This window comes from Pedobacter psychrodurus, assembly GCF_032678585.1.
Lineage (GTDB): Bacteria > Bacteroidota > Bacteroidia > Sphingobacteriales > Sphingobacteriaceae > Pedobacter > Pedobacter psychrodurus_A.
This window is the reverse complement of the sequence record NZ_JAVTSN010000006.1, coordinates 115,344-173,014: the sequence shown is the minus strand read 5'-3', so window position 1 is coordinate 173,014 and position 57,671 is coordinate 115,344. Positions and strand designations below refer to the sequence as shown.

Below are 57,671 nucleotides of genomic sequence, written 5' to 3'. Positions count from 1 at the left end.
TCTTCTATCAGTTTGTGGGCATCTTTACGCTCCTTCACATATACACCAATGGGTTTGCCTGATTCGTCGAGTTTGAATTTAACTTCTGTGCTTTCGAAACTAATGGCCCCGTTTTTAAATTTACGGTCGCGCAGGATGTAAGCCAGTTCATTCAGTTTTAATATTTCCTGAGCATAATCGCCTGCTTTGTTCTCGATTACTTCCTGTGCTTCTTCGTAGCTGAACCTTCTATCGGAGTGGATCACTGTTCTGCCATACCATTCTGATTGGATATTGGCCTGCTCATCCAGTTCGAAGACTGCTGCAAAACACAGTTTATCTTCATGTGGACGTAACGAACAAACACCATTACTTAAACGCTCAGGCAACATTGGTATCACACGGTCTACCAGATAAACTGAAGTAGCACGACTGTAAGCTTCTTTATCTAAGTCGGTTCCCTGGATTACATAATGCGAAACATCGGCAATATGTACCCCAATTTCGTGGTTTCCGTTAGGGAGTTTTTGATAGGAGATGGCATCATCAAAATCTTTCGCATCTGCCGGATCTATGGTAAAAGTTAAAACCTTTCTAAAATCTTTCCTGTTTGCAATTTCTGCTGCAGGGATCTCTTCAGGGATGGCATTGGCTTCGCGTTCTACCTGCGGAGGGAATTCTAAAGGAAAACCATATTGTGCCAAAATAGCATTCATTTCGGTATTGTTTTCACCCTGGTTACCCAGTACATGTTTAACAATGCCGATCGGGTTTTTAGCACTTTCTGGCCAATCAGATAGCGTTACCAGTACGCGCTGACCATTTTTAGCATCATGAGTATCAGCAAGAGGCACAAAAATATCGTGCATCATTTTTTTATCATCTGCAATTACAAATGCAAAACGATCAGAAATCTTGATTACACCTGTAAAATCTGATTTTGCCCTTTTAATAATTTCAACAACTTCTCCATCGTTTTTGCGACCGCTTTTCTTTGCGAAAACATAAGCTTTTACGGTATCGCCATGTAAAGCGTTTTTAAGTTTTCGAGGCGCTACAAAAATATCTTTCTCAAATTCATCTTCCGGAATAATATACGCTGAACCATCGGCGGTCATATCAACGGTGCCGATAATAAAGTTTTGGAGCTCCTTAAGTTTAAATTTACCTTTTTCAGGTTCTAAGAAAATTCCCGCATTTTTCCCTTCTTTTAAGATCTCCAGAATGGTTTCTCTAGATTCCTGATCGTTCAAATTTAATTTGGCCGAAACCTGCTTGTAATTAAGCAGCTGATTGCTGTTTTTTTCAAAAACATCACTAACCAATTGATTCAGAACCAATTTTATATTTGCCGATTTTTTCTTTGCCATATGCTAAACTGAATTTACCGAAGATACAGAAAAGATGCTCAGGATGGAAAATATAGGGGAAATATGTAAAATAGATGATGGTTTTTAGTTCAGTGGTTCATTAGTAATAAGGTAGTTCGTTAGTTCAATGGTCATTGGTTCATTAAGAAAGCAAATTGCCGATATCAAATTGGCTATCTGACTATTGACCATGAACTATTAACAAAATAATTAATACTCCAGATTAAACCTTTACTCTGATTTCCTTTCTACGGACTACGGACTAACTCCCCGGAATGGCCGCGATCAAATTTCTGGTATATTCGGCTTTTGGGACATAAAAGATCTGTTCAGGAAAACCTTCTTCCTCAATTTTTCCTTTATTCATGACCAATATGCGGTCTGAAATGTGTTTTACCACGGCTAAATCGTGAGAAATGAAGATATAAGTGAGTCCGAATTCGAGTTGGAGATCTTTAATAAGGTTTAAAACCTGTGCCTGAACGGAAACATCCAGAGCAGATACCGATTCATCACAGATGATAAATTTAGGTTCCAGGGCCAAAGCTCTGGCGATTACTACGCGCTGTCTTTGTCCGCCACTAAATTCATGAGGGTAACGGTTATAATGTTCTGCTTTTAATCCTACTTTATTTAGCAATTCCAATACTTTTTGTTTGCGTTCGGCGTCGTTACGGTGTAATTTATGGACCTGTAGGGGCTCAATAATCGATTGACCAATACTTAGCTTAGGATTTAATGAAGCATAAGGATCCTGAAAAATGATTTGTATATCTTTTCTTAATTTGCGTAATGCTGCTTTGTTGATATGTGTAATATCTTCACCATTAAAAATAATCTCACCAGATGTTGGCTGGATCAATCTTAAAATGGTACGGCCCAAAGTCGTTTTGCCACAGCCCGATTCGCCAACCAAACCCAGGGTCTCTCCAGGGAATACTTCAAAATTCAATTGATCTACAGCTTTTACATAATCAGTTGTTTTGCCGAATAAACCATTATGGATGGGATACCAGGTACACAGATTCTTAATTTGAAGCAAAGGTTTTTGTACATAAAGTTTTTCCCTTCTAGAGGTAATTTCGGCAGCTGTTAACTGATTTGAGGCTTCTAGATGCGCTGAGGCATCATCGATTTTGCCAGTAAGGAAATCGGCCACTACGGGTAATTTCTTTAACTGTAAGTGAGGTGAGGGCCTACAGGCCAACAAACCTTTGGTATAAGGGTGTTGCGGATTTTCAAAAATCGATTTCGCAGGACCTTGTTCTACGATTTCTCCTTTGTACATTACAGAAACTTCGTCGGCAATTTCATTTACCACACCCAAATCGTGCGAAATAAAGATCATCGCCATGTTTCGCTCAGTTTTTAGTTTTAAAAGTAACTGAAGAATTGTTTTCTGAACGGTTACGTCTAATGCAGTTGTGGGTTCATCGGCAATTAATAACTTCGGATTGCAGCTAAGCGCCATTGCAATCATTACCCGTTGTTTTTGTCCGCCCGATATCTGGTGCGGATAGCTATCGAATATTTTTTCTGGTCGCGGTAACTGCACTTCGTTAAAAAGGGCGATGGTATGTTTTTTAGCTTCTGCCTTATCTACTTTTTGGTGGAGTATAATGGCCTCGGCCACTTGCTCGCCACAAGTAAAAACAGGGTTTAAAGAAGTCATGGGTTCCTGGAAAATCATGGAGATCTGGTTTCCCCTGATCTGGCGGATTTCATTCGAACTGAGGTTAAGCAGGCTAATCTCTTCGAAATCAATGTCACCCGTAATTTTTGCAGCCTTTTCATCGTGCAAGCGCATAATGGAGAAGGATGTAACCGACTTTCCGGAGCCGGATTCGCCAACAATACCTAAAACAGTTCCTTTTTTTACATTAAAACTAATCTGTTTAACAGCTTTAAACCAGGTTTTTTCGTCCTGGTTATAGAAATCGACATTTAGGTTTTCTACGTTTAACATCAAATTTTTGAAATAATAAGCTCAATTGAACCTGCCTCCAAACTATCGTAATCGTCTAAATGATAGTGGCAACCAATTGGAGTTTCGTCTTGTGCTAAGGAAAGAAACTGTTTTGCAAGAGAAATGAGCCCAGCTTTATTCGCCTGAATTTGGATTTGATTTTCAATAAGGTCTGTTTTAAGAATGAACCCATCTACCCAGCCAGATTGCAAGCCTACCTCTTTATCATATTTTGGGATTTCCAGTTTTACTTCGACCATCATTTAAGATACAATGGTAATGTTTTCTGCTGAAATTACATCCATACCTTTAAATTTTAATAGTACCTGGGCAGTAGTAATTACATCTTTCTGGCAATAAGTCACAATCCGGCCGAGGTTTTTTTCTTCATAATAAACCTGTCTTACTTGCGCCCCATTTATATCATCTTTTGGTGTAGGGATATCTAAAATAGCTGCCAGCAGATTTAAAGAAGTGAAGTGTTTGTAGTCGCCGAATTTCCACAGTTCCATGGTATCGATGTGGTTTATTTCCCAGGGTTTTTTGCCCGAAAGTTGTAGTTGGATTGGGATTTCTATGCCATTGACCAATAATCTGCGGCAGATATATGGGAAATCGAATTCTTTACCGTTGTGTGCACAGAACGTCAAAGTAGGCGCTTGTTTACTTAATAAGTCGGCGAATTGCTGGAGCATCTCTTTTTCATCATGACCATAAATGGATTTGATGCGCAGGGAATATGATTGATCCTGTACATTAAAAATCCCCAGACTGATACAAATAATCTTGCCGAATTCGGCCATGATACCGGCTTTTTCGTAGAATTCTTCAGGACTTTGGTCTGAATTTCGCTGATAATGCGTTTTCTGTTCCCAAAGTTCCTGGAAATGGGGCGGCACATCATGATAAGATGGATATTGAGGTACGGTTTCGATATCGATAACCATAACCTGATGGAGATCTAACGCCTTTAACATATGTAGATAGTTTTCAGTTAACAATTTACAGTTTTCTGTTCAAAATACTGTAGATAAATGATTTAACATCACAATTATATTCTATAGCTTTGGTTATGGCAAAAAGTAAATTCGAGCAATCTTTGGCAGATGGTGCTCATAGGCAACTTCAAAAATTAACTGGTGATTGGAAAGGAACAACTAAAACCTGGTTCGAAAAAGATGTGTTGGCAGATGAATCTCCATCAGAAGCTAAAATCACAGCTGTTTTGGACAATCGGTTTATTTCTCTTGATTATCAGGGAAGTTTAGACGGTAAAGCTTTTGAAGGTAAAATGATTGTTGGTTTCGATATCCCTTACCAAAGATTTTCCACCAGTTGGATCGATAGTTTTCATATGGGTACACAAATTATGCTTTCGAGTGGTGAAGCCACGGCAACTGGTTTTTCGGTTTTTGGAGAATATGGTAGTCCGGAATATGGCGAACAGCTCTGGGGCTGGAGAACAACTCTTGAAATAATAAGTGAAGATGAAATGATATTAACTGCCTATAATGTTTCGCCGGAAGGGGAAGAGGCAAAAGCTACCGAAACGGTTTATAAGAGAAATATCGTTGGTCGGGATTTGTAATCCCGACCTTTCTTAAGTGCATTACAAAGCCTTTATTCAGACGAGATTGCAAATCTCGACCAACAGTAATCTAGGTTTCAAAAACCTGCGAGGTTTTTATCAGTTAAAATAAGCTTGGCAGTGTCTGATTCGCCATTACCGGAATTTTTAAATCAGTTCCTACCGCTTTGTTCAGTTTCTCGGTGAAATAAGCTGAAAATAATGGAGAGGAAAGCTCTACATTTTGATGTACAAAGAAATATAGATTTTGCAAACCCTGTTCTTTCCAGTCTATAATGCGCTTAATCCAATCATCTAAACGTTTTTTATCAATTTCATCATCATTTGCGCCTACAAAACGTACAAAGGCCGTAGGGGAGGTTAAACGCATGTGTAACATATCTCTTCTGCCCGCGGTATCTACAATAATATTGGCTACACCATTATCCTGAAACAATTGTGCAAATTCGTTTGCAATGGCAGGATTTGAAAACCATTCATTATTTCTCACTTCAACGCCCAATGGAATTACTTTTGGAAATTCATTGATCACGATTTTTAACCTTTCGAAATCTTTGGGTTTAAAGTTATCGTGTAGCTGAAGAAAGGCCATGCCCAATTTATCTTCAAAATTGCTGATGGCATCGCAGTATTGTTCTACAGGTTCTTTAACGTTGATCAACCTTTTAAAGTGACTGATGGTATTGGTCAGTTTTGGGAAAAACTTAAAGTCTGCAGGTGTTTTTTGTGTCCAGGTAGTTACCTGTTCGCGGGTAGGCATACCATAGAAGGTAGCATTTAACTCAATGGAATTAAACTGAGTAGAATAATAAGTCAACTCATCCTTTGTTCCTTTTGGATAAAAGCCCTTTAAATCGGCTTTGTTCCATTTGGCACAACCCACAAAAGCCTGAAAAGATTGTTTAGGTTTATTTGCTGCCAAAACTGCTGCTGTTTCAGGCGCATCAGCAGGAAGGGTATAATCTATAATTGAAGGGTCGTCTACTTTACCGAATTGCATGTTAGTCTTTTTTATTTCAAATCAAATATATTGAAATGTCCGACTAATAATTCGTCTTTTTTAATTTCTTTAAAAGATATAATGTAAAGATAATATGGGATAGTAGAGTTAGTGATATCAAATAGAGAAATTCGTTAATTAGGCCGTTGTAAGCTGTGATATTTACACTCAATCTATTTTCAAAGTATTTTTTCAGCAGATAGCCTATGTAATAAAAAAGATTAATAGAAAAAATGTAGGCAAAAAATAACCAGATTTTTATAAGCCTACGAAATCTAATAAGGTAAAATAGAGGCAGAATTATATTTAAACAAAGAACTATTAATTGTTTTAAATTTGGAGGGAAAATTATAGTGTGCCAACCAGGAATAATTGAAGTAAAAAAGTCACTTGAATACATTAATAATATAAATGCCAAGCAGGACATTAAGCTAATTAGAATTATTTTTATGAAAATTTTCATCGAGCCAAATTTCCCAATTATTCATACATTAAGTCCTCATTTACTTTTTGTGCGCTATATAAGAGAACAGCCCTGATATCTTCCTTTTCGAGGATGGGATGCTCCTCTAGGATTTGTTCTTCACTCATTCCGCTTGCCAATAGTTCTAGTATATCAGAAACTGGAAATCTTAATCCACGTATTGTAGGTCTTCCGCCCATCAAACCATCTGTAGAAGTAATGCGATCAAATAATTTAATCTGTTCTTGTGCCATACTCAAATATAAAAAAAAATACCCCAGTTTAAAAAACTGAGGCATCTGTATGTTTTAAATATAAACTGAGAACTGCAAATTCCCAACTGAAAATTGAATTAGTACCCCAGTATCTTCAACACTTGTTTACTGTTCTGTTCTTCGCCGAAAACCTCGAAGTTGAAACTTTCATCACGGTTTCTGCGGATCAATACATGTTTCGGACTTGGCAATAAACAATGGTGAATACCGCCATAACCGCTCAATACCTCCTGGTAAGCTCCTGTATGGAAGAAACCTAAGTATTGTACTTTACGCGTTTTTGGCATAAATACACTGTTCATGTGCGCCTCCTGGTTGTAATAATCCTGTCCATCGCAGGTAATACCACCTAGGTTAACACGCTCGTATTCTGCATCCCAGTTGTTTACCGGCAATAAGATGTATTTTTGGTTTAATGCCCAAACATCTGGTAAATTGGTAATGAAAGAGCCATCCAACATCAACCAACGTTCACGGTCGTTCTGTTGTTTACGGCCCAATACTTTATATAAAATACCAGAAGCTTCAGCCACGGTATATTTACCAAATTCGGTAATAATATCTGGTTCCATTACATCGTGGATAGCGCAGATTTCTTTAATCCTTTTCACAATTTCGTTTACCATATATTCGTAATCAAAATCGAATACCAACGAATCTTTAAATGGCATACCGCCACCAATATCCAGCGTATCTAAATCAGGATTGATCTTTTTAAACTTGCAGTACAGCGTTACGTATTTCTCTAACTCGTTCCAGTAATATGGCGAATCGGTAATACCCGAGTTAATGAAAAAGTGCAATAATTTAACCCTGAAATTAGGGTTGTGCACGATTTTATTGTTGTAGAAATCGATAATATCTTCCATACGCACACCCAAACGCGAAGTATAAAACTGCGAATCTGGTTGCTCTTCAGCCGCGATACGGATGCCTAAGTTACAAGGAGTGTCAATATCCACCTCATCATCAAAAAGGTTAAACTCCTCTTTGTTATCTAAAACCGGGATAATATTGGTGTAACCATCATGCAACATATCAATAATATATTGCTTGTATTGGTAGGTTTTAAAGCCGTTGCAGATAATGGTGGTATCTTTCGTCAATACCCCTTTTTTCTCCAAAGCATCAACCATCGGCATATCAAAAGCCGAAGAAGTTTCTAAGTGGATGTTGTTTTTTAAAGCTTCTTCTACAATATGCTTAAAATGCGAGCTTTTTGTACAGTAGCAATATTTATAATCGCCACGATAGTTGTTCTTTAAAATAGCGGTCTGGAAAAGAATCTTCGCTTGTTGAATCTTCTTACTTACCATTGGTAAATAGGTGAAACGTAGGGGAGTACCGTAAGTTTCGATCATTTCCATCAGGTTTAAATCCTGAAAATATAATTCATCATCTATAACATCGAAGCCCTCTTGCGGGAAACCAACACTTAGATCAAGAAATTCTGAGTAACTCTGCATTTACTTTTAAATAATTTTTGCAAAAATGTAATTTTAAATCGAGAATTAATCTTTAATAAAAATATTTTTACTGTAGGGAAACGCTTAGCCTAACTACAAAATTTAAGTGCAAATTGTTTTTTGGAATAAATAAGGTCGGGTGTTTTGTTAACTGTCTGTAAAACAATAGGTAATGAGTATTGAATTTAGGGGTTTGGAAAGCAGGTTTCTGTTGTGATAGGTTTGGGTTTGTCCTGCTCTCCACTTTACTCGTTGCACTCGTGTTCGTTCCGATCAGGTTTATCTGGCAAGGTCAGTACAGCTATTTGGGGTTTGATAGCGAGCGGCCTAATGAACCGTTTACCTCATCAAATAAAGTATTATCCTTTGCGGAGGTATTTTGTTAAAATTACAATGGTTTGTCCTTCTACTTTACCTTCAATCAGTTCTGTATTATCGTGTACCAGTCTAATGTTTTTAACCACAGTACCCAGTTTTGCGCTTATGGTGGAGCCTTTAACATCCAGTGTTTTAACCAAAACTACAGTATCGCCTTCAAATAAACGCGTACCATTGCTGTCCTGATGAAATTCTACCGTTCCATCTTGTTCATGGTCGCCGGTTTTTTTAGCCCATTCCAAAGTTTCATCTTCCAGGTATAAAATATCCAGACTATCTGCCGCCCAGCCTTCATTTCTTAACCTGCTCAACATTCTCCAGGCCATAACTTGTACCGGAGCAAATTCCGACCACATGGTTTCTGTTAATATTTTCCAATGGCTTGGTTCAAGCTGTTCGGTTTTTTCGATCTGGTTTAAGCAGGTTTTACAAACTAAAATGCTGTTATCGCTATTGGCATTACTTGTTGGTGGTACTTCGTATACCGATAAGTTGGTTTCGGCTGTACATAATTCACATTTATTGCCCGAACGGGTTTGTAATTCTTGTGCTAGAGACATATTGATACTGGATTTTTGGCGAAAGTAATAAAACTAATCGGGATCACGCAGATCGGCATTTGGACCAAGGTAATAACATTGGTGGCGAAGTGAGCCAGGGTGGGAAATAAGCATTTACCAATGACTCGGAAAGCAGGTTCCTGTTTTTATCGGTTTGGATTGGTCCTGCTCTCCACTTTACTCGTTGCACTCGTGTTCGTTCCGATCAGGTTTATGTAACTAGGGTAGTGGTGCTATTGAGGGTTTAATAGCGATTGTATCCAGGCGAAGGGATTTCCGTGTTGTCTGTGTTTCCGTGGCAAAAAAAATAAAAATGATTCGTGGAGACACGAACCATGGCATGGGTAAATATAATTCTAAGGTTGGTGGCTCGCCAACCAATAAAGCGATTAACCTTTTATAATTCTTTCGTTTTGCGCCACATCCTTTTCAAACTTTTCAGCCCATTCCTTTAAGTTCAAAGCCGTTTCCTCTTTATCGTCATCATATATAATCCAGGCATCTGCATCTGTAGACAATTTAATCAATGTCGAGATATCATCTTCGGTGATGTAGGATTGTCCATATTTCCTTTCACCATTTATTACCGCATGCCATAGGGCATATTCTAAATTCAGCGTCCAACCTGCAGAATAACAATATTCTGAAATCTCACTCATGAATGTTGCTAGCCGCAGTTCTTTTCCTGTTAAATCTGATTCCATTGAAAAATAAAATTAAGATATTCTTACGTTCTTCGATCATTTCAGTCAAAAAGACTCGACAATCTTAATGAAAATAAAAATGGTTCGTGGAGACACGAACCATGGCATGGATAAATATAATTCCATGGTTGGTGGCTCACCAACCTTTATGTGTTTAAACGGCTGGTGAACCAGCAACAAAAAATTAAGACTTAACAGGCAAATGCACCTCAGCCAGCATACACCTTGCACTGCCACCACCATTTTTTTCGATGGTATACAATGGTGCATAAATAATTCTGCAATATTGTTCAAGCGCAGCAATCTGCTCAGCACTTAATGATAAATAAGCCTGCTCCGACATCACCAATAAACTTTCACCTTCTGCATTGGTAACCTGTAACATATTGCCTGCAAATTTATTCATTTGCTCGAGGCTGATTTCGATGATTTCTTTGCCAGCGCCTTTTAAACTGATGGTTACATTTAGCTTTTCTTCAGGATTTTTAATCGAATCCAGACAGATTACCGCAACACGGTCGCCGATGCACATCATCACATTGGTATGGTAAATGGGGAAATTCGATCCATCCACGGCCTGGAAAGCCACTGGTTCATAGCCCGTAAGCATGCAAAAGTTGTTGAGCACTTCTTCATCAGTACGCACACTCAGACAGGCATAGGCAATTTTATTGATACGATCTAATACCATACTTCCGGTGCCTTCTAAAAACGCATGTTGCTGCTCGTAAAAGCTTAAATCGCTGATGTGGTTTACTTCGAAGTTTTCTTTTAAGCCATCCAGTATATCTTTCCGGCGCTCTAATCTGCGGTTTTCTGAAAACATGGGGTAGAGGTAAACAGAGCCATCTTCGTGAAAGGAAACCCAGTTATTCGGAAAAATAGAATCCGGTGTTTCCGGTTGTAAAGTATCATCAACTACCGTAACATCAACATCGTTTTTTCGCAAAAGATCAACAAAAGCATCAAACTCTTTTAAAGCTTCTGTTTGTACATTGGTTTCGGTTGATGCGATTTGAAATTTGTTATTCCCGGCCGTTTGCGCGTTGAATTTAAAATCAACAGGGCGGATCATGAGGATATGGTTGGTTGTTTGGTTCATTAGTTCAATTGTTCATCTGTCATTGGTTAATCGGTTAATTGTTCCCGGCAGTTGCCCATCAACCATTTTCCATCAGACATTTTACCTTCTATAAATTATCTCTTAAAATTGGCAAACTCATGCAATGGAAACCACCGCGGGCACGTGATAATTCTGCCGAAGGCATTAAAATCAGGGTATCGGTTATGGTTTCGGCATTTACTTTGCCACTTTCTAAATCCTGGATCAAATCTTTTACATCTACCACATCAAAGCCTGCGGCTTTAAAAGCTTCAACCGTTTTGTCGTTTCTATCGTAACCCAAAACAACACCTTCTTTAATGGCTAAAAGATTACATGAATCGGTCCATTGCTCACGCGAATCGTAAGGGAACTGATTGTTTCCGCTATAGATAATCTGAGTGGGTTCGCTGCTTTTTAAATCGTTCTGACTGATATCATTCAATAAAGCTTCTACATGTTCGAAGTGTTTAGGCTCCTGCGGATTGGCTTTTGTAAACTGAATGGCTGTGGTTGCCTCCAATTTTTCAGGTTCCTTTAAAAAGTTGATCGGTTCGTAAGGATTGTATTTTGGCGAATGTGCAATCGAATTTAAAATTACCCAGGTATTGCGTTTAACTTGTGTAAAAACAGTATCCAGGTGCATATAATCACGTTTACTTGGTATTTTTACCACCGTAACTTTTTCTACTACATCCTGATCGAACAGTAATTTTATGGCTTCATTGGCACCATGTTCAGAGGTTCTTTCGCTACAGCCAATCAATACGTGGTTAGGACTCACCATCATTACATCACCACCTTCTAAAGTGGTGCTGAATGCAGGTTCATCACCCGGACGTAAAAAGTGCATGGTTACATCAGGGATTTCGAGGATGTTGTTGCGGTATCCCTCAAACAAAGGATGGTTGAAGAAAATATAACGCATTAAAAGCGTTTCGCGCACCCGTGCTTTTTTTGCGGGTTTGTTTAACAGAATGTGATTGTTAATCGTTGTACCCACATCCCTGGTAAAAATTAAATTCGGGATCGGTGCAAAAATCATGGTATCGTTAGCCAATGTTCCGGAGATAAAAATCTCCGCCAATTGTTTTGGATCGGTATTGGTTAATTCCAACTGTACTTTGTAGGTGCAGCCTTCAATGGCACAAACAGCTGCTACCAGTTTTTTACGGATGGATTCGTTCTCCAGCATTTCGCTCAACAGGTTCTGAATCTCAATTACAGATTTAGAATTGTGGAAATCGGGGTGGTTGGGTTTATAAAAATTACGCTCGGATGCTTCCGAATCGATTTCGGCCAGTTTTCCTTTAATCTTTTCCGGATCAAGGAAATACATCAGCAGTTTAATATAATAATCGTATTCACCTTTGCGGATGGTATCTAAATGTACAATATCTTCGAAAAGCCAGTCTTGCGCCTTAGAGGGTACTACTTTGCCTAATCCACTATCAGGACTATGTATTAATAATTTACGCAACCTGCCGATTTCGGTGTTTACGCTCACTTTAAAATTTGGGTTCTGTTCGCTCATAAATAAGTTAGTTATTACAAATCTATCAGAAAAATTTAGATATGAGAATCGAGATGATAGATTTGAGATAGACTGTTATTTAGAAGCGTTTATTTTTTGCACAGAACCAAATATAATAAACCTTAATAGCGGCATCTCCCGTTTGAAAAAAATCGGGACTATAGCGGAAAGAAGGACTATCGGAACCGACTGACACTATAGCAGCTTTCCTAACCTTTTACAAACGGTGAAAATCGAAATTTAAGGTAAAATTTCTTCGGACTTCGGACTCCCGACTTCGGACTTTTTTCTCTATTTTTGGCACATGAATTTTATTATTGCCGCAACACAGAAAGCCATTTTTGAACTTTATCATGAAGAAGTAGCCGAAGGTGTAATCAACATACAGGAAACCCGTAAAGAATTTGAAGGACAGGCAACAATCGTTGTTTTTCCGATTACCAAAATTTCGAAGAAATCGCCGGAGCAAACTGCGAACGAAATTGGTGAATATTTGGTTGCCAATGTAACCGATGTAACCAAATTTAATGTAGTAAAAGGCTTTTTAAACTTAAGCATTGCCGAAAGTTATTTCCTTAAACAGTTTAACGAAGAAATTTTAGCACCCGATTTTGGGGTGTATGCGCCGAACGGTAAAAAGGTAATGGTAGAATATTCTTCGCCAAATACCAATAAACCGCTTCACCTTGGGCACGTACGTAATAATTTATTGGGTTATTCGGTTTCTGAATTGCTTAAAGCTTACGGCTATGACGTAGTGAAGGTAAACCTGGTTAACGACCGTGGTATCCACATTTGTAAATCGATGCTGGCCTGGCAAAGGTGGGGCAATGGCGAAACACCCGAAAGCACTGGTTTAAAAGGCGATCACCTGGTAGGAAAATACTATGTGATTTTTGATAAAGAATACAAAAAAGAGATTGAAGCTTTAAAAGCCGAAGGACAAACAGAAGAAGAGGCGAAGAAAAACGCACCGCTGATTAAGGAAGCACAACAAATGCTTCTGAAATGGGAGCAAGGAGATGAAGAAGTGGTTTCACTTTGGAAAACCATGAACGAATGGGTTTACGCCGGTTTTAATGTCACCTATAAAAACCTTGGAGTTGACTTTGATAAATTCTATTACGAAAGCAATACTTATTTATTGGGAAAAGGTACCGTTGATGAAGGTTTAGCAAAAGGCGTTTTCTTTAAAAAGGAAGATGGTTCTGTTTGGATCGATTTAACTGCCGATGGTTTAGATCAAAAACTGGTTTTGCGTGCAGACGGAACATCGGTGTACATTACCCAGGATTTGGGTACTGCCGAAATGAAACACGACGATTTCAATATGGATGAATCGATTTATGTGGTAGGGAATGAGCAGGACTACCATTTCAAGGTGTTGTTTTTGATTTTAGAAAAACTGGGCAAGAGCTGGGCGAAGGGTTTATACCATCTTTCATACGGAATGGTTGATTTGCCAAATGGTAAAATGAAAAGTCGTGAAGGAACCGTAGTTGATGCTGATGAATTGATCGAAAGCATGGTGACTACCGCACGCGAGAAAACGGAAGAACTGGGTAAAACCAACGATTTTAGTGAAGCCGATAAGGAAGAATTATATAAAAATATCGGTTTAGGTGCTCTAAAATATTTCCTGTTAAAGGTTGAACCTAAGAAACGTTTATTGTTTAATCCTGCTGAAAGTATCGATTTTCAGGGCAATACCGGCCCGTTTATTCAATATACACATGCAAGGATTAAATCGCTGTTGAGTAAAACGGATTATAAGTTTGGCGTTGGGAGTTTGGCGTTTGGCGGGATTAGCGAAGTGGAACTAGAAATGATCCTTCAATTGGCTAAATACCCTGCAGAGATTGCTATTGCCGCTAAGGCCTATAGTCCGGCGAGTTTGGCCAACTATTTATACGAACTGGCGAAACTGTTCAACAAATTTTACCATGAGGTACCGCCAATTGTAAAAACAGAAGAAGGTGATACGAAACAGTTCCGTTTAAACCTGAGCAAAAAAACTGCTGATATTATTCATGCCGGAATGCTGATTTTGGGAATTACTTCTCCGGAGCGGATGTAGGAACTTATTGTGTTGGCTAAAGCAACCATAATGAATTCTGAAGAATTGATTTAAAAATCTAATTAGTGGTTAACGAACTGATTTTACTCTGTCTGGTAGCCTTTGCTGCCGGATTTATAGATGCTATTGTAGGTGGCGGCGGTTTATTACAAACGCCCGCCATTTTACTGATTTTGCCACATTACCCTGTAGCTACACTTTTAGGGACTACTAAAATCCCATCTATGGCAGGTACTACACTTGCTGCTGTTAAATATTCGAAACAGGTTCGTTTTAATTATAAAGTGCTCGCTGCTTGTGTGCTTACTGCATTTTTTGCTGCACTTTTGGGGGCGTTTTTGGTGAGCAGGATCGATAATTCGGTGATTAAACCTGTAATTCTGGTGGTGCTGATTTTGGTTGCGCTTTATACCTATTTTAACAAACAGTTCGGTATTCATCAGGAGAAAGATCATTCTGTTAAAAAACAGGTTTTAATGGCTGGTTTATTTGGAATATTGATTGGTTTTTATGACGGTTTAATTGGCCCGGGTACAGGTTCTTTTCTTATTCTGGTTTTTATTGCGGTATTGGGATTCGATTTTATCGGTGCCAGTGCACATGCGAAGATCGTGAATATGGCTACCAATTTGGCTGCGATTATCTATTTCAGTTCTACCGGACATATCTTGTTTCAATATGCTATACCAATGGCCATTTTTAACTTAACAGGTGCTTTTTTCGGAACCAAACTGGCCTTGCTTAAAGGAAATAAATTTGTCAGGGTATTTTTCCTGATTGTAGTTTTCGGAACGATATTGAGGTTCGCATATGATATTTTGAAGGCAAAATTGATGATGTGAGATGGTTTTTAGTTTAATAGTTCATTGGCCATTAGTTTATTAGTAAAACAAATGGCCAACAGGTAGTTCAATAGTTCAAGGGGCATTGGTTCATTAGTAAAACAAATGGTCGACCTCAAATTGGCTATCTGGCCATTGACCATGAACTGTTAATAAAATAATTAATACTCCTGATTAAACCTTCACTCTGAATTCCTTTCCATTCTATGGACTATGGACTATGGACTATGGACTATGGACTATGGACTATGGACTATGGACTATGGACTATGGACTATGGACTATGGACTATGGACTATGGACTATGGACTATGGACTATGGACTATGGACTAACACTATCCTTTCTCAATGCCTGTTTTAGTTGCCACAGGCTTCTTTTTTCTAAAGTTAGCGAAGGTCATAGGGCTTTTGGCCGGACGTTCATCTCCCAGTAATACGCCCCATTGTTTAAAGGATTCAGTACGGTCGAAAATGATTTTTAATACAGCTACAGTGGGCAATGCCAGGAACATACCGGAAACGCCTGCTATACTGCCACCTATAAAAACGCCGAGGATCGCAAATAAAGCATTTATTTTTACTTTGGAGCCTACAATGCGGGGCATCAGGATGTTATTGTCTAAAAATTGAACAAAAGCAATTACACCTAAAACGGTAACCACTGGCCACAATTCTTGTGAGGATGTCAATGTTAATAATACGCCGATTACGTTACCAATTAATGCACCCACATAAGGGATCAGGTTTAATATGGCAAAAATGACCCCAATTAAAAGTGCATGTTTAATGCCAATCAACATCAATATTCCACCCAGTAAAATGGTCATGTAGGTAATTTGTATTAATAATCCAATTAAGTAACTTTTAATGATCGATTCGGTTTCATAGATGGCTTCTTTCACTTTAGGGTGGTCATCCGTTTTAAACCACATGAAAATGAAACGCAATAAAATGTCTTTGTAAAAAAGCATCAGGTAAATGTAGATAGGAAGCAGACCGATAAATACAAAAATACCGCTCAGTGTAACCGCTGCACCACCCGCGAGTGAGGTACCCATGTTCATCAAGTCGTCGCTTTTACCTTGTATAAAGGCTTTTTGTTGTTTATCGTCGTAGTGTGTAATGCGACTGATCCAGTCGCTTAACGAATTGATATGTTGTGTAACATTCGCTTTTATTTGGGGGAAATCTTTAACTAAAATACCGATCTGATTGGAGAAAAACCAGATCATGAGCGCTACAAATAGCGCAACCAACAGGATAGAGATAATGATAGATAGCGATTCAGGAATTTTTTTACGCTTCAAAAAACGGTACACGGGTAGGAGCATGATGCTAATGAAGAAAGCCATTAACATCGGCATAATAATATCACGGCCGATAACCATAACAGCTACAATGGCCATAAGGCCCAATAACTCTATAGACCGTTTAACGGTTAGGGGTAAATTGTTCATCATAAAAAGCTTATTCTGATTTCAGTTTTAAACACATTTGTTGTGAAAATGTTTTAAAAAGTTGGTTTAGCGAAAGGCGTTTGGCGTTTTGGGGCTGTTATTCGGCCAAGCTTAGCGCTGAAAGTTTGGTGTCTGGCGTCAATTTACTATTTCCTTTCGATAGGTCGCCGTGAGGGATAATTTATTTCATAAAAATCAATATGATTGACGTATAAATTATTTTTTTTTGCCCAGCTGCTCCGTCTTGCCTCGGCTCGCCGCCGCCGAAGGGCTCTTTCTTTTTGGCATCAAAAAGAAACAAAAAATGCCGGCTGAAAATTTTTCTTTGGAAGCCAGTAGAGTGGCTTGGTCTGTGGGCCCCGAAAAATTTGTTAGGCCGGGTCTTAGTTGAACGTGGATGAGGTGCTTTGGCCTAGCTGGGAGGAAATGTAAATGCCTTTAAGTTTCTCATTAATAAATAATTACAAAATAACGTCAATGGTAGAGGTTAGAATTTTTCAAATACATCGGAGTGTTGATGACAGATCCGTAACTTTATTAAGCCTTATGCAGTTTGGCTGTTTGTCGGTATAGTGCTTTTGCCTGCATGGTAGTATGGTTCCTTCGGAGATGGTATTGGAGTTTGGAGCACCTTTATTGGTTGCCCGCATGATAGCCTGCCTAGTATTTTCATCCCGTTGGGCATAAGGTTTTAATATACTTATTCGTCATTGATATGGAAATTATTCACAACAACTCCGCGGGGATCGATATTGGTTCAAGGAACATCTACATCAGCCCCGGCTACTCTGAGGTAAAGGTTTTTGGCACCTTTACCAGTGATTTTAGGGCAGCAGCGTCCTACCTGCTGGAAAAGGGCACTCAGACCGTTGCCATGGAGGCCACGGGTTCTTATTGGATCATCTTGTACGATATCCTTGTTGAAAATGGCTTTGATGTATGGCTGGTGGATGGCCGCCAGACCCGTCAGGTTCCCGGTCGCAAGACCGATGTTAAGGACTGCCAGTGGATACAGCAGCTGCACAGCTATGGCCTACTGAACCGATGCTTTGTCGCCCAGGGCGATCTGAAGGAAGTAAGAGGTTATCAACGGCTGCGCGAGGACCATCTGCGCAGTGCGGCCATGCACATCAACCACATGCAGAAATCAATGATCGAAATGAACATCCGTTTGCCTGAAGTGCTCGATCAGATACAGGGTGCCAGTGGCATGGCTATTATCCAGGCCATACTAGAAGGTGAACGTGATCCGCAAAAACTGCTTTCGCTGTGCCATGGAAGCGTATTGAAAAAGAAGTCAGCCGAGATTCTGGCCGCTCTTGAAGGCTTCTATACCGAACGCGGAATTTTCGCCCTTAGGCAGGCCTACCAGGCTTATCAGTTTTACCAGATGCAGATTAGAGAATGTGACGCTGCCCTTAACGATATACTCGTTAAGATGAATCAGGACAAAGACCATCGTGAAGCTGGCCCGCGCAAACCGGTTCGGCACCATAAACCACAGATTGATGAACTCGGTAGGCATATGCTGGACCTGTTCGGAGGCAGGGATGCAACGGTACTGCCCGGTATTACCGATTATTCATGGCTGCAGATCTACAGCGAAACGGGAACAGACCTTGAGCGTTGGCCTTCTGAAAAACATTTCACGAGCTGGCTCGGGCTTTCTCCAGGCCAGAACCATTCGGGGAAAGCCAATAGAAAACCTAAGAAAAAAGGGCGTCCCAATGCAGGCCAGATATTCAGGGTGTTGGCCCAGAGCCTGCTCAAGAGCAAGAAGATTTCATTTGGGGCCTTTGGACGAAGACTTAGGGGACGTAAGGGCCCAATGATTGCGATAAAGGCAGTAGCCCGAAAAATCGCTATACAGTACTGGAGGTTAATGGTTAAAGGACAGGAGTTTGTTGATCAGGGCGTAGCTAATTACGAAATGGTAATGATCAAACAAACAGAAAAACACCTAAAAAAGTTAGCCCTGGAACTGAATTTAAAAGTAATAGAATCCGATTGATAGGTGTGTAAATAGCTTATTATCAGTTTAATAAAACATCTGTCATTGATAGCAGAGTCGAAAGGCTGATAGTTGATTTGGAGTTTGGCATCAGTTAACCAGCAAAGTTTGGCGTTGGGTGTCAGTTAACCGATTTAAACAGTTAACCGATTAAGCAATAGTCAAAAAAATTACTTCCCATACACGATTTACCCACAGATTAGGCTTATTTTTGCAGCTTTAAAACAGCACATGTACAATCAAGATACCATTATTGCTTTATCTACGCCTTCGGGTTCTGGTGCCATTGGCGTGATCCGCTTATCTGGTCCTGAGGCTATTTCACTAACAAATGAAGTTTTTGCAGGTAAAGATTTAGAAAAGCAGGCTTCACATACTTTGCATTTTGGTTTAGTAAAAGATGGTAATCATATTGTTGATGAGGTGGTTGCAGGTTTATTTGTTGCGCCAAAATCATATACTAAAGAAAATGTGGTGGAGATTTCTTGTCACGGATCTAATTACATTATTCAACAAATTATTAACCTGTTGATTAGCAAAGGTGCCCGTGCGGCCAAATCCGGTGAATTTACTTTACGTGCATTTTTAAATGGCGCTTTTGATTTAAGTCAGGCAGAGGCCGTGGCGGATTTAATTGCGTCTAATTCAAAAGCTTCGCATGATGTGGCAATGCAGCAAATGCGCGGCGGTTTTGCTACTGAGCTGAAAGGACTACGCGAGCAACTGATCCATTTTGCTTCCATGATTGAACTTGAACTCGATTTTGCCGAAGAAGATGTAGAATTCGCCAACCGGGAGCAGTTGAAAAACCTGGTAAATAAAATCAATTATGTTTTACAACGTTTAATCTCTTCTTTCGAAATGGGGAATGTGATTAAAAACGGTGTTCCAATTGTAATTGCAGGTAAACCTAATGTAGGTAAATCTACTTTATTGAATGCGCTGTTGAATGAAGAACGGGCCATTGTTTCGGATATTGCAGGAACCACACGCGACACCATAGAGGATGAACTGACTATTGGTGGCATTGTTTTCCGTTTTATCGATACAGCAGGAATCCGCGATACTGCCGATATTATTGAAGCTTTGGGCGTAGAACGTACTTTAGAGAAAATGAAGCAGGCGAAGCTGATTATTTATATGGCCGATGCAGCGCAAAGTATTTCGGAAATTGAAGAGCAGGTTCGAGGTTTAGAACAGTTGGCCATTCCTTATTTAATTTTGGTAAACAAAGCTGATCTGATTGCCGATGCCCAGCGCAAAGCTTTCGAAGCCTTAAACGTGGTATTTATTTCTGCCAAAGAAAAACAGGGTATAGATGAACTGAAAACAACTTTATTGGAGCAGGTAAACCTACACCACATCAATACCAGCGAAACATTGGTCACCAACATCCGCCATGTAGAGGCTTTGAAACAAACCGAACACGCACTGCAACGTGTATTGGCCAACGTAGATAACCCGGTTACCTCAGACTTTTTAGCCATGGACATCAAACAGGCCTTACATTATCTTGGCGAGATTACGGGTACAGTTACAACGGATGATTTATTGGAGAATATTTTTACGAAGTTTTGTATAGGTAAGTAATTGATTTTCAGATATTTAAATTTATTATCGATAAACTTTTTTACATAAAACTAGCTTATGAAATATTTATTCTTGTTTACAGCTTTTATATTGTTGCATTACAACAGCTTCAGCCAAAAGAAAAAAGCAAGGGCTGAACCACCACCGCCTCCGAAGGAAAGTATAATGGAATTTTCGGAGAAACCGTTTACGCTTCAGCCGTATTCATTCCCCATTTTGTTTGAGTGGGAAATTAATGCAGATACCACGCTTAAAACGGGTACCGTCTTTAAAAAAGTGATCAAGCTTACCTATGAAAAAACTGAGGTAAACGGTTATTACAGTCAACAGGAAGTTACCTTTAAAAAGTCTAAAACAGGCCTGGAAAATTCAGAACGGAAAATTCCAAAAATGATCACCAGGATTGATTATTATGATGTGGAAATTTTAAATGGTGCGGTCATATTTAAAGAGGGGGATCGGAAGGTAATGGCCCTGAAAGTTATTTATGATAAAAAAAATCTCGTAAGCCGCTTGAAAGATGTGGATGATGGAACTATTTATAACCGCGTCAAATCGGAGGAACATCCGGTTGTTGCTCCATAGCATGGCAGTTAACTCTGGCCTGTCTTTGTCCGTCAAAAAAAATATGGCTACCTTATCAGAGAATAAAAACGGTAATCCTATGAGAACCAACAATTGCATTTTTATTTTCGTTTTTTTAATGATACTGTTTTATCAGGATTTGAAAGCACAGCATTCAGATAAAAACTGGATAAGGCCGGCAAATGCAAAAAGTGAAGCTATGTTGGGCATCAGCAATGGCATTGTATTTAGTATATGGCCTACGGGGGTAGAAGGCGATCGCGAAAATACCGGCGGGCCACGGGGGCTGATTAGGGTTGGCTATGAAAATAAAGGTGCGGTTTATCTGATCAACTTTTTGGCTATTGAGCCGGTAGTGAGCGGTAAAATTGAGTACAGCGAGATATCCCCCTCACTGATCGATAACCAATGGGGCAAGTTAATGTGGGCCGGTGAAAGCGAAACCGACACAGCCTACTTCGGGGGAGCCAAAACACGCGGCATTATCCTGCACCCTGATAGCCAGCATCCTGAGGTGGAAGAATTATCGGTATATATATTTATGGAACGATTTAAGAATGGTGCGCATCCATATTTAAGGCTTTTTATTCGCAGCGATAATCCTGAAGAACTTGGTATAGAGGTTTTTAATCACAGCGGAAGTGTGCCAATGCAGCGCTGTGCTGTAACCGCTACCATGGGTAATTATTCGCGGCTACGTAAATTACATTTAAAAGATAAGGTGATAAACTCAACAGCGCTGTACAAAGGGTATGAAGAGATTGGTTTTACAGAAAAGGAAAGTTATGCAGTTTCGCAATTATGGAAGGCCGGCAACGGCGATGTTATAGCGGTTGCTGAATCTGATGAAGATTTTAACAGTCTTAGCTCTTGGCCGCAGGAAAAGAACTATCTTGATAGAGCCGGATGGCGTTACCGGCCAAATCTTAAACTAAGCCAGTATTGGCGTAAAGGCGCATCTGAATATGATTACTCCCTGATGTTGCGTGTAAACGGGAGGGCAAAATACTGGAGCGGGGGAAGCCCCAATAAGCAAGATTATATCGATATACCCGGCGGACCCTCATTCGAAAATTTTGAGTTAAGGGAGAGTTATCATCCTGCTCAGAAAGTCTATTTCGGCGTTACAAAAAAGACAGCACAGCAATTATTGCTGTCTAAGTTTTAGCTGGTGACACGTTAATTTAAGATCTGTTTTCTGATTATATATTTGTGTCAAATTGGGGATGGCTCAGGTTTTTTCAACGCGTTTAAGTTGGTCTACGGTTTGCTGCGTAATATTTAAATTTTTAAAAAAAAAATGAACTGGGATGGCAATCGGTAAATAACGATGTTGATTCTTCCGACGAAACATCTTCAACAGTTATTAGCGGTTAAGCCGTGGTATTCGAATCTGGTTTATGAAGAACCGTTGTTTATGATAATATCTTTAATTTTTTTCGGTTTGAGTAGGTAAGTAATCCTAAGATATAGACTGAGTTCAAAGTTAACATTAAATCCTGCAGAAGGCTACAATTATTAGCCCCGGGCCTTACAATGAATATGTGTTTATAGATTATAAAAACAGCGCAGGAACTCGGTCCGGCGCTGTTTTTTTTTACTGACTAATTTTTAATTGCTAACCAAATATAAGATGGTTCAAATTTAGGGCTACATTATTAACAGAAATTAAGCTTACCGTTAACTAATGTACCGATAACCTGCCTACAAAGCAAAACAGAAAAGGCATATCAATTAATAGTTAATTTTCCCCTGTTTCGCCTGCATTTCTCGGAACAGAATTTTACTCCTTCCCACACCTTTTCCCATTTTTTTCTCCAGATAAACATTCGTCCGCATACCATGCACTGCTTTTCAGGAAGGTCCTGCTTTTTAACCCCTTTCATCTTTCCATTGTTTTTTTAGCCCGGCGTATTGTCCATTGGCTTCGGCCAGTTTCCATTTATTATGAAATATTGAAGCCGATAATGCTTTTTGCTCATCACCCGTTCCTCGTTCCAGCTGGCGATAATCCTGATGGGCATCATATTTTTTGCCACCCTTGTAATTGGCATAACGCCTGGATCTGGTAAAGCCCATTTGCAGGTATTTCCGGGCCATATCTGCGCCGACAAAATCTCCTTCCTCCAGATAGGCTAGAAACAAAGCATAGATTTTTTCACTGCTCTGCCTGGCCATTTCCGGCGTTTTAAACCGCCAGTATTCACCAATCTCGCTTTTATAAGGCTCACAGATCAGAACACCCTGCTCGCCTTTGCCCACCCGATATGGCCCGGGATTCTTCCGATAATCAATGTCCGGTTTCCAGACATATTTTGAATGGTCAAAGTGGAGATAGCTGGGCTTGTCCATAACCGGTCAGTTAGCCCTGGTTGATGTGTCCGTTCAGATAGCTTTCGGCGCTGACCAGATCGTTGTCGACCTGCTCTTTTGCCGTTACTGATTCATAGTGCAGGGAATCCTCTGCAAATTCGCTCAGCAGGGTGAACCTAATTTGAGCTTCTTCGTTGATAGGGGCAGCTTTTCCGATCACGGTAAAAATTCCCTCAATACCATCATGTATAAAACTGTACTTGACCTGAAAATCATCTTGGTCTTCGGTCGGAATTTCGGCGATTTCGGTGTAGGCGCGGTCCTGTATAGTTTCCAGTCCCTGTTTCAATAATTTGATCGCTTGCTGCTTTTTATCTGCTGTCATATCTGATGTATTTAATTTCCCTTTTCTAACAGTCAGCTGGCGCTAAAGTTTTATCTCATTACACCGGACATTTTTCTGATAAGCGTTTTTGACTAAATCCGGAGATCGGGATGATACCCTAAAGCTGCAAACATTGTAGGTATCTGCTGTCGCAGGAATATCACTTTTATCAATCGCTGCTTACATGAAGTTGAGTTTTATGCATCGGCAAATAGCGATCTGGCATTTGATGTTCAATCGTTGCTTATTGTGGGCATTTTGCCAAAAATGGCCGCCATGTTAATATTTGTTAAAATTAGATTTTGTGAATAGTTGTTACTTATATTCAACTGCTTCAATAATTAATATCTAATGAAATTCTTATTTTCTTTATTACTGGTTATTTCTTTCTTAACCGGATTTACGCAAATTCAACAACAGGTAAATAACCTAACCGCATTTAGCAGGCTGTATGGGTACATTCAATACTTTCATCCATCAGATGAAGCTTCAAAAATTGAATGGCAAAGTTTTGCCATTTATGGAACTAAAAAGATGCTCCAGGTGAAAAATGATCAGGAACTGGTATCAACTTTAAAAGAATTGTTCCTTCCAATTGCGCCGACCCTAAAAATCTCCGCCAAAGAAAACCCAACTTTTGATGTTAATGATATCACTCCGCAAAATTTAGACGGATATGTGCCTGTTTATTGGCAACACGTTGGTTTGAAACTGCCATATCATGATAACATTTATTCTAGTATCCGTGTAAACAGGATCAATCCAATATCAGAGCGGCGAATTAAGAAAAATGCATTTGCGCTAATATCACCAGTTGATGTTACCGCCTTTAAAGGCAAAAGATTTATTTTAACCATTAGTGTTAACGCTGAAATTAAAGATTTGATTCTAAAACCGTATTTAGACAAACTCAGCCTGGTTAAAGACGACCTTGCTTTAAAAAACGAAAAACGTTATGCTTTCGAAGGTATTTTTGATCCAAATTCAGAATTATTTACCATTGCTATTCAAACCGATATAAGTTCAGGTGGTTCAATTAACGTCAATAAAGTTGGCTTAAAGGTGCTGGATGGCGGGAAAGAAACAAATATCCCGGTGGTAGAAAAGGTTACCGCTTTGAATGAATTAGATCCTAAGATTGACAATAGAATAATTCAATTTTTTAGAAAGCAAGGTGATGAGAAATTATTTGACAAAGAAGTTAAAATCGGTGAATTTATAACGAAAAGCTTAGTGCCGGGAATAAACTGCATGGTTCCTTTGGCATTATATGGAAATGAAAATAATACCTACCCAACTGTTGACAGTGTTGAGGTAAATAAAACAATAAACCGATCTTATGAGTCCTGGCCAAAAGATAAAAACGGGGAATTCCGGATTAACGGCGCTGATCTATCTATCAGGCTAGCAGATCTTACGATTCTATTTAATGCACTAAAACATTCTTATCCCTATTGGGATGACGCTTCACAAAACCATGATCAGATTTGGAATGCAGCAATCCATAACGCGTTTTCAGATAAAACGGATCAGGATTTTTTAAAGACACTGAAATGGATTGCAAATTTGCTCAATGATGGTCATATGTTTATAGATTTAAATGGTGATACAGATCAAAACACAGCTACTTTACCCTTGCTTTTTGATATTGCAGAGGGAAAAATAGTGGTAAAAAAAATACTCGATTCAGGAGTAACAGAGAAAATTAAAGCAGGTGATGAACTCATACAGATGAATGGAAAAAATCCATTTGATCTTTTACGATCTGCTGATTCGCTTTATTCCGGATCCAAACAATGGAAACAATCAAAAAGCATTTTAAGCCTTACTAAAGGTAAAAAGGATGAAATTATTTATTTAAAGATGAAAAGGGGAGGCCGGTTTTTTCAGGTTGACATTCCTAGAACTTATACCTATAGCGAATATGTATCGGGTTCGGATCGAAATAATAGAGGCACAAGTGAATGGATTACAAATGATATCTTCTATATCAATTTAAATAAAACAAGTACTGAGGCGCACATGGCCGAAATTTTGAAGGCAAAATCAGTAATACTTGATTTGCGGGGATATTTGAATGAAGATACGGAGACATTCTTATCTCATTTGACGGATAAAAAGCTGAATGCAAATAGTGGACTGTTTACGCCTCAAATTCTATATCCCGATTATCAAAACGTATCGTATGCCACAGGTTCATATACTATAGAACCAGCGCTACCTCTTGTAAAAGCAAAAATATTTTTATTATCTGATGCCACCGGACAGAGCGCTACCGAAAGCTTTTTATCAGCCTACAAACAATTTAAAGTTGTAAAAATTGTAGGTCAGCCAACCTCAGGAACCAATGGGAATATAAATTTAGTTTCTATGCCGGGTGGGTATCGCTTTTTTTTTACGGGCATGCTGATTAAAAATCCTGACGGAAGCAAACATCATTTGAATGGCGTTATACCTGATGTAACTGTGAAAAATACGATATCAGGGATCAGAAATGGCAAAGATGAAATTCTTGAAAAAGCAATTAGGCTTGCCAAAGAAAATTGAGCAATAACCCATAGCTCCATTATTACCCATTATCCAGGCAGATGGTCTGAACTATTTGAAAATTTTATGAATCTTTGTGAAAATAGAAATTAAATATGGAACAGATAGAAAACCATGCGGCTTATTGGGTGGAAAAACTTGAGCTTCAGCCACATCCGGAGGGAGGGTATTACAGGGAGGTTTACAGGTCTGGTGATGAAGTTTCGATAGCAGGAAGCAACGAGCGGAAAAGTGCAATTACCTCTATCTATTACCTACTTGAAAAAAGTGATTTCTCTGCTTTTAACCGTATATCTTCGGATGAAATCTGGTACTTTCACAAAGGAGATGCGCTGATCGTACATACGCTGGAAAGTGAGAAAGGATTAAATAGCGTTGAGCTTTCGGATGATGATTCCGGTATTTTTTCTCATGTAGTAAAAGGCGGTAGATGGTTCTCTGCTGAACTAAAGGAGAAAAAGGGATTTGCTTTAGTGAGCTGCGCGGTGGCGCCGGGGTTTGAGTTTGCTGAATTTGAGCTGGCAGCCAAAAAAGAATTATCGGCAGAATTTTCTAGTCATGCCGAAATAATCGATCGCTTGTGCCGCCTGTAAGTGCTTTCGGTTATGATAATAATCCTCGCTACCTGTACCCTGCAATAATGGCCTCTTACGTTTTTACCAAATCATTGTTGTCTCTTCTCCACCCATAGGAACTCATAAAAAATAAATTCAGGCCACATCATACCGGTAACTTGAACGAATCTCAGCTATATGTACAATATTTTATTATCAATTTTGTTAAGCACTGGGTTTTATTACACGGGTTTGCAGCCCGTTTCTCCTGATACTGGCGATATACAGTACCATTCTGTTTATATTGCCGGGTCAGATCTCTGCGCAGGGAGTGTTTTGCGCCTGAATATTGGAAGATCCGGTATAAAAACACGTTGTAGCATTTTTAGTCCTGCAGGAAAAATAACGGGTTATCTGGTTAAGAATATGCAGAAAGTGAATCGTAACCGCGATGGTTTATATAATTTTTATCTTACGGGGAATAAGGTAACGATGTTGCTGGTCCGTTTTTACAAAGAAGATGGAAAGCATAAAGCAATGATACTGAACCAGGATTACGCGAAGATATTCAAGCCCTGTTTTGATTTAAAAGGGATTGAAATGACGCTGAACTTAAAATAAGCCAAATATCAAAGCTTATTCAGGCTGGACATTAAAAACCGAATATAATGACCGTACCTAAATACCGTAAAAATGTTGAGCATTTAGTCATGGAACTTTTAACTTTAGGCGGAGAAAAAACTGGTTATGCCGTTAAATAAATTCCTACGTTTGATTGAAAAGCCTTTTTTAATCGCCTATGCTTTACTCTGGGCGGCAGTGTATCTGCTATCCAGGTTTAACCTCGAGCTTTATACTGACCATGCGCCTTCCGTGGTATGGTGGTTATCCTTTCTGGCTATTCTACCGATCAGCTTATATACGGTGGTTAGAACGAAATCTTCAAAGGGTGAAAATTGGTATGAAAAAGTCGGTTATTTTGTGATGTATACTTTGCTGGGTCTCTTCACCTGCAATTACATCATTGTAAATGGTGATCTTTTGATTAGCGCTGCCATTAACAAAGAAAGCTCCGCTCAGGTAGAGGTTACCGATGTTCGTAAGGTGTTTTACAGGAGCGGTTTTGACCATACCTCGGTAACATTGAAAACAGTTTCCAATACTGTTGTTTTACAGGGCAGGCCATATATCTACTTTTACCTGAATGGCAAAAAAAATATCCTGGTCCGTTGGTCAAAATCCTTTTTGGGAAATGAGTATGTATATACGCAGGACATCAGTCTTAGCGAAAAGTTCAGCGCAAGGTGGTTGCACTTCAAGGACCAGCTTTACCGCATGTGGGTCTTTATTGGGATAATGTCCGTAATCATACTTTTCGGATTCTTCTGGCCGAAAAGTCGTGATCAAACCCCCAGATCTAATTCCCCAAAATTGGGTTTTTGGAAGCTATTGGGAATTGTAATGGGCATCGTGTTTGCGGTGTTCCTTTTGTTCTATGTAGGATTGCTGATTTATATGAAATTCTTCACCAATAATCCCTTGTAATTATCTCTCTTTGCTTTTATCAGTTCAGAAAAATTTAAGGTATCAGGTTGATTAAATTAGCGCATATCTAATAACTAATTTAACCAATCCGTTTTGATGCAGATTATACTTTGGCTGAGAATCTTCCTGAACAGGAAGAAATTTTTTAGGCAAAATAATCTTTAATGATTTGCTAAAATTAGCACAACGAATTTTCTTTACGGCCTTAAAAGGTTAATTTTAACCACACCGAAAGAAGAAAATTTCAAAAGCTAATATGAAAGGTTGGAAAGATAAATTTAACAGCAGAAATTGCCAGATCATGAGCGGCATACCTTTGCTGTTCTTAATACTTTTTGCCTTATCCTCCCTAAAAGAAGAAGATGACTTATTACTAAAAGGAAATTATGTTTTTAACTATCCTGCCTATTTTGGTAACCGCGTAAATATCCCTTTAGATAACCCAACTACCCAGGAAGGAGTGTATTTGGGTAGAAGACTTTTTTACGAAAGTCGCCTATCGGCCAACAATAAGATTTCGTGTGGAAGTTGCCATATGCAGGAAAAGGCTTTTACCGACGGAAAAATACGCAGTGAAGGGGTTGATAAAACTTTTACCGACAGAAATGCAATGGCTTTGGTGAACCTGCTCTGGAACAGGAAGTTCTTTTGGGATGGCCGTGCGCCTTCACTTGAGGACCAGGCCAGTGTGCCAATGCTTAATCCTCATGAAATGGGCCAGTCCTTAGCTGTATCCGTAAAAAAACTTCAATCGACAACCTATTATCCGCCTTTGTTTAAGGCTGTTTATGGTGACGAGCAGATTACAGGCGAAAAGATTATAAAAGCGCTTGCCCAATTTGAACGTAGCCTGATATCTGCCAATTCGCGCTACGATGGCTACCTCAACCATACGGTTAAACTCTCCGCCGATGAAATGAGGGGGCTTCTGCTCTTTAACACCTCAGCCAGGCCAGATAAAGGTATAAGGGGCGCCAATTGTGCCCGTTGCCACGGCGGTCCTAAAAACTATCTCGAACTTTTTCACAATAATGGCCTGGATAGCATTTATGCGGATAGGGGTATCGAAACGATAACCGGAATCACAACGGATCACGGAAGGTTTAAGGTTCCAACTTTACGCAATATCGCGCTAACTGCACCCTATATGCACGATGGCCGGTTTGCAACGCTGGAAGAAGTAATCGAACATTATAGTGAACACATTAAAAGCTCCGGTGCTTTAAGCGCTTTCCTGCAAAACGAATCAAATGTAAAAGGTGCTGTATCCGTAAAACTAAATTCAGATGAAAAGAAAGATCTTCTTACCTTTTTAAATACCTTAACAGATTCTACCTTTGTTACGAACCCAAAATTCTCTAATCCCTTTGTAAAACCTTAATATGAAAAAATATTTCACCACAGTTATCGTCCAGATGTTATTTACGGCTGGCTTTTTTTTCGTTGCTAACGCTCAGGTAAAAACCGAAGCCAGCGTGAAGATTACGGGCGAAGTCACAAAACCTTTTGTGCTTACTTTAGCGGATCTTAATAAAATGCCAAGGATAGAAGTATCAAGAAAAGACCGCGACAATCAGGAACATCAGTATTCGGGGGTATTGTTGTCTGGTTTGCTTACGCAAGCGGGAGCTACAATGGGCAAGGAGCTTAGGGGCGAGAATTTAACTAAATATGTTATTGTAGAGGCCAGCGATGGTTATCAGGTTATTTTTTCACTCGCTGAATTGGATCCTGAATTTTCTGATGAGAAAATCATTCTGGCTGATACCATAGATAAAAATCCGCTTGCGGCAGCCGATGGGCCTTTCAGGATCATTGTGCAAAACGATAAAAAACCTGCAAGGTGCATTAAACAGGTAAACAGCATTAAAATTGGCTTTGCGAAATAATAAGGTGTCATAAAATCTTTAATTTTTTAACATGATGAATCCCATCAAACTCGTCCGTATCGGTTTTTTATTGTTGTTTTTAATATCCTTAAATTTCTACGCATCCGCCCAGAAGTTACGGATTGCCGTTGCTGCAAATGCACAAGGACTGATCAGGAAACTCCAGGCCGATTTCAAAAAACAAACAGGGATCGAAACTGAAGCCATCATCGGAGCTTCGGGAAAGCTAACGGCACAGATCATGAACGGAGCACCCTATGATCTTTTCCTTTCTGCAGATACCGAATTTCCAGATAAACTTTTTGCGGCAGGTTATGGGCTTAAAAAACCAAAAATTTATGCCCTGGGCAGTCTCATCGTTTGCATTACTACTGAGGGCGACATTAAAAACTGGCAGGCATTGATCGCCAGCGAACAGGTTAAAAAGGTAGCTATTGCAAATCCAAAAACAGCCCCATATGGAAAAGCGGCTCAAGAATCCCTGAAGTTTTACCAATTGGAAAGCAAAATTGCACCAAAACTGGTTTTTGCCGAAAGTATTTCGCAGGTAAATACTTATCTTCAAACTGCAGTGGTAGGTATTGGTTTTACAACCGAGGCTTTTTTATATGAGAACAGTGATAAAGCAAAACTTAAATGGTTTAGGGTTGATCCAGGAAGTTATGCTAAAATCGAACAGGCTGTTATCCTGTTATCCAATGCAAGTAAGACCGGATTAGATCGCGCTACAAAATTTTATGACTATCTATCATCACCATCGGCCAGAAAAATTATAGGCGCCAATGGTTATCATCTGCCTAAATAGAAACAGGAAATAATGGATATGGAACCGATTTGGTTAAGCATCAGGCTGGCCATCATTACAACAATCTTTCTGCTGTTCATCGGCATTCCAATAGCCTATTGGTTATCCCGTAAACAGAACGTTTTTAAAATCATTATTGAAGCATTTATCACCATGCCGCTTGTGCTGCCCCCCTCGGTACTGGGTTTTTATTTACTCCTGGCCTTTAGTCCGAACAATGCTTTAGGGAAGTGGTTGCACCAATATTTCGATCTGCAACTGGTTTTTTCCTTTAAGGGGCTGGTATTTGCCTCAATCATCTACAGTTTGCCTTTTATGGTCGGTCCGATAAAAGCAGCATTCTCACATCTGCCCCGATCGCTTGCAGAAGCATCATATGTGATGGGGAAATCAAAAACAGAAACCTTTTTTGATGTGTTACTGCCCAATGTTAAACCTTCAATTTTTACTGCTGCAGTGCTAACATTCGCCCATACCCTTGGCGAATTTGGTGTAGTACTCATGATAGGGGGCAATATCCCCGGAGAAACCAAAGTAGCCTCCATTGCGATTTACGATGCCGTCGAAACCATGGATTATAGTTCAGCCAATTCCTATGCCCTGATCCTGTTTGCTATCACATTTATCATCGTAATAGCAGTGTTCCTGATTAACCGAAATGCAATTAAAAGTCCTTTCGAATGATAAAAATTAACATTGAAAAAAAAATAGGGGGCAGATATGGAAACCTTGAACTTAAAGTAGATACGGCTTTTCATTTAAACGCAGTGACCAGAATACTGGGTCCATCGGGAATAGGGAAAACAACATTATTGAAAATCCTTGCCGGACTGATCCTGCCCGACTGCGGAAAGATTACCGTTGAAGATAACGTTTGGTTTGATCAAACCAGCAGCTATTCGAAAAAGATCCAGGACCGTCAGGTTGGTTTCGTTTTTCAGGATTATGCACTTTTTCCAAATATGACTGTAGAAGGGCACCTTCGGTTCGGAACAGGTGATGATGCCTATATTTCCCGTTTACTGGAGCTTGGAGAACTGGCACATCTTAAAAACAGATTTCCAAAACAACTTTCTGGCGGACAACAGCAACGTCTGGCCATCCTGCGGGCATTATGCACCAAGCCAAAACTACTTTTGATGGATGAACCCTTTACTGCGCTCGACATAGAGTTAAAAAGTAGGTTGACGGTTAAACTCAATCAATTATTTTCTGAACAGCAGATTACCGTTATCCTGGTTAGCCATCAGGACAACGAACTTGGGGAAAATAACAGTTATTGTTTCAGGCTTACAAGTCAGGAAGATTAAAGGTTCAAACGTATATTGCCCTGCTACATCTGGTTTGCCATAATAGTCTTCATCTTCATTGTAAATTATCTTAGTGCGTCTTTTTTAATGATTCCAGTTAACAGATCAAGCGCTGAAAAATCAGTGCTACAGCGATTTAAGGAACGTTATTTTGCTCAATTCTGATTAGCTTTATAAAGCCCGTCATTTTTATTTGAAAAAATGTGCTAAAAGCATGCAACACAATTGTACTTGCTGCGACTAGAGAGTAGAAACATGTTAAAACAGATAAATTAAAAGCTCAACATTGCGCACTGCTGAAAAGATAACAGATCAGGAATTGATTGTACTCTGCCTTGAAGGGCAGGATGCCGGCTATACGGGGCTTTACAACCGCTATGCCCGAAAGGTTTATAATTCGATCAGCAGGATTGTGAGCCATACGGGTGAAGCTGAAGATATTTTGCAGGATATTTTTTGTACCGTATTTAGCGATATAGGGAAACTGAAAGGTGTACTGAGTTTCGAAGCCTGGGTAAGGCGGATGGCCATTAACCGGTCGATTTCTCACCTCAGAAAAAAGAAAGTTGTTTTCGCCGATCTTGGTGAAATGGATATTGAGGATGATGGAGGCAAGGACAATGATGATATAGAAATTTTCGACTGTAGGGTTGAGGATGTGAAAAAGAGCATCGAAGAACTGTCATCAGGTTATAAAACAATAGTAAACCTGTATGTATTTGAGAAAATGACCCACGAAGAAATTGCGGTAATGCTGGGTGTATCGCCAAGTACGGTTAGAACACAATACCACAGGGCAAAAAAGTGTATTTTATTATCACTAAAAGACAAATGTTATTATGAATGATCAGATAAAGGATTTTGTGGAGCAGCACCGGGAGGAATTCGATCATCTCGAAGCACCAGTTTTTGATATGGAGCGGTTTAAACGAAGGCCCGTTGAAACACTGCCACAAAAGGCAAAAACAGTGAGATTTTTAAACAACAGTAAATGGTTGGTTGCAGCATCGGTGGTACTTGTGGCAGCAACTGCATGGCTTTTTTTTTACCAGCAGGCACAAGTCCAGGTAACAAAAATGCCGAATGGAGCAACGGTTACTGTAAAACAGAAAGCTATCGATAAAGCCAAAGGCAGTTTAATATCAGATACTCCATCTTTAAAGGTGGAGGAGATTAAAACAGCAGGAATGGCGTTGGTGAAAGTAAAAGATGTAAAAAAACAACATCAATTCATTACCAATAAGGATGAAACGTATAAAGGTTTAAAAGACAGCAGTTCGGCAAGTGTAAGGTTACTGGCCATATTAAATATCGAGAAATCAAATAAGATCAATAACAAAACGCTAAAAATGTTGTCCGAAATGCTTAATCACGATGGAAATACAAACGTGCGTTTGGCTGCCTTAAGTGTGTTGCAGAAATACAGCACCGATAAATATGCCTCCTCATTATTAATCAGTTCGTTAAACAAACAGGATGATCCGATGGTGCAGCTGGGATTGGTAAGCTTTTTAGGAAAACGGAAAGATGTGGAGATTGGCGATAAGCTTTATGCACTCGCCAATAATCCCGAAACCTTTGCTGCAGTTAGAGATGAAGCGTACAGTATATTATTAAACCAAGACAAATTATAAATACATTAAATCAAGAATAAGATTATGAAAAAGCAATTTATCGTTCTTTTTTCTCTGCTTGCTGTTGCTGTATCGGCATCGGCACAGAAAGAATACAAATTAAACAAGAGTTCAGGGCAATTGAACCTCAATATATCAGGGGCTATCGTTGAAGGCTACAGTGGGAACGAAATCATCTTCTCCATGCCAAAAACCGAAACAGAAGAGGTTGATGAGCGTGCAAAAGGGCTCCGTGCCATCAGTGGATCAGGTTTTACCGACAATACAGGCTTAGGAATAGAGGTTGCAGAGAAGGGCGGCGAAGTTAATGTAAACGCGGTAAACAGGGATATCAAAGGGATTTTAACCATTAAAGTTCCGCAGAACATTAAAATTTCTTTCACCAGCAAAAGCAATGTTTATCAGAATGAAATCATTTTGAAAAACCTTAAAAACGAGATCGAGGTTTCGACCAGTTACAATAAAATAAAACTGGAGAACAACAGCGGTCCGATGAACATCAAAACGCTATATGGCTCTGTAGATGCTATTTTTTCTGATGCCATTAAAGGTCCGGTATCGATTGTTTCGGTATATGGTTATGTAGATGTATCGCTTCCGGCCAATGCAAAGGCAAATGTTGAACTTGCCACAAGTTACGGAAAATTATATGCCGCTGAAGGTTTAAAAATTGCGATTGATAAAACTGAAAAAGATAAAACTGAGCGCAACAATTCAATCGCTACTATAAATAGCGAACCGGTTTCGCAGATAAATGTAGCACGTAAGATTACCGGCCGGCCGTTAACCATCGTTACTACCAACGCTGCAAATGGTGGGTCGTCTTCGCAGGGTACTGTAACGCAGGTAATAACAGGTTCCGCAGTAGGTGGATCGAGCACGTCATATAATGGTGATGCGGTTGCTTACGGTTACAGTAGCATGAATGCTGAAAGCATTAAAGGCAAAATTAATGGTGGTGGTGCCGATCTGATTTTGAAATCAAATTATAAAAACGTATACCTGAGAGAGAAATAACATAACTCCAAGGTTTCTTTTTTCATCCGCCTAAAGCTCCTATCCGGGGCAAGACAACAAAATCAATTAGATTATGAAATCAATACTATGTTGGCTCTTAATGGCCATGGTGCCTTATATTGCCTTTTCTCAAACCAAAATAAATAAATCCTATCCTGTAAAAAAGGGAGGAGTGGTAGAATTGCACTTCGATTATCCTAAAGTTGTGCATATCTCCAGCTGGGACAAAAACGAAATTGGTTTGGAAGCCAGTGTAAAAATAAATGGAGGTGAAAACGACTCAGCCTTTAGCATTTCGCAAAGTGAGGTTGATGGTAGGATGGTCATTTCGAACAAGATCGATATGGATAAAATTCCAGAAGCTTATTATGCAAAAGAAAACGGGATCAAAAAGCGATTTAACTCCAAAGCTGATCTGGACGCCTATATGAAAGAAAAAACCGGTACCAGGATATCGAGTTACCAACAGAAAGATATCGAGATTACCATTAACATTATGATTCCATCGGGAATCAGTACAGAGGTGACTTCGGTTTATGGTATTGTTGAACTAAAAGATTTTAAAGGACCGATAAAAGTAGATGCAAGGTACGGTGGAATTGATGCAAGTATCAGCCAGGCGGCCATCGGTAAAATCAAACTAACCAACCGTTATGGGAAGATTTATACCAATTTAAATCTTAAACCCACAGAATTGAAAGAAGAAAACTTTTTCACTTCATTAACAGCCGCACCAGGTGTTGGTGCAAGTTATGATCTGAGTTCTTCGTATGGGAATATTTATTTGAGAAACCCATAGGTGGTGGGTTTTGAAGTAGATTTAAAGTTTAAACAAAAAGGCTTTAACGTTTATTATTCATCTTCATATATATTTAGGATCACTATTCCTCCAGTTTATAAACTAATATTAACGCAAAAAAAAACCTTATAAATTAATGATTTATAAGGTTTTTTTGTTTTGTGATCATTCGTAATTCTAATTTCAGCGTGTTACATCAAAAAATCGCGTCAGTTTTCTATAATTCCTTTGTGTAAATTTAGATTAAAGGCATGTCAATCTCTAGCATCGTACATATTAAGTAAGGATTGTAAAAAATATATGAAATCAGTTCTGTTTAATACATCTTATTAGTATAATCTGAATTTATAAATGTTCAAGATGCAATTTATAATAAAATTTTAGGCTAAATAGTCTTTCAAAGGATCGTACATATATCTCAGCTTGCAGAATTAAGTGCTAAAATCTAAGTTATTCTACAGAAATAATTTGAAATGGTAAAGGGATAAACTACATTTGCGCAATTATTTTTAATAAGTCTAAATAATTATTAATCCACAATTCATGAAGTTAAATTTTACCAGGATATTATTATGCGCTGTATTTTATAGTGCTTTTGTAAATCATGTCTCAGCCCAGCAAACCGTTAACCTGCAAGGTTATGTAAGAGACAGCGAAGGGATAGCGCTCCCAGGTGCAACAGTTAGTATAGAAGGCACCAATTTAAGTACCTCTACAAACAATAAAGGATTTTATAAGTTAAAGTTAAATTCCGGAAAAATTATTCTCCATTACAATTTCATTGGATTCAAAGAATTTGTTAAAACTTTGGAAGTTTCTACAGATGCCAGTGAAAACGCTGTGTTAAAAGAATTGAATTCAGATCTACAACAGGTTGAAATTACAGGGCGTAAAGACAAGGCATATAAAACGAGGGCTACTTTCATCGGTAAGATCGAGAATGAGTTAAAAGATATCCCGCAATCTGTATCATATGCCAGTAAAGAGCTCATTGCAGATCAAGGCCTGATGCGCGTAGGCGAGGTGGTTAAAAACTTTAGTGGTGTAAATCAATTTAGTTTTTATGATGACCTGACCATTCGCGGCTTTCGTGTAAACGGACAAAGCAATACGCAGTTGCTTAATGGCTTAAGAACAAGTACCGGTTTCTGGAAGCAATCTCTTGCCAACTACCTGGAAAGGGTTGAGGTATTAAAAGGCCCATCATCTGCACTTTTTGGAAATGCAAGTCCAGGTGGTGTGGTTAACCGTGTAACCAAAAAACCGCTTGATGAAACCAGACGGACGATTAGTATGACTATGGGGAGTTTCAATACCTTCCGTGGACTTGCCGATTTTACAGGTCCTGCATCAAAAGACAGTACATTGCTTTATCGTTTAAACCTGGGTTACGAAAATGCCGAAACCTTCAGGGACCTCATGTTCGATAGAAACTTTGTTATTGCCCCATCACTTACCTTTGTTCCTTCTAAAAAGACAAGTATAAACTTTGACCTGGTATATACAGATTCGAAGAGCCGGTTAGACAGAGGGCAACCGATTTTTGGAAGCTTCGATTTAAATTCGACCCCTCAATCCCTATCATTAAATTCTACCAACGATTACCTGAATGAGCTTACCTATAATGCAACCATCTCCATTACCCATAAAATCAGCGATGAATTAAGCCTGAATGCTTCATACCTCAAAACAGGATATTCGGAGGATCTTAACGAGCACCGCACCTCTAACGCTTATGGTGTTGATGGCAATGGTGCCGCGATTAACAACCTTGCTGGAATGAATGTTCAGATTAGAAAACGCAAGCGTTTTATCGATAATTTTTCAGGATATATCAACTATACACCTAAAATCGGACCAATATCACATAAAATTGTAGCAGGTTATGATTTTGGTAGTGAAAAAACACCTGTGGGCGGATCGCAGCTCACGGCAAGTGGTTACAGAAATGCAGCGAACAATGGTTCAATAGCAACTTATGTTGTTGCCAATAAGACTAGATACCTATTGGATGCTGCCGGAAACCCGGTGCCAAATGTTCCGCACTTTAACCTGAACGATCCACTGTCATCACAGAGAATGCAGGACGACAGCAAACTTTTCTTCGCACAGTCTGTAGTGGCTCCAGCCTATTATTACCTTAACTCTGGTTATGTTCAGGATCAGCTGAAAATTGGTGGATTGCAGGTACTATTGGGCATACGTTATGAATACTATACCGATTTTGCCAATTATAAAACCGCAACAGAGGCAAAAGCAAATTCTCATGCCTGGTTACCGCGACTGGGTGCTGTATACACCATTAATTCAAATATCAATTTTTATGGAAGTTATGTTGAAGGATATAATCCACAAACTTCTGCGACCATATCCAACCCAAATGCAGGTGGACCGTTTGATCCTTTAAAAAGCAATATGATCGAATTTGGCACAAAAACCAGCTGGTTCAGAGATCAATTGAGTATTACCGCTGCGGTTTATCAAATTAAGCAGACCGGAGCCCTTTATGCTACACCCGGAGTTGTTGATGTACTCAGACAGATTGGAGACGAACAATCCAGGGGATTTGAACTTGACGTGATCGGAAAAATTATGCCGAACTGGAATGTAATTGCATCATATTCGTACAACAGGGCGAAAATTTTGGAAAGTGGTACAGTAGGTGAAGTTGGCATCCAAAAGCCAAATGCGCCAAAAAATACGGCAAACCTTTGGACCCGTTATAACTTCATTGATGGTGCGGCCAAGGGTTTTGGTATTGCCCTTGGTGTAAACTATATGGATAAGAGAAATCTAATTTATGATGCAAAATTTTCGCCAGAAGATCAGATCACTATTCCATCATTCACACTTTTTAATGCAGGTTTGTTTTACAATATTGGCAAATTGCAATTACAGCTTAACGCAAACAACATTGGCAATAAAAAGCACTGGGTTGGGGGATATGACTACCTGCGTTTATTTCCAGGACAGCCAGAAAATTATATGTTAACCGTTGGATATTCATTTTAGTGGCTAAAAGTAAATTCAAAAAGGTAACCGGCTGGCTCCATCTTTGGATAGGTCTGGTAACTGGCGTTATTGTGGTGATTGTATCCATTACGGGATGTATCTATGTATTCAATGAAGAGATATTTGATGCCGTTCACCGGGATATTGTTTATGTTCAGAAAACCGGCCCGGCCCGGCCGGTTTCTGAATTACTTGCCGTGGCGCAAAATGCGGTTGGCCCGGGCAAAGTCCTGTCAAATGTCAAAATCGGGGCAGATAACAAAAGTTATGTGTTTTCGGGTTTTAAGGTTAATAAGAAAGAGAAGATCAACCTTTTGTATTTTAGTCAGTTTGAATACTTAAATGATGTTTATGTAAATCAATACACAGGGGGAGTTTTGGGAGTAGTTGATGTCCGTTACGAATTTTTTAACGTAATTGAACAGCTGCACAGGCAATTGTTACTGGTTAAACCGGTCGGGAGTCTTATTGTAGGTTCTTGTATTCTGCTTTTTCTGTTGATGCTCATTACCGGGTTCATTCTTTGGATTCCGAAAAACTACAAGCAATTTAAAAAGAGCATTACCGTAAAATGGAACGCAAAGTGGAAAAGGGTAAATTATGATCTTCACAACAGTTTTGGTTTTTATGTTCTGCCAGTGGCAATTTTTATTGCCTTAACAGGATTGGTATGGTCATTTAAATGGTGGGAAACAGGAATTTATAAACTTTTAGGCGACAAGGGGAAGACAGGTTTTGCCAGGACTTTACCTATAATCAATGTTGGTGATTCTACATTGAACAAGATTGACCTCATTCATTATGATCTGATTAAAAAACTTAGAGGCGACTGGTCAGAAATCGGAATCGGTATACCGACGAAAAGCAATAAGGTTTCGACCTCGTTTGTTAGCATCGAGAGTAATAACGATGGCTGGAGAGGAGTTAGTTATTACTTTTACGATGGTAGGACGGGGAAAATTATTGATGTTTTACCACATTCGAAAAAGACGTTGGGCATGAAATGGAGAAACTCAAATCTTCCGCTGCATACCGGCCGGATATATGGTTTAGGTACACAATTACTGGCCTTTTTTGCCGCTTTGATATGCGCTTCACTGCCTATATCAGGTTTTCTGATTTGGTGGGGTAAACGCAATAAGAAACCTAAAGCCAGGTCTAAATTGCTTAGTAATCCTATTTAATGGAAATACCACCATCAAATATAAATGAATTTAATGATCAATATTTGCCAGGTTAATGAACAGTGCGGTTTGCAGTATCAATAATCTAATATATTAGGGGTGTTTTTAACCTGGAACGGCCATTCTTTCTTTATTCTGGCCTTAATAAAATATACAATAGCGCCAATCAATGTTGCCGTGATTCCACCGAGTACCATAATATAACCTGTGGAGATCAAAATGAAAAACCACATGAGGATGGCCAAATAAACCGGAAGTGGAAAGAAGGGCATTTTAAAAGGGAAGCCGACATTCTTTTTTTTTCTTCTTAGGAGAATAAGCCCTATAGCCTGTGCAATAAACTGAACGAGGATCCGCATGGCCAATATCGCGCTGATGACCTCACTGAGTTTAAAGAGCAAACTGAATACAAACGCAACTCCACCAATAAACAACAGGGATACATAAGGGAAGTTTCCCTTTGGGTGGAGCTTTGCAAAAACGGGAAAAAATGCGCCGTCTGCTGCAGCTGCATAAGGTACTCTACTGTAACCTAATGTTGCCGAAAATACCGAGGCAAATGCAACAATAAGAACCAGACAGGTAACAGCCTTGGCTGCCAGAGGCCCCGCTAGTTCAAGCATAAACGCACTGATTACAAATTTGCTATCTTTTGCTTCATTCCAGGGAATTACGCTCACCACGCTAATGTTCATCATGAGGTAAAGCACCGTAATTCCGATAATGGAAAGGAACATACTTCTGGGGATATTCTTTGAAGGGTTGACGATCTCTCCACCCAGATGGCAAACATTATAATACCCAAGATAGCTATAAACACTTTTCACACTGGCAAAACCGATAGCAGTTACAAATGCATAGTTTAAGTTTATGCCATCATTGATATGCCTGATGGGGCTAAGGAAATTTCCATGGGCAATGCCACCACCAATAATCCAGAAAAGTGTTAATATTACGGCTGTCCACATTACAATACTAATTTTTCCAATAGCCTCAATTTTTCGGTACAGCAATACCACGATGAGCACTACAACTGCTCCACTTACCACTTTCGACCAAAGTAAGGTTAATGGAAACAGATAGGAAAAGTAATAGGCAAAACCTATGGATGCAGAAGCGATAACCAGTGGGGCCTGTATCATGGTCTGCCATACGAAAAGAAAACTCATCAATTTTCCAAGTTTCTCCTTTCCAAAAGTTTCCTTTAGGAAGTTATACGATCCTCCAGCCATTGGAAAGGCCGCGCCAAGCTCGCTCCACACCATGGCATCTATCATCGAAAGAAAGGCTCCGGCAACCCAGGCATACAAGAAAAATGGTCCGTTCATCATCCCGATTACCATTGGTAGGGTGATAAATGGTCCTATACCAACCATATCGGTCATGTTTATGGAAGTGGCATGGATGAGTTTTAAACTCCTTTTTTGTGTACTCTCGGCCATTTTTTTCTGCTGAAGGGAAGCGTTTAGATTAATGGCGTGAATATATTATAAATCAAGGTGCTTTAATAGATACGCAAGTGAAAATGACGGCGAATAGACCGATGGGAGTGAGATCATGTAACTCAAAAATATTTTACAGGAACAGCTCAAATTATCAATTTTTTAGATTATAAGTTCCAGAGGTATGGTCATCATGACCATACATTAATTGCTTTCTTTGCCCATCCAGCCCAGGTGTGTATGTTTAAAATCATCGTTGAATTTTAGTCCATACCCCAACATGCGGTCGAATGAAGAGTGGGCGAATAGCAGGATGCCAATACTGATCAGAATATTTGCGGCAAACAATAACCCGATTGCAACAATAACCAACGCTACTGCCCGATGATGAAAGAGGTTGTACGTGTATGCGCCAACTTTCGTATTGATCAGATAGCCTAACATGGAAATATCCGGACTGAAGAATAATAATGCCCATGCCCAAAAGGGAAAGCCCAGACTGAATTTTGATAAAAGATATATGGAAATGGCAGTAATAGCTGCTTCCTCGATTTTAATGGCTGTTTTCATAAATCAAAGGTATATGCCGAAATAAGCCTTTGCGCTTGATAAAAATCAAGAAATCATCTTTTTTCTGATGCGGCTAAAGGTTTCTGGTGTCATGCCCAGCATAGAAGCTAAATATTGTAAGGGCACCTGATTGAACAGTTCGCGTTGCTGATCGAATAATTTTGTATAACGTTCTTCTGCTGATAGGGAGATGAGGTCAAAGATCCTGCTTTCCATCACCACAAAACATTTACTGATAAACATTTTTTCAAATTCGTTCCATTTTGGTACGAGTTTTCCCAGTTCGAGATACTGTGAACGTGCTATTGTGAAAACCAGCGTATCGGTTAGGGCCTGTATATTGAATCTTGCCGGCTGGCCGAAAAGGAATGAAGAGATGTCGGTCATGAAATAACCCGATGTACCGATCCATTGGGTCACCTCACGATTGGGCTGTGTAACGAATACCCGGAGTATGCCCGCACTGATAAAACTCATTTTTTCGCAACGGCTACCTGCTTTTTGCCAATATGCTCCTTTTTCAAGCTGTTCAACCTTAAACAGGCTGGCTACTTTTCTGCAATCATCCGGATCTATGCTAAAATAATGTTGAATGTAGTTTTCCAGTTCGTTCATGATACAAAGTTAATCTTTAGCCATTAAAATCTGTTTTTATTGCCATGAGTCAACATGGCTTTTCAATCTAATAACAGCAAAATCCTGTTAATACCAATTTTTGTCTATTTTTGACAAAAAAAACAATATGCCATTCAGCGCGCTGGGCTTATCGCCAGATTTCATCAAAATACTATCAAATCAGAATTTCACCTTACCTACGCCGATCCAGCAGGCCGCTATACCAGCCATATTAAATAAAAAAGACGTTTTAGGTATTGCTAAAACAGGTTCCGGGAAAACAGCCAGTTATGTTTTGCCGATATTGATGAACCTGCAGCACACACAAGTGCTTAAAAACAGGCATGTAAATGTGCTGGTGTTGGTGCCTACCCGCGAACTGGCAGAGCAGGTAAAAGATGTTTTTAAAATTTTTAGCCCTGCACTTCCTGTGCCTGTTAAAACCTTAGCCGTATATGGTGGTGTTTCCATTAATCCGCAAATGACTGCCCTTCAAAATGTAAATGTGCTTGTGGCAACGCCAGGGAGACTACTGGAATTATTGGATTCAAATGCCGTACACTTATGCAGTATTGAAACTTTGGTGCTCGATGAGGCCGATAAGATGCTTAATCTGGGTTTTAAGGGGGAAGTAGATAAAATTATCTCTCTTTTACCCGAGAAACGTCAAAACATACTATTGTCAGCAACTTTAAATGAAGATCTTCAGCTGATCCATCAGGTGCTGCTTCATGATCCGCTGGTGATCAAGATTGAAAGCCGCGAAGATTCTCTTGAACAGATTAACCAGGTGGCGTACATCGTTTCGGAGGTGAAGAAAGGACCATTTTTACGTTATCTGATCAGTCATCACGAAATGAAACAAGTGCTGATATTTGCATCATCTGTTCACACTGCAGATGCTATTGTAAATAAACTCCGTAAAAATAATTTTGATGCCAAAGCGATTCATAGCAAAAAAAGTCAGGGTGCAAGAAATGAAGCTTTGTACCTTTTTAAGTCCGGGAAACTCAGGATTCTGGTTGCAACAGATTTAATGGGGCGGGGGATTGATATCGACCAGCTTCCTTTTGTGATAAACTACGAATTACCGCGGTCGCCCAAAGATTATATCCATCGCATCGGACGAACTGGCCGCGCGGATAGTATAGGCGAAGCCATTTCTTTGGTAAGTCCGGATGAACTTCATCATATTGAAGTGATACAAAAGAAAATGGGCAAAGAAGTTAAATTAATAGATAGCGAGAATATGAATAACTAAGTGCACTATCAGCATTTCAATTAACCTGAATCTGCTTATGCCAGAAATCAAATTATTCCCCAGTCTGAAGAAAAGGTTAATCCTTTTAGGCTTAGTTATAGCTTTAGGAACTCTGGTTGTTGCCCTGGTACCTTTTTCAAGCGCTTCTTTTATCTTGTATTTCGGGCTTTGCCTTGCAGCTTTCTGTTATATGCTGATCCGGTTGTTTAACCGCAAGCCGGTACTTGTTTTATCAGAGGCAGGATTACTTTCGGCGATGACTATGAATGGTGCAAAAATTGGACTGGTTTTGTGGACCGACATCAGTGAGATAAGGGCTACGCGCGTAATGTTGGTAGATAAGGGCATCGAACTTCATGCAAACGAGGCCATTGCTGAAAAATACCAATCAAGATTGGAGAAAAAAGACCGGGTAGCCAGAAAAACATTTATCATGCACCTCAGTTGCGATGAGATAAACATGAAACATGATGAATTGCTTTCACTGTTAGAACGCTACTGGCGTTTTAATAAAAAGAACAGTGAGTTAGGTTAACGATCATCTAAAACAACGGTCAATAAAGCGTTTAAGCTATATTTTAAAACTTGCCTTTGTTAATCTACTAAAAAAAGATGCAAACCCAGGGGCTACATCTTAAATACATGTTTTTTTCTTATGCTTGCTTTGTTCAATCCTGCTTTTTGTTTTTATAACTTTACCTGTAACGTAATATAAAATGCCCTGGCGTCAGAGGGTACAATGCCTGGCCCGGGATAACTATCCGCCCGCCTGGTAAAATAACGCTCATCGGCGAGGTTGTTTACGGAACCTTGCAGACTAAAAGTTTTGTTAAACTGATAAGCTGCTGAAAGATCCATCACGGTATAAGCTGGGATTAATCCATTAATGGCGTTACTGGTAAAAGTGGCGTTGGTGGCATCGGTAAACTGCTCACTGGTATAGGCCAGCTGGTAACTTGCCGATAACTTTTTATATTGATAGCTAAGTCCGGTTTTAAATATAACATCGGGCGCCAGTTCAACCTTGCGGTTGTTATAGGCAGATACTTTACTGTCGATGTAGCGTGCATCGATTAGTGCAAGGTTAACAAAAACCGACAGTTTAGTGTTGTTGTGCTGAGGAGCGATAAAATGAAGTATCTCCAATTCTGCAAAAGATTCCAGTCCGATATTGCGCGATTTAGAGATGTTGGTGCGGTAACGATAATCGTTAAAGTTGGCATCTACAGTATCAACCGTGCCAATCCTGTTATCATAATTAATGGCAAATACACTCACGTCATAATTAAATACGCCCGATACATTACCCCGCATACCCAGATCTGCTGAATAACCTTTTTCATCTTGCAGGTTAGGGTCGACCTGGATGTTTTTGTTGATCGAACGGATGTCGTTAAAATTAATGGCCCTATAGTTCTGTGATATGTTGCCATAAAACTGCATGGCTTCGCTTTTGAAATAACTCAGGCCAATACCCCCGATAACGAAACTCCTGCCATTGTTTTTGCTTTCGTTGGTGAGTTTTTTGTAGATAATGTTTCCTGCAAAATCCTTATTAACCTGGGTGTAAAAACCATCGGCTTTCGTTACAATGTTTTCAAACCTGATTCCGGGGATAATGCTAAACCTTGGGGTGATCCTAAAAATATTCTCTGCAAATAAGGAGAGGTTGTTATTGGGGAAATCATATTTCGAATAGTAATCATTATCAGCAGGATTATAATCAAAATCTGATCTAGAACCCGTTTTAGCATTATTGCCCAAACCCTGTTCGCGATCGGTATGGCCGTGATAATACCTTAGACCCAGCAACAGGTTTTGCGGGTTGCCTTTTAGTTTATACGAATAAAGTAAACGCGTTTCATTGCCATAGTTGCCGTATTTGTCTTTAAATAAATTTCTGTCATCATTCGGATCGGCCCTGCTGATATAATCCAGATTGCCAAGCGCATCCCGTGAGGCAGAAAGGCCAAAAAAGCGCGAATTGAGTTTTAAATGATCATTCAGTTTATAATCCAGGATAAAAGCCCCGAGATTCCAGTTCACTTTAAACCAATTTCGCTCCCGTATCGATTGGCGTGGATCTGATTTAAAACCAGCATCGGTAAGGCCCCCTGGTTGTTGGGCCAGATAATCCATATAGGTGTACTGAAATGTTAGAGAAAGCCTATCCGTAGCTTTGTAGGTAAGACCTGCGTATGCTGTATTTACGTTAAACTGAGAGTTTGGCCGCCAGCCATCACCCTGTTTATGCTGAAAAAAAGTATAATATTGAACCTTTTTAATGGTACCGCCAATGCTGTTGGTGGTATTGAAAAATCCCCATGATCCTGCTGTTTCGCGTGAAGTAACTTCGATTGCCTTGTCAGTAGGACCTTCATTAAGTTTAAAGTTGATCATTCCGCCAAACTGGGTGCCATATTGTAACGATGAGGCTCCCCTTAATATTTCAATTCTGTCTGTTAATTCTGATGGGGGTGAATAATAACTTTCGGGATAACCCAGTGCATCAGCACTGATATCATAACCGTTTTGGCGGGTATTAAAGTTGGTTACACGGTTCGGATTTAATCCACGGCCGCCTATACCAAGCTGGATTCCCGAAACATCATTTTCCCAAATGTTCAATCCGGCTATTTTTGAATAAATCTGCCGCGTATTATTGGTCGCTTTGTTTCCGGTAACATCATCAAGTACAATCACCTCACTTTTTTTTCCGGCGTTTATGGTTGTACCTTCAACAGCACTTAAACGGGTAATACCAAAAGTTTTTTCTTTAGCCGCTTTTACATCTACATCCCTGATCTGCTCTATGGCTTCTTCCATCACAAAATCCACAACGATATCGGAGTTGACCTTTATGGTACGGGTGATCTGTTTAAAGCCAACGGATGAAACTTCGATGTTATAATTTCCAGCAGGGACGTTAGTTAAATGGTAGTTGCCTTCTGCATCGCAAGCCACGCGGTAGCTTGTGTTTTTTAACACGACTGACGCTCCTGCAATCGCTTTGCTGGTTCCAGTTTTAACACTTCCGCTTAAGGTGAAACTTTGTGCGGCCAGTTTCAGACTGCTTATAATCAGGATTGTGGTGATCAGTATAAAAGTTTTTTTCATTCTGTTTGTTTAAATGGAAGTATCCATTTTTTATGGGCAAAATTTTCTTGTTCTTTGGCGAGATTAACCTTGCTGTCGATATATAATCTACTGCCGCTGCCATTAAGTGTTACATAACTATCGGCAGTTACTACCGGATTTTTAATGCCTTTTTGCTGGTACTCATGCGCGAGAAAATGTGCGAACTGTAAAATCATGTCGGGCTGTGTAGCCATCTGCCTTTCCTGAAAACCGGTAAGGTAGGTCGAATTGATAATTTCAGTCTGCTTACCTGTAATAGGATCTTTTACATGAAAGAATGCTGTGCCGCCTTTTTCCATGAGCATTACCCGCCACGAAAAACGGTATCCTTCTTCTGTCCAGTACAGCTTGCCGGGATACAATAGATATCGGAGTGGGAGCAATAGCTGGATGGAAAAATGTATCATCAATACCGCAAATACCAGTTTCAATCTATTGGGCGCCAATTGATAAATCGCGTTTGTTTTTAATGTTTTATTGTCTGATCTGAAAAGAACCTTTCTTAAAAAATTGATTATCCTGATATGGGTTTCAGAAGAAAAAAAGATCACGGTAACGCAGATCATGATATAAGGAAACATGCCGATCTTAAAAAACAGTCCAGTTGCGAGGTGAAAAATGATCACCAAAATGTAGGCTGGCTTCCGTGTTTTGCGGCTCAATAAAAAGAAACCGATCAACAGATCGAACAACATCCCTGCCCAGCTAAAAAAGTAGGCTACCCATTGGTGTGTTAACAAAACCCCAATAATGGGCAACTGACTGTTGGCGGGCAGCCATATTTTAAGTGGGATGGCTGCAATGAGCCAATCGTAAGTAAGTTTAGAAATGCCAGCAAAAAAATAAACGAGTACAAGCTGGAGTTTAAATATGCCAGTAGTCCAAATCGGTACCTGACTAATCTGCAATTCAGGTTTGCGTGCAACATCTAAAGAAAAATACCGGTGCGCTGGTACCCATAGCATTAAAAAGGCCATCACACTAATAAAGTAGTAATGGTTGAGGTAGGTTGTTTTATCAATAAGCTCTACATAGGTAAAACCTGTAAAAAAAGCTATACTGGCAATCCGGTAAAAAAGGCCTAAAATAATCAATACAGCAGCTACAATTAATAAGGCAAACAAAGCATACATACCGAAGGCTCCTAATGGTTTTATCCAATCAAAACCGTAGAAGGTAAAGTGAAACCCAGGTTTAATATAAAAAGCATATACCCATCCCTTTAATAAAAAACGGATGGTGCTCACCAGCATAATGCTCCCAAACGCTATACGTAATACAGCCAGGGGAGCAATATGTGTTTTTTTATCCAACATGGAGTATAGTCGCTCCACTACCGTACTGCGCATTTTTGATTAGTCTCCGTCGTTGTCGCCATAGGTGATTAATATGCCCAGCGATGAGGTCATATCCGTTTTAAGCAAAACCGTTAATTTTTGCAGTTCGGTATACACCGCTGTTACCGCTGCCGGCGTATTGGTTATCTGTGTGGATAATGGATCGGTTAAGGTCTGAACTTTAGCAATGGCTACCGTAAACTGATTTTTTATGGCATCGTTCAAAGAACCGCCATTGTATTTGGCATTGGCCTGTATCAGGTAGTCGTCGAAACCACTGCCATCTTTACCGAGGTAAACATTTTGTAAGGCCTGTAAGTGCAATAGCACGAGTTGTGCCGATATTTTTGAATAGTAAGCCTCAACTTTCTGCGGAAAGGTATTGCCCATCGACTGTACTCCGGCCGGAACACCAACCTGATAATTTTTCAGTGTTTCGTAATCATAAACAATCTGGTTAATCAACTGTCCGGTAGAACTACCCACATCAGTGCCCGTTGCATTGATGAAAGTGTTTTTATAAGTGCCATTCCAGGCATTCAATACTGTTGATGCATTGGTTTTCATTTCGGTAGCCAGGCTGGCCAGATAAGTTTTCCTGTTGGTTGCCTTGCTATCGCTGGTATATTGAACAAGTATTGCCGCATTGTCTGTACCTGTGCCAAACAACAGGTAATCAAGGGCAGGCAGACCTTTTGCCGATAGGTTAGCCAGTAAAAGCGGATTGTATATGCCTGAGTTCACATTGGCGTTAATTTGGTTCACATCGGTAGGGTAGGTGTTTGTGTTTACGCGAAGACCTACATCACCCGCTGGCCCAAATTCGTATATGGAAGTAGATTGCCATTGTTTATATGCGGCCTTGAAAGCATTTTGTAATGTGGTCAATTTAGCCAGGTCTGGTGCCCCATTAAAGGCAGTTACTGCAGCATCCAGGCTTACTGCGGAAGCCAGGTAGGCCGTATACGCTGGGATAATCATGTTGGTACTCATGTTGGTTAGCATAGCCTTACGGTCGAAGGAAGAACCTTTGTCGCCCGTTCCGTTATCATCGCTGCTTGCTGATTTTTTGCAGGATTGAACCAATATAAATGCCGATAGGGCTATAACGGCCAGATAGATAATTTTGCGCATAATATTTAACATTAAAACCACCCCTGCTTTAATAGCATGGGTGGTTAATTTATGATTGAATGATTAATCTTTTGTTTATAGGATATCTTTTACATCCTCAAAATTGTATTGTTTGGCAACAGCATCCCTTATGGTATTCACATCGGTTAGCGTCAGATCATAAAAACTTTTTGGGAACAGGGCCAGCAGAGTTGTAATCTGTGCATCGGTAGTAATCCTTTTTGGATTGTATTTAATCGAGTTCACAAAACCATATAGTTCAGATACACGGCTGTTTCTAAGAATATTGTCGTTTATTGACTCTTTTGCCTCTTTTACTTCCTGTAAAGCAGCGGCTCCAGTTAGTCTTTCCATCGTAGTGAGGATAATATTGGCCTGTGCCACAATTGTTGGTTTATCTTTAGCGCTGATGGCTGCCCTTCCTTTTAAGAAAGCGTCCATCAGGATTTTATTGGCCTTAAAACCATCATCAACCTGTGTGCTGTAGCTGCCCCAAAGTTTAGCGCCAACTTTATTGGTCGGGAAATCGATAGGTACGCCCCAGTAACCAAAGGCCAGATCCCAAGCATGTTCCAAGGCAGTTGAACCGTTTACAATGGTGGTATTGTCGATAGTTTGGTTCGCAGCGGCGTTCATTGTGGTTACAATCTGATAAGTAATCAAACCGCCCATTAAACCTTTGTTAAATACTTGCGCGTAGTTTACGCCAAGACTGGTTAGTGCATATTTCGATGCGGCATTCGCCGAACTTGCTGCTACACCAGCTACACCTCTGCTTGCAGGGGTAGAAGCTACTGCATTTACTTTACTTAGCGAATCGATCGCGCTCAGTACATCTATTTTATAAGCTGCGGCAAACTGATCGTTAAGCTGTAATCCTGAGGTATTATATGCAGCTGTGGCAAATGGTGCATTGGTATTGGTCAACATTGCTTTTGCCTTTGCACCGTCAAAAGTACCTGTCAGGGCATTTTTCATCAGGTTCGATATTTCGGTAACCATGCCCAGACGGGTAGTGGCATCAGCAAAATTGGCATTGGCAAAATTATAGGTAGTAGGTACGGTATAAACAGGTGTAGGTTCTTCTGGTATAGGTGAATCTGATTTTTTGCAGCCCGCCATAAACAGGAGTACCGCTGAAGAAAGGATGATTGCCGTAAAGGACTTTTTCATATCGTTGCTGATTAGTTTAATTTTATGGCTCAAAATTAGAACGGACAGCACAGGCAATCAATACCCCCTCGGGGGTATATTTATAATTGATCTAAATAAAGATATCGTTTAGGTAACTTAAAATCAGGATCAGTTCGGAGGCATGTTTGAAGGTAAAACCCAACTTTTTGATGATGTTTTTGCGGTGTGTTTTTATGGTGTGTACACTCAAAAATAGCTTAGCGGCAATGTCCTTATTGGTCATCCCATCGGCTATAAGCTGTACAATTTCCACCTCCCGGTAAGAAAGATTGGGTTCTATGCCATGAAAAGGATTAACAGCATCCCGGCCACGTATGGTTTGTAAAGTTTGTTCACAATAAAAACGCTCTCCTTTGGCTGTTGCATAGATGGCCTGAATAATTTCATCGCGACTGCATCTTTTGAATACCAAATTCCTCGCGCCTTTATTGATGAGTTCTAGAATATGGTCTCTGCTTTCTTTGTTGGAGAGTAAAAGAACCCGAGAGTCTTCCAAATGAGGATAAACAAGAGTGCCATCGCTAAAATCGTTGTCCATCAGGATTACATCAGGCTTAAGGTCTTTTACCAGTTTCAGCAGTGTGGTAATGTTTGATGCCTTGCCGGCATTAACGATATCGTCAACTGTAGATAAAATAGATACCAGGCCTTCTTGGGTAAGGATCTGGTTATCTGCAATTACTACGTTGATCATTGTTGTTATTTAGACTTTGTATAAACAAAATTAAGCAAATTATATGTCCATTGGAAAATTGTAATAGTATTAATAGGGTTTAATAAAAAAACTATGGTTTTTCCTTTGTGGCAATACGTGAGAAACGACTAAGGAGTTGCCTCAGTAATTTTTTTCTTGATCAGTTTGATCAACAGATCAGGTTTGTCGGTTTTATGGAGTAATTTGGTTATGGCTGGGAAATAAAATTTCCAATGTAATTGTTTAGAGAAATGGTTTAATCGATAATTTTTCTCTTAAAATCTGAAAATATCATCTAATTCTACAATGTGTTTCCCATTTGAAAGACTGTTTGGGGCTTTGGCCAGTTTTTCGGCCAGCAAGGAAGTGGGGAGGGGCTTGAATTTTTTGATCAAACCTAAAGCGTTCAGGAATTTTAACACACCAGCCGATATCTTTTCACCCAGCCGATCAGAGTCTTTTCGCAATAATAATCCTGGTCTGAAAATGATGTACTGATCCAGGGCCAATTTTGAAATATCCTCTTCCAGCTCACCCTTTAATTTAGAATAAAATACTTTGCTGGTGGAAGAGGCACCATAAGCAGATAATAAAACTACCCTGGTCATATGGTTTCTTTTGGCAATCTCTGCAAATTTAAGTGGTATGGCATAATCGATATGCCGCTGTTTATCTTTTGATCCAGCTGCTTTTAGTGTGGTGCCAAGGCATATAAACAATACATCGCCATTAATCTGTGCGGATACTTTTTCCAGATCATCAAAATCAGTCAGAATTTCTTCCAGTTTGGGATGGGTGATTTGAGTAGTACGGCGTACAAATATGACAACCTCTGTATAGGTGTTATCCTGCAACAATACATTCACAAGGTCTTTTCCGGTAGCACCCGTGGCTCCGATGATCAGCGCTTTCATATTTTTTCTTTTAAAATTACCTAAATAAATGTTTAGTCCCTTTAGAAGGTTTTAAGTTTGTGGATCTTGATTACTCGTTAGGTTAACGAAGATAAAAAGTAAAGTTCAATCTACCTGGATTTGCCCCAAGGTTCTACCGGTCGTTATGCTATTTAAGCCATGTAAGGTAAAAATTAATCATCCGAATATCAAAAAAACGTTGCCCTGTATCATCTTTCACATCTATCCGTTTATAGAATGTTGCGGCGGTTTAAGTACCCCTGGCAACTTTATAAACCCAAAATATGAACTTTATTAAAACAATCAAATTAAAAATTACGGCATGTATATGCCTTGCATTATTAATCACTTCTGGCGCATTTGCACAGGATAAGGAAGCGAAAAGAATAGAAACGGCTACAGTAGCGCTTTCTGATTTTGGCAAAATGAAAGAATCGATCCCAGCTGAACTGTTGGCTGTTACTCAGGGAATTATTGTTGTGCCCAAACTGATCAATGCCGGTTTCGTTGTTGGCGGAAAAAGAGGCAGGGGAATCGCCATGATCAAAAAAGCCGACGGTAGCTGGAGTAACCCGGTATTTGTAACCATTACTGGAGGAAGTTTTGGTCTGCAGATCGGTGTTCAATCCGTAGAGCTGGTATTGGTTTTTAAACACAGCACGAGTTTAACCGATATCAAAAAAAGTAGTTTTACGCTTGGTGGCGATCTATCGGTAGCGGCGGGTCCGGTGGGCCGGAGTTCTTCTGCCAATACCGATTATAAGCTGGATGCCGAAGTTTATTCTTACTCACGCAGTAAAGGTCTGTTCGCAGGACTTTCTTTAAATGGTGCTTCTTTGGATGTTGATGCAGCAGCAAATAAAGCGTTTTATGGAAAAGAAATTAGTGCAAATACTATATTCAGTGCCGAAAACAGTACGGATGCCAAAGTGAAGGAATTAAAGGCAAGTTTGACATTAATGAAATAACAATAATAAATTAAATTGTGATCGGCGGTTTTCGGAGTACAGCACCGATCACAATTTTTAGTATAACATTCTCCTTGATTTAGGAATATGCAGATTTTGATTATTTTTGCTTAGCAAGCCTAATCTAAAATGCCTTATATTCTCAACGTTCCTTTTGCCGATAAAGACGAGGCCAAATCCCTCGGCGCCTATTGGCTTAACGAAATCAAAAAATGGGTTATTCCCGATCATCTTACTGATGTAAACCGTTTTGCCAAATGTATCCCGGCCGGGCGTTTAGATTGTATTATCCGGAAACCTTATTTACTGGCCTTCGCCAATAGAAACTGTTGGAAATGTGGACAAAATACGCCTGTTGTAGCTCCGGCAGCCACAAATTATTACCATCTGGAACAGGTGGATGAAGACGATCCCGATAATGAAGCTGTAATATGGGTAAAAGGTGAAGACCCTACCTTGTTCAGTTATGTTCAAAGTGCTGATCTTGCTGCGATGGAGTATTTCAAGAAAGTGCAGCCACAGTTTAAATATACTTTTTCAAAAGCCATTCAATCTTCCTATTGGGCAAATACCTGCAAATCGTGTGGGGTTTTACAGGGTGATTTTGAATTGCACGATGAACCTGGTGGTCCGTTTTTCCCTATTGTTTACGATCCTGTTGATATTAAGATTGTTTCCTTCGAACTCGAATATGATTACGCGATTGAAGGAGAATATGGCGGACAACAGTTTGAAGAAATGGATTTTTCTTCATTTTTACAACGGATATAATCTGGGTTAAGCGTATGATAAATTCAGATCGTTTAAATTTGGCATTCCTTCGACAGGCTCAGCATAACAATTTTTAATGCTGAAGATTGTTTTGTTCCCGATAAATGGATAACCAGATCCTAAGTAACATTTGCAACCCGCCATTTTAGTTTAATTTCGGAAACAACAGTCGCCATAAAAATCAAACCTCCACCAATCAAAAGTCGCGAGGAAATGTGTTCACCCAATATAAAATGTGCGGCGAATGCTCCAAAAACCGGTTCGAAAAGGTAGATAATAGACACCCTTTCCGCGCTGATGTATTTTTGCGATATATTGGATATGGTGTACATATAAGCTGTGGAGAATATGGCGCAATAGAGGATACCCATCCAGAAAATATTTCCCTGAGGAACCCAAATGATGTTTTCCTGGCTCAGGGTTAATAAAAATGTCAATAGGGCACAAGTTGCAAACATGGGAACAATGGTTGGGATAATATTCCGGGTTTTTGATTCTCTTTCAATCTGGATTAAATATACTGCAAAGAAAAATGCACCGGTAATGGTGTAAAGGTCGCCGATACCAATGTTAAAGTTTTCTTTAATCGAGATTACCGATAAACCAATCAACGCAACAACTGTAGCCAGCCATATTTTCAATGGCGCCGCCTTTTTGTAAATGATCAACTTAAAAACAGGAATCATCACTACCGTAATACCGGCTACAAACGAACATTGTGAGGCCGAGGTATGTGTAATGCCCAATGTTTGTAAGTAAATACCAAGCATTAAAGGAACAGCCAGAGCCGCACCAGTTTTAATTGAGTTTATATTCAGTGTTTTTACATATTTCCAGAAAACAACCGATAAAACCATTGTGGCCAACAGAAAGCGATAGAACAGAAATAACGCAGATTGATTTTGGCCGATGGCGAGTTTGGTTACCGAAAAGGAAATGCCCCAGAAAGCAGTGCCTAGTATAAGGAGCAGAAGAAAAGTATTTCTTTTTTCCATTATGATACTTCTGATTCGTTAGGCGCTACCAATACTTTTTTCATCAACAGGTCTGTTTGCTCATCGTCACCCAGCCAGAATTTATGTTTGCTAAACGGCTCAAAACCGTTTTTTGTATAAAATTTGATGGCCCTCTGGTTTTCTTCCCATACGCCCAGCCAAACATAACTGGCCTGTATTTTATGCGCAATTTCGATGGCTTTTTGATAAAGTAACTGACCCACTTTCTGACCATGGAATTCTTTTTTAACATAAATCCGTTCAATTTCCAGCGCATCCAGATCCAGTTTTTCGGTTTGGGCCTGGTTCAGGTTAATTTTTAGATAACCGATCACATTTGCATCAAGGATGGCAAAATAAATTTCTGAATATTGATTACTCAGTTCTTCAGTCAACTTAGCTATCGAAAAGCTCTCCTGAAGGTATTTTTGCATGTTTTCTACACTATTGAGTTCAGCAAAGGTTTGTCCGAATGTTGTTCTTCCGATATCCTGAAGTTTGAGTACATCCTGAAGTGTTGCCCTTTCGATTGCGATATTTTCCATGGCACGAATGTAATCACTTATTAAATGTATTAAAATGCTATTTATTCATTTATTAATGCATAAATTGCATTAATGGATTTACAGCGGATTAAGTATTTTTTGGCCCTGTCGGAGCAGCTTCATTATTGGAAAACAGCAGAAAAGGTAAACATTTCCCAGTCTGCACTAAGCCGCCAGATTCAGTCGCTGGAAAATGAGCTGGGTCTGCAACTGTTCGACCGCAATAAAAGAAATGTAAAACTCACACCCGCCGGTCAGTTTTTAAAGGAGAAATGGGAAGTCGAGCTGAGTGAGCTCGAATATATTCACCAGTTTGCCAAGCAGATCCATTTAGGCGAACGTGGTGCCATCACCATTGCTCATCCCGATTCGATATCGGCTTCCATTATGCCCGATATTCTGGTAAAGATCAGTGAGGTATTTCCACAGCTCCAGATTAAACTGGTGCAGGTTTTATACGAAAATCAGCTCGATTTTCTTAAGAATTATAAGATCGACCTGGCCATTAACAGTGAAGCAGGCATAAAATCCAGAAAGTTACACTCAGATCATTTGGCTTTGGTGGTTCCGGAAGAACACGATTTAAAAGTATTCGGTGATTTATCGGCTGAAAGCCTTAAAAAGGAAAAGTTCATTTTACCAACCAAGGATGAGGGGAGCAGTTATAGCGACATTATCCATTCGTTGTTTAGGTCGTATGGTTTTGTTCCCGATGCATTTCTGCACTCCGAATTCGGATCAACCATTATTGCACTGGTAAGAAGAGGACTTGGGATCGCCATTTTACCCGATTCTTATCTGCATCACGAAAGTCCTGGTTTACGGTTTATTTCTTTGCCTTTTAAATCCGATATATTTATCAATTGGCGGGCCGACGATCATAACCCTGTGCTTGGTAATATTTTAAATCTTCTGTTTGAGCATTATGGAGAGCATGAGGCACTATAAAATATCGAAACTGTGTATAAAGAAAAAAGGCGGTAAAATTGCTTTACCGCCTTTTGGTGCATATTATACTGGCTTATTTAGCCAATGAAGCTGTTTGCACGGTAGCTTCTGGAGTGTTCAGCTCAGTTTTCAAGGCTGAAAACCGATCTAAATCTAATTTTTGTGTTTTACCCATTACCAGGCTGTGGTTTTCTGTAGAACCGCTTAATTTCAGGTCAGAATGATCTTCAATTACAGTATATAAACTTTCTGTATTTGAGTTGATTTTAGCAACGGCGTTTTCTGTTAAAAATACCTGAAGGTATTTGACATCCAGTTTGCCTTCTGTTTTTACCACCGCATCATCTGATGCCTGTATACGGTATATGTTTTTTACGTAAACGGTAATTTTAGCCAAGGCTTTATCTTCCGAACTGATTTTTAAGCCAGAACCATCTTGCATCACTTTTACTTTACCGGTATTGTCGTCGTTATAACTTACACCTTCTGTTCCGTTCTGGATCAGTGTCACTTCTACATTTCCACTTACGATTACTTTAGAGATACCGCTTGGTGCAGTGATTTTAACAGGTTGTTTTTCATTTGCCACTACATTGGAAGCGAAGATTGACGAAGTTAAAACGATAACTGCGAATACTGATGTTGCTAGGGTTTTGATTGAGGTTTTCATAATGCTGTTGTTTATATTTTTATATAATGTTTTTGTGATTGTTTTGATAATGAGACGCAGGCAGGGGCAAAACGTTGCAGCGCTTATTCGTGCTTTATACCAACAGCGCTTAATTCTCGACCAACGGGTTTTATAAATCGGCCAAAATCGGTTCATTATAACTGGAGAATAGGGGCATGAGAATAATTTTAAATCTATTATTTTTGGAGCGCAGGACCTGTACAGCTATTTGGGTTTGTTCCCGTGCTTCGCTGTATCCCTCGCTGCGCTTTGGGGATGAAGCTGCACCCGGGGCTAAGCACGACCTTTCTGCAGGGAATCCGATGCAAAGTCGCTAGTTAATTTTCTCCTGCAGTATCTTTTGTTCCCTAAACCTTATTGTAGCGGTTATCCTTTTTGCTGCAGGGCCGATCATCATATACTTACGATCGCAAAAAGATAATAGCGGAAAGAAGGGCTGCCGCAACCGAAGAGCGCTACACCTGCTTTACAAAAAAGACATAATACATTTTAAGTTTATCCTTTTTTGGAGC

54 protein-coding genes (1 of these 54 only partly in view) are annotated in these 57,671 nt (G+C 39.6%); 27 read left to right on the top strand and 27 right to left on the bottom strand.

Features of this window, described 5'->3' with window-relative positions; translation table 11 throughout:
- From rnr to R2S57_RS06100, 4 genes are all read right to left on the bottom strand, one after another.
- Positions 1 to 1,349 carry the 5' portion of a ribonuclease R gene (gene rnr / locus R2S57_RS06115; protein WP_316844183.1) on the bottom strand. Its footprint begins 784 nt before the window's first position, so the window shows 1,349 of its 2,133 coding nt (coding positions 1-1,349); it begins with the start codon at positions 1,347 to 1,349; its stop codon lies off the left edge, out of view.
- Between the two features lie 262 nt (positions 1,350 to 1,611).
- On the bottom strand, positions 1,612 to 3,315 hold the full coding sequence (locus R2S57_RS06110) for an ABC transporter ATP-binding protein (RefSeq protein ID WP_316844182.1): 1,704 nt from the start codon (positions 3,313 to 3,315) through the stop codon (positions 1,612 to 1,614).
- Complete coding sequence (locus R2S57_RS06105; protein WP_316844181.1) at positions 3,315 to 3,578, bottom strand: hypothetical protein; 264 nt, start codon at positions 3,576 to 3,578, stop codon at positions 3,315 to 3,317. Before R2S57_RS06105 ends, R2S57_RS06110 begins: the two co-directional genes overlap by 1 nt.
- Entirely contained in the window at positions 3,579 to 4,292 is a 714-nt protein-coding gene (locus R2S57_RS06100; protein ID WP_316844180.1) for a 3'-5' exonuclease, read from the bottom strand.
- A 95-nt stretch (positions 4,293 to 4,387) separates the two neighbouring features.
- Between R2S57_RS06100 and R2S57_RS06095 the strand changes: the two genes are divergently transcribed.
- The gene (locus tag R2S57_RS06095; protein WP_316844179.1) at positions 4,388 to 4,903 is read left to right on the top strand and encodes a DUF1579 domain-containing protein; all 516 of its coding nucleotides are present in this window, start codon (positions 4,388 to 4,390) and stop codon (positions 4,901 to 4,903) included.
- 103 nt (positions 4,904 to 5,006) lie between these two features.
- Here R2S57_RS06095 and R2S57_RS06090 read toward each other — a convergent pair whose 3' ends face one another.
- From R2S57_RS06090 to R2S57_RS06060, 7 genes are all read right to left on the bottom strand, one after another.
- A complete protein-coding gene (locus R2S57_RS06090) occupies positions 5,007 to 5,903 on the bottom strand; it encodes a DUF72 domain-containing protein (RefSeq protein ID WP_316844178.1) in 897 nt (298 codons plus the stop codon).
- A gap of 480 nt (positions 5,904 to 6,383) precedes the next feature.
- Entirely contained in the window at positions 6,384 to 6,665 is a 282-nt protein-coding gene (locus tag R2S57_RS06085; RefSeq protein WP_316844177.1) for a DUF433 domain-containing protein, read from the bottom strand.
- Between the two features lie 53 nt (positions 6,666 to 6,718).
- Positions 6,719 to 8,107: an arginine decarboxylase gene (locus R2S57_RS06080; RefSeq protein ID WP_316844176.1), complete on the bottom strand. Its 1,389-nt coding sequence runs from the start codon at positions 8,105 to 8,107 to the stop codon at positions 6,719 to 6,721.
- Between the two features lie 359 nt (positions 8,108 to 8,466).
- The gene (locus R2S57_RS06075) at positions 8,467 to 9,045 is read right to left on the bottom strand and encodes an alkylphosphonate utilization protein (RefSeq protein ID WP_316844175.1); all 579 of its coding nucleotides are present in this window, start codon (positions 9,043 to 9,045) and stop codon (positions 8,467 to 8,469) included.
- A 389-nt stretch (positions 9,046 to 9,434) separates the two neighbouring features.
- Positions 9,435 to 9,749 (bottom strand): hypothetical protein, encoded by a 315-nt coding sequence (locus R2S57_RS06070; protein WP_316844174.1) that lies wholly within the window; start codon positions 9,747 to 9,749, stop codon positions 9,435 to 9,437.
- A gap of 184 nt (positions 9,750 to 9,933) precedes the next feature.
- Positions 9,934 to 10,851, bottom strand: coding sequence for a citrulline utilization hydrolase CtlX (ctlX, locus tag R2S57_RS06065; RefSeq protein WP_316844173.1), 918 nt, complete (start codon positions 10,849 to 10,851; stop codon positions 9,934 to 9,936).
- Between the two features lie 88 nt (positions 10,852 to 10,939).
- A complete protein-coding gene (locus R2S57_RS06060) occupies positions 10,940 to 12,385 on the bottom strand; it encodes an arginine deiminase family protein (RefSeq protein WP_316844172.1) in 1,446 nt (481 codons plus the stop codon).
- A 304-nt stretch (positions 12,386 to 12,689) separates the two neighbouring features.
- Here R2S57_RS06060 and argS point away from each other — a divergent pair, with 304 nt between their 5' ends.
- Both argS and R2S57_RS06050 read left to right on the top strand, forming a co-directional pair.
- Entirely contained in the window at positions 12,690 to 14,462 is a 1,773-nt protein-coding gene (gene argS, locus R2S57_RS06055) for an arginine--tRNA ligase (RefSeq protein ID WP_316844171.1), read from the top strand.
- Positions 14,463 to 14,527: 65 nt separating this feature from the next.
- Complete coding sequence (locus R2S57_RS06050) at positions 14,528 to 15,304, top strand: sulfite exporter TauE/SafE family protein (protein WP_316844170.1); 777 nt, start codon at positions 14,528 to 14,530, stop codon at positions 15,302 to 15,304.
- 336 nt (positions 15,305 to 15,640) lie between these two features.
- On the opposite strand, the gene R2S57_RS06045 is transcribed toward R2S57_RS06050, so the two are convergent.
- The gene (locus R2S57_RS06045; RefSeq protein WP_410479066.1) at positions 15,641 to 16,765 is read right to left on the bottom strand and encodes an AI-2E family transporter; all 1,125 of its coding nucleotides are present in this window, start codon (positions 16,763 to 16,765) and stop codon (positions 15,641 to 15,643) included.
- Between the two features lie 712 nt (positions 16,766 to 17,477).
- On the opposite strand from R2S57_RS06045, the gene R2S57_RS06040 reads away from it, so the two are divergent.
- The 4 genes from R2S57_RS06040 to R2S57_RS06025 all read left to right on the top strand — a co-directional run bounded on the left by R2S57_RS06040 (position 17,478) and on the right by R2S57_RS06025 (position 22,116).
- Positions 17,478 to 18,773: an IS110 family transposase gene (locus tag R2S57_RS06040; protein ID WP_316844169.1), complete on the top strand. Its 1,296-nt coding sequence runs from the start codon at positions 17,478 to 17,480 to the stop codon at positions 18,771 to 18,773.
- Between the two features lie 231 nt (positions 18,774 to 19,004).
- Positions 19,005 to 20,363 carry a tRNA uridine-5-carboxymethylaminomethyl(34) synthesis GTPase MnmE gene (mnmE, locus tag R2S57_RS06035; RefSeq protein WP_316844168.1) on the top strand — a complete coding sequence of 453 codons (1,359 nt, stop codon included), beginning with the start codon at positions 19,005 to 19,007 and terminating at the stop codon, positions 20,361 to 20,363.
- 57 nt (positions 20,364 to 20,420) lie between these two features.
- A complete protein-coding gene (locus tag R2S57_RS06030) occupies positions 20,421 to 20,948 on the top strand; it encodes a hypothetical protein (protein ID WP_316844167.1) in 528 nt (175 codons plus the stop codon).
- Between the two features lie 79 nt (positions 20,949 to 21,027).
- Positions 21,028 to 22,116, top strand: coding sequence for a hypothetical protein (locus R2S57_RS06025; protein WP_316844166.1), 1,089 nt, complete (start codon positions 21,028 to 21,030; stop codon positions 22,114 to 22,116).
- A gap of 562 nt (positions 22,117 to 22,678) precedes the next feature.
- On the opposite strand, the gene R2S57_RS06020 is transcribed toward R2S57_RS06025, so the two are convergent.
- Genes R2S57_RS06020 through R2S57_RS06010 form a run of 3 tightly spaced genes read right to left on the bottom strand, consistent with a single transcriptional unit; the run spans position 22,679 to position 23,646 of the window.
- A complete protein-coding gene (locus tag R2S57_RS06020; protein WP_316844165.1) occupies positions 22,679 to 22,834 on the bottom strand; it encodes a DUF2256 domain-containing protein in 156 nt (51 codons plus the stop codon).
- The gene (locus R2S57_RS06015; RefSeq protein ID WP_316844164.1) at positions 22,821 to 23,300 is read right to left on the bottom strand and encodes a DUF4385 domain-containing protein; all 480 of its coding nucleotides are present in this window, start codon (positions 23,298 to 23,300) and stop codon (positions 22,821 to 22,823) included. Before R2S57_RS06015 ends, R2S57_RS06020 begins: the two co-directional genes overlap by 14 nt.
- A gap of 10 nt (positions 23,301 to 23,310) precedes the next feature.
- Positions 23,311 to 23,646: a hypothetical protein gene (locus R2S57_RS06010; RefSeq protein WP_316844163.1), complete on the bottom strand. Its 336-nt coding sequence runs from the start codon at positions 23,644 to 23,646 to the stop codon at positions 23,311 to 23,313.
- Between the two features lie 351 nt (positions 23,647 to 23,997).
- Here R2S57_RS06010 and R2S57_RS06005 point away from each other — a divergent pair, with 351 nt between their 5' ends.
- The 15 genes from R2S57_RS06005 to R2S57_RS05935 all read left to right on the top strand — a co-directional run bounded on the left by R2S57_RS06005 (position 23,998) and on the right by R2S57_RS05935 (position 39,942).
- On the top strand, positions 23,998 to 26,193 hold the full coding sequence (locus R2S57_RS06005; RefSeq protein WP_316844162.1) for a S41 family peptidase: 2,196 nt from the start codon (positions 23,998 to 24,000) through the stop codon (positions 26,191 to 26,193).
- A 95-nt stretch (positions 26,194 to 26,288) separates the two neighbouring features.
- On the top strand, positions 26,289 to 26,786 hold the full coding sequence (locus tag R2S57_RS06000; RefSeq protein WP_316844161.1) for a cupin domain-containing protein: 498 nt from the start codon (positions 26,289 to 26,291) through the stop codon (positions 26,784 to 26,786).
- Positions 26,787 to 26,945: 159 nt separating this feature from the next.
- Positions 26,946 to 27,368, top strand: coding sequence for a hypothetical protein (locus R2S57_RS05995; protein WP_316844160.1), 423 nt, complete (start codon positions 26,946 to 26,948; stop codon positions 27,366 to 27,368).
- Positions 27,369 to 27,494: 126 nt separating this feature from the next.
- Positions 27,495 to 28,292, top strand: coding sequence for a hypothetical protein (locus R2S57_RS05990; protein ID WP_316844159.1), 798 nt, complete (start codon positions 27,495 to 27,497; stop codon positions 28,290 to 28,292).
- A 256-nt stretch (positions 28,293 to 28,548) separates the two neighbouring features.
- The gene (locus R2S57_RS05985; protein WP_316844158.1) at positions 28,549 to 29,673 is read left to right on the top strand and encodes a cytochrome-c peroxidase; all 1,125 of its coding nucleotides are present in this window, start codon (positions 28,549 to 28,551) and stop codon (positions 29,671 to 29,673) included.
- A gap of 1 nt (position 29,674) precedes the next feature.
- Positions 29,675 to 30,181 (top strand): molybdopterin-dependent oxidoreductase, encoded by a 507-nt coding sequence (locus R2S57_RS05980; protein WP_316844157.1) that lies wholly within the window; start codon positions 29,675 to 29,677, stop codon positions 30,179 to 30,181.
- 31 nt (positions 30,182 to 30,212) lie between these two features.
- Positions 30,213 to 30,986 (top strand): molybdate ABC transporter substrate-binding protein, encoded by a 774-nt coding sequence (gene modA, locus R2S57_RS05975; RefSeq protein ID WP_316844156.1) that lies wholly within the window; start codon positions 30,213 to 30,215, stop codon positions 30,984 to 30,986.
- Positions 30,987 to 31,004: 18 nt separating this feature from the next.
- Positions 31,005 to 31,670 (top strand): molybdate ABC transporter permease subunit, encoded by a 666-nt coding sequence (gene modB / locus R2S57_RS05970; protein WP_316844155.1) that lies wholly within the window; start codon positions 31,005 to 31,007, stop codon positions 31,668 to 31,670.
- Positions 31,667 to 32,296, top strand: a complete 630-nt coding sequence (locus R2S57_RS05965) for a sulfate/molybdate ABC transporter ATP-binding protein (protein ID WP_316844154.1) — start codon at positions 31,667 to 31,669, stop codon at positions 32,294 to 32,296. The genes modB and R2S57_RS05965 overlap by 4 nt, the downstream gene beginning before the upstream one ends.
- Before the next feature lie 286 nt (positions 32,297 to 32,582).
- Positions 32,583 to 33,143 carry an RNA polymerase sigma factor gene (locus R2S57_RS05960; protein WP_316844153.1) on the top strand — a complete coding sequence of 187 codons (561 nt, stop codon included), beginning with the start codon at positions 32,583 to 32,585 and terminating at the stop codon, positions 33,141 to 33,143.
- Complete coding sequence (locus R2S57_RS05955) at positions 33,136 to 33,930, top strand: HEAT repeat domain-containing protein (RefSeq protein WP_316844152.1); 795 nt, start codon at positions 33,136 to 33,138, stop codon at positions 33,928 to 33,930. The genes R2S57_RS05960 and R2S57_RS05955 overlap by 8 nt, the downstream gene beginning before the upstream one ends.
- Positions 33,931 to 33,954: 24 nt before the next feature.
- Positions 33,955 to 34,947: a DUF4097 family beta strand repeat-containing protein gene (locus R2S57_RS05950; protein ID WP_316844151.1), complete on the top strand. Its 993-nt coding sequence runs from the start codon at positions 33,955 to 33,957 to the stop codon at positions 34,945 to 34,947.
- A gap of 73 nt (positions 34,948 to 35,020) precedes the next feature.
- On the top strand, positions 35,021 to 35,746 hold the full coding sequence (locus R2S57_RS05945; protein ID WP_316844150.1) for a hypothetical protein: 726 nt from the start codon (positions 35,021 to 35,023) through the stop codon (positions 35,744 to 35,746).
- A gap of 543 nt (positions 35,747 to 36,289) precedes the next feature.
- The gene (locus R2S57_RS05940) at positions 36,290 to 38,758 is read left to right on the top strand and encodes a TonB-dependent receptor (RefSeq protein WP_316844149.1); all 2,469 of its coding nucleotides are present in this window, start codon (positions 36,290 to 36,292) and stop codon (positions 38,756 to 38,758) included.
- A complete protein-coding gene (locus tag R2S57_RS05935; protein ID WP_316844148.1) occupies positions 38,758 to 39,942 on the top strand; it encodes a PepSY-associated TM helix domain-containing protein in 1,185 nt (394 codons plus the stop codon). Before R2S57_RS05940 ends, R2S57_RS05935 begins: the two co-directional genes overlap by 1 nt.
- 77 nt (positions 39,943 to 40,019) lie before the next feature.
- Here the strand turns inward: R2S57_RS05935 and R2S57_RS05930 are convergent, their stop codons facing one another.
- The 3 genes from R2S57_RS05930 to R2S57_RS05920 all read right to left on the bottom strand — a co-directional run bounded on the left by R2S57_RS05930 (position 40,020) and on the right by R2S57_RS05920 (position 42,569).
- Positions 40,020 to 41,384 carry an APC family permease gene (locus tag R2S57_RS05930; RefSeq protein WP_316844147.1) on the bottom strand — a complete coding sequence of 455 codons (1,365 nt, stop codon included), beginning with the start codon at positions 41,382 to 41,384 and terminating at the stop codon, positions 40,020 to 40,022.
- Positions 41,385 to 41,588: 204 nt separating this feature from the next.
- Positions 41,589 to 41,954 (bottom strand): DUF4260 domain-containing protein, encoded by a 366-nt coding sequence (locus R2S57_RS05925; RefSeq protein ID WP_316844146.1) that lies wholly within the window; start codon positions 41,952 to 41,954, stop codon positions 41,589 to 41,591.
- A gap of 45 nt (positions 41,955 to 41,999) precedes the next feature.
- Positions 42,000 to 42,569 carry a Crp/Fnr family transcriptional regulator gene (locus tag R2S57_RS05920; RefSeq protein ID WP_316844145.1) on the bottom strand — a complete coding sequence of 190 codons (570 nt, stop codon included), beginning with the start codon at positions 42,567 to 42,569 and terminating at the stop codon, positions 42,000 to 42,002.
- Between the two features lie 127 nt (positions 42,570 to 42,696).
- Between R2S57_RS05920 and R2S57_RS05915 the strand changes: the two genes are divergently transcribed.
- Both R2S57_RS05915 and R2S57_RS05910 read left to right on the top strand, forming a co-directional pair.
- Positions 42,697 to 43,830: a DEAD/DEAH box helicase gene (locus tag R2S57_RS05915; protein WP_316844144.1), complete on the top strand. Its 1,134-nt coding sequence runs from the start codon at positions 42,697 to 42,699 to the stop codon at positions 43,828 to 43,830.
- A 37-nt stretch (positions 43,831 to 43,867) separates the two neighbouring features.
- Positions 43,868 to 44,365, top strand: coding sequence for an STM3941 family protein (locus tag R2S57_RS05910; protein ID WP_316844143.1), 498 nt, complete (start codon positions 43,868 to 43,870; stop codon positions 44,363 to 44,365).
- Positions 44,366 to 44,517: 152 nt separating this feature from the next.
- Here the strand turns inward: R2S57_RS05910 and R2S57_RS05905 are convergent, their stop codons facing one another.
- The 6 genes from R2S57_RS05905 to R2S57_RS05880 form a co-directional block, all read right to left on the bottom strand.
- Positions 44,518 to 46,947, bottom strand: a complete 2,430-nt coding sequence (locus R2S57_RS05905; RefSeq protein WP_316844142.1) for a TonB-dependent receptor — start codon at positions 46,945 to 46,947, stop codon at positions 44,518 to 44,520.
- On the bottom strand, positions 46,944 to 48,317 hold the full coding sequence (locus tag R2S57_RS05900; RefSeq protein WP_316844141.1) for an HTTM domain-containing protein: 1,374 nt from the start codon (positions 48,315 to 48,317) through the stop codon (positions 46,944 to 46,946). The genes R2S57_RS05905 and R2S57_RS05900 overlap by 4 nt, the downstream gene beginning before the upstream one ends.
- Before the next feature lie 6 nt (positions 48,318 to 48,323).
- Positions 48,324 to 49,439 carry an imelysin family protein gene (locus R2S57_RS05895; protein WP_316844140.1) on the bottom strand — a complete coding sequence of 372 codons (1,116 nt, stop codon included), beginning with the start codon at positions 49,437 to 49,439 and terminating at the stop codon, positions 48,324 to 48,326.
- Positions 49,440 to 49,514: 75 nt separating this feature from the next.
- Positions 49,515 to 50,612 carry a DUF4856 domain-containing protein gene (locus tag R2S57_RS05890; protein ID WP_316844139.1) on the bottom strand — a complete coding sequence of 366 codons (1,098 nt, stop codon included), beginning with the start codon at positions 50,610 to 50,612 and terminating at the stop codon, positions 49,515 to 49,517.
- Positions 50,613 to 50,703: 91 nt separating this feature from the next.
- Positions 50,704 to 51,327 carry a response regulator transcription factor gene (locus R2S57_RS05885; RefSeq protein WP_316844138.1) on the bottom strand — a complete coding sequence of 208 codons (624 nt, stop codon included), beginning with the start codon at positions 51,325 to 51,327 and terminating at the stop codon, positions 50,704 to 50,706.
- Positions 51,328 to 51,602: 275 nt separating this feature from the next.
- Entirely contained in the window at positions 51,603 to 52,241 is a 639-nt protein-coding gene (locus R2S57_RS05880; RefSeq protein ID WP_316844137.1) for an NAD(P)H-binding protein, read from the bottom strand.
- A gap of 284 nt (positions 52,242 to 52,525) precedes the next feature.
- Here R2S57_RS05880 and R2S57_RS05875 point away from each other — a divergent pair, with 284 nt between their 5' ends.
- Positions 52,526 to 53,209 (top strand): lipid-binding SYLF domain-containing protein, encoded by a 684-nt coding sequence (locus tag R2S57_RS05875; RefSeq protein WP_316844136.1) that lies wholly within the window; start codon positions 52,526 to 52,528, stop codon positions 53,207 to 53,209.
- 129 nt (positions 53,210 to 53,338) lie between these two features.
- Positions 53,339 to 53,980, top strand: coding sequence for a DUF5710 domain-containing protein (locus R2S57_RS05870; RefSeq protein WP_316844135.1), 642 nt, complete (start codon positions 53,339 to 53,341; stop codon positions 53,978 to 53,980).
- A 119-nt stretch (positions 53,981 to 54,099) separates the two neighbouring features.
- Here R2S57_RS05870 and R2S57_RS05865 read toward each other — a convergent pair whose 3' ends face one another.
- Entirely contained in the window at positions 54,100 to 54,975 is an 876-nt protein-coding gene (locus tag R2S57_RS05865; RefSeq protein WP_316844134.1) for a DMT family transporter, read from the bottom strand.
- Positions 54,975 to 55,520: a GNAT family N-acetyltransferase gene (locus R2S57_RS05860; RefSeq protein ID WP_316844133.1), complete on the bottom strand. Its 546-nt coding sequence runs from the start codon at positions 55,518 to 55,520 to the stop codon at positions 54,975 to 54,977. The genes R2S57_RS05865 and R2S57_RS05860 overlap by 1 nt, the downstream gene beginning before the upstream one ends.
- A gap of 72 nt (positions 55,521 to 55,592) precedes the next feature.
- On the opposite strand from R2S57_RS05860, the gene R2S57_RS05855 reads away from it, so the two are divergent.
- A complete protein-coding gene (locus R2S57_RS05855; RefSeq protein WP_316844132.1) occupies positions 55,593 to 56,468 on the top strand; it encodes a LysR substrate-binding domain-containing protein in 876 nt (291 codons plus the stop codon).
- Positions 56,469 to 56,541: 73 nt separating this feature from the next.
- Here R2S57_RS05855 and R2S57_RS05850 read toward each other — a convergent pair whose 3' ends face one another.
- Complete coding sequence (locus tag R2S57_RS05850) at positions 56,542 to 57,138, bottom strand: GIN domain-containing protein (protein WP_316844131.1); 597 nt, start codon at positions 57,136 to 57,138, stop codon at positions 56,542 to 56,544.
- Positions 57,139 to 57,671 lie beyond the last annotated feature (533 nt).

Excerpts from the sequence above, each read along its gene's own strand:
- R2S57_RS05990 (WP_316844159.1), top strand. The coding sequence starts at position 27,495 with ATGCCGTTAAATAAATTCCTACGTTTGATTGAAAAGCCTTTTTTAATC.
- R2S57_RS05885 (WP_316844138.1), bottom strand. The coding sequence starts at position 51,327 with ATGATCAACGTAGTAATTGCAGATAACCAGATCCTTACCCAAGAAGGC.
- R2S57_RS06020 (WP_316844165.1), bottom strand. The coding sequence starts at position 22,834 with ATGAAAGGGGTTAAAAAGCAGGACCTTCCTGAAAAGCAGTGCATGGTA.
- R2S57_RS05880 (WP_316844137.1), bottom strand. The coding sequence starts at position 52,241 with ATGAAAGCGCTGATCATCGGAGCCACGGGTGCTACCGGAAAAGACCTT.
- R2S57_RS05950 (WP_316844151.1), top strand. The coding sequence starts at position 33,955 with ATGAAAAAGCAATTTATCGTTCTTTTTTCTCTGCTTGCTGTTGCTGTA.
- R2S57_RS05945 (WP_316844150.1), top strand. The coding sequence starts at position 35,021 with ATGAAATCAATACTATGTTGGCTCTTAATGGCCATGGTGCCTTATATT.
- R2S57_RS05915 (WP_316844144.1), top strand. The coding sequence starts at position 42,697 with ATGCCATTCAGCGCGCTGGGCTTATCGCCAGATTTCATCAAAATACTA.
- R2S57_RS06030 (WP_316844167.1), top strand. The coding sequence starts at position 20,421 with ATGAAATATTTATTCTTGTTTACAGCTTTTATATTGTTGCATTACAAC.
- R2S57_RS05870 (WP_316844135.1), top strand. The coding sequence starts at position 53,339 with ATGCCTTATATTCTCAACGTTCCTTTTGCCGATAAAGACGAGGCCAAA.
- R2S57_RS05940 (WP_316844149.1), top strand. The coding sequence starts at position 36,290 with ATGAAGTTAAATTTTACCAGGATATTATTATGCGCTGTATTTTATAGT.
- R2S57_RS06010 (WP_316844163.1), bottom strand. The coding sequence starts at position 23,646 with ATGACAGCAGATAAAAAGCAGCAAGCGATCAAATTATTGAAACAGGGA.
- R2S57_RS05860 (WP_316844133.1), bottom strand. The coding sequence starts at position 55,520 with ATGGAAAATATCGCAATCGAAAGGGCAACACTTCAGGATGTACTCAAA.
- R2S57_RS05905 (WP_316844142.1), bottom strand. The coding sequence starts at position 46,947 with ATGAAAAAAACTTTTATACTGATCACCACAATCCTGATTATAAGCAGT.
- R2S57_RS05890 (WP_316844139.1), bottom strand. The coding sequence starts at position 50,612 with ATGAAAAAGTCCTTTACGGCAATCATCCTTTCTTCAGCGGTACTCCTG.
- R2S57_RS06045 (WP_410479066.1), bottom strand. The coding sequence starts at position 16,765 with ATGATGAACAATTTACCCCTAACCGTTAAACGGTCTATAGAGTTATTG.
- R2S57_RS06060 (WP_316844172.1), bottom strand. The coding sequence starts at position 12,385 with ATGAGCGAACAGAACCCAAATTTTAAAGTGAGCGTAAACACCGAAATC.
- modA (WP_316844156.1), top strand. The coding sequence starts at position 30,213 with ATGATGAATCCCATCAAACTCGTCCGTATCGGTTTTTTATTGTTGTTT.
- R2S57_RS05865 (WP_316844134.1), bottom strand. The coding sequence starts at position 54,975 with ATGGAAAAAAGAAATACTTTTCTTCTGCTCCTTATACTAGGCACTGCT.
- R2S57_RS06080 (WP_316844176.1), bottom strand. The coding sequence starts at position 8,107 with ATGCAGAGTTACTCAGAATTTCTTGATCTAAGTGTTGGTTTCCCGCAA.
- R2S57_RS05930 (WP_316844147.1), bottom strand. The coding sequence starts at position 41,384 with ATGGCCGAGAGTACACAAAAAAGGAGTTTAAAACTCATCCATGCCACT.
- R2S57_RS06110 (WP_316844182.1), bottom strand. The coding sequence starts at position 3,315 with ATGTTAAACGTAGAAAACCTAAATGTCGATTTCTATAACCAGGACGAA.
- R2S57_RS06105 (WP_316844181.1), bottom strand. The coding sequence starts at position 3,578 with ATGATGGTCGAAGTAAAACTGGAAATCCCAAAATATGATAAAGAGGTA.
- ctlX (WP_316844173.1), bottom strand. The coding sequence starts at position 10,851 with ATGAACCAAACAACCAACCATATCCTCATGATCCGCCCTGTTGATTTT.
- R2S57_RS05955 (WP_316844152.1), top strand. The coding sequence starts at position 33,136 with ATGAATGATCAGATAAAGGATTTTGTGGAGCAGCACCGGGAGGAATTC.
- R2S57_RS05900 (WP_316844141.1), bottom strand. The coding sequence starts at position 48,317 with ATGCGCAGTACGGTAGTGGAGCGACTATACTCCATGTTGGATAAAAAA.
- R2S57_RS05850 (WP_316844131.1), bottom strand. The coding sequence starts at position 57,138 with ATGAAAACCTCAATCAAAACCCTAGCAACATCAGTATTCGCAGTTATC.
- R2S57_RS05965 (WP_316844154.1), top strand. The coding sequence starts at position 31,667 with ATGATAAAAATTAACATTGAAAAAAAAATAGGGGGCAGATATGGAAAC.
- R2S57_RS06095 (WP_316844179.1), top strand. The coding sequence starts at position 4,388 with ATGGCAAAAAGTAAATTCGAGCAATCTTTGGCAGATGGTGCTCATAGG.
- R2S57_RS05925 (WP_316844146.1), bottom strand. The coding sequence starts at position 41,954 with ATGAAAACAGCCATTAAAATCGAGGAAGCAGCTATTACTGCCATTTCC.
- R2S57_RS05920 (WP_316844145.1), bottom strand. The coding sequence starts at position 42,569 with ATGAACGAACTGGAAAACTACATTCAACATTATTTTAGCATAGATCCG.
- R2S57_RS06100 (WP_316844180.1), bottom strand. The coding sequence starts at position 4,292 with ATGTTAAAGGCGTTAGATCTCCATCAGGTTATGGTTATCGATATCGAA.
- R2S57_RS05985 (WP_316844158.1), top strand. The coding sequence starts at position 28,549 with ATGAAAGGTTGGAAAGATAAATTTAACAGCAGAAATTGCCAGATCATG.
- R2S57_RS05875 (WP_316844136.1), top strand. The coding sequence starts at position 52,526 with ATGAACTTTATTAAAACAATCAAATTAAAAATTACGGCATGTATATGC.
- R2S57_RS06070 (WP_316844174.1), bottom strand. The coding sequence starts at position 9,749 with ATGGAATCAGATTTAACAGGAAAAGAACTGCGGCTAGCAACATTCATG.
- R2S57_RS05895 (WP_316844140.1), bottom strand. The coding sequence starts at position 49,439 with ATGCGCAAAATTATCTATCTGGCCGTTATAGCCCTATCGGCATTTATA.
- R2S57_RS06005 (WP_316844162.1), top strand. The coding sequence starts at position 23,998 with ATGAAATTCTTATTTTCTTTATTACTGGTTATTTCTTTCTTAACCGGA.
- R2S57_RS06090 (WP_316844178.1), bottom strand. The coding sequence starts at position 5,903 with ATGCAATTCGGTAAAGTAGACGACCCTTCAATTATAGATTATACCCTT.
- R2S57_RS05855 (WP_316844132.1), top strand. The coding sequence starts at position 55,593 with ATGGATTTACAGCGGATTAAGTATTTTTTGGCCCTGTCGGAGCAGCTT.
- R2S57_RS06085 (WP_316844177.1), bottom strand. The coding sequence starts at position 6,665 with ATGCCTCAGTTTTTTAAACTGGGGTATTTTTTTTTATATTTGAGTATG.
- R2S57_RS06075 (WP_316844175.1), bottom strand. The coding sequence starts at position 9,045 with ATGTCTCTAGCACAAGAATTACAAACCCGTTCGGGCAATAAATGTGAA.
- R2S57_RS05995 (WP_316844160.1), top strand. The coding sequence starts at position 26,946 with ATGTACAATATTTTATTATCAATTTTGTTAAGCACTGGGTTTTATTAC.
- R2S57_RS06025 (WP_316844166.1), top strand. The coding sequence starts at position 21,028 with ATGAGAACCAACAATTGCATTTTTATTTTCGTTTTTTTAATGATACTG.
- argS (WP_316844171.1), top strand. The coding sequence starts at position 12,690 with ATGAATTTTATTATTGCCGCAACACAGAAAGCCATTTTTGAACTTTAT.
- R2S57_RS05910 (WP_316844143.1), top strand. The coding sequence starts at position 43,868 with ATGCCAGAAATCAAATTATTCCCCAGTCTGAAGAAAAGGTTAATCCTT.
- mnmE (WP_316844168.1), top strand. The coding sequence starts at position 19,005 with ATGTACAATCAAGATACCATTATTGCTTTATCTACGCCTTCGGGTTCT.
- R2S57_RS06040 (WP_316844169.1), top strand. The coding sequence starts at position 17,478 with ATGGAAATTATTCACAACAACTCCGCGGGGATCGATATTGGTTCAAGG.
- modB (WP_316844155.1), top strand. The coding sequence starts at position 31,005 with ATGGAACCGATTTGGTTAAGCATCAGGCTGGCCATCATTACAACAATC.
- R2S57_RS06000 (WP_316844161.1), top strand. The coding sequence starts at position 26,289 with ATGGAACAGATAGAAAACCATGCGGCTTATTGGGTGGAAAAACTTGAG.
- R2S57_RS05980 (WP_316844157.1), top strand. The coding sequence starts at position 29,675 with ATGAAAAAATATTTCACCACAGTTATCGTCCAGATGTTATTTACGGCT.
- R2S57_RS06015 (WP_316844164.1), bottom strand. The coding sequence starts at position 23,300 with ATGGACAAGCCCAGCTATCTCCACTTTGACCATTCAAAATATGTCTGG.